Genomic DNA, 57671 nt, shown 5'->3' on the forward strand with positions numbered 1-57671 from the left:
TCGACGTCGGACTGCAGGATCAGGACGCCATCTTGCTGTTGGACGTTGACCGACAACTGCCGCGCAAGGTCGGGTGGCAGCGTCACGGTGAGCTCACCCACACGGTCCCACGGTAGGAAAGGCGTTCTCCCGCCGTCACTTACGGCCACCCGCGTACCGCCCTGGTCCCCACTGACGACAAGGCTGTGCTCCATGGATCGGGTGGATCGGACCTGACGCATCGCGACGGTCGGTACGCGCGCGTCGCGATCGCTGACGATCCGTACCGCGGAAGCGACGTCGGCAGTGTCGATCGTGAGTGACCGCATGTCGGCGGGCAGGTTCTTGGTGTCGGCGACGACGCGGGCGGCGCTGATGCCCCATGCCGCTATCCCCAGCGACGCTACGGTGCCCGCAATGAGGACCGCGGCAACCGCGATGAGGACGGCGCGAAGCCCGGTACGCCCGCGGGGACTCAGCGGAGGCGGAGCAGGCGCCGCGGGTATTGCAGGCGGCGGGGGAGCGATGATCGTCATGGGAAAGTCCTTTCGGTGGTTCAGGATTCGAGGTAGCGCAGGACCGCCAGCACGCGTCGGTTCTCGCTCTCGTCTGGAGCCAGGCCAAGCTTGGTGAAGATCGACGCGATGTGTTTCTCGGCGGATCCCACCGAGACGTGCAGCGCGGCGGCGATCGCGGAGTTGGCTTTGCCCTCGGCCATCAACTGCAGCACTTCCTGTTCGCGCGGTGTCAGTTCGTCGAGCACGGAGCGCCGGCGCGACCGGATGAGAATCTGCGACACCACCTCGGGGTCGAGCACGGTGCCACCGCCGCCGACGACGGTGACCGCGTCGAGAAATGCGGGTACGTCGGCGACCCGGTCTTTCAGCAGGTAGCCGAAACCTCTTGTATCCGAAGCGATCAGGTCAGCGGCATAACGTTCCTCAACGTAGTGAGACAGCACCAACACCGGCGACTCCGGGTTTTGCTTGCGCAGCAGGGCGGCCGCGCGAATGCCTTCGTCGGTGAAGGTCGGCGGCATCCGCACATCCACGATGGCGAGGTCGGGCCGGAGCTCGTTGACCAGGCGCAGCAGGTCGGTCGCGTCCGACACCCCTGCGACCACGTCGTGTCCCGAGTCGATCAGGATGCGCTCGAGGCCCGCTCGCAGTAGCGCGGAATCCTCGGCGATCACGATGCGCATGGCAGTACCGCCGTCACGATCGTGGGGCCGGTCACCGGGCTGGACACCGTGAAGGTGCCTCGCGCCGCCCGGACCCGTTCCTCGAGCCCGCGTAACCCCGTCATATCGTGATCGGAGGTCGCCGCGGCGCCACCGACGCCGTCATCGAATACCGACACGTTGAGCGTGTTCGACGATTCGTCGAATCGAACGGTGACGACCGCCCGGGTGGCATGCGCATGTTTGGCGACGTTGGTCAGCGCCTCGGCGACGACGAAGTACGCTACCGATTCGACTTCATCTGGAAGGCGTTGGGGCAGATGGATGTTCAGTGTCGTCGGCACCCCGGACGTCTCGATGCGCTGCACGACTGATGACAGGGCCGCGTCCAGGCCGCGGTCGGAGAGAATAGTCGGGGCAATTCCGCGCACGACGTTACGCAGTTCGACGAGCGCGCTCTTTGCGCCGTCGTGTGCCTCGGCAATCAGCTTCTTCGCCGCGGGCAGATCGCTGTCGAGTTTGGTCTGGGCCAACCCGATCGTCATGGCCAACGACACCAGTCGGGGTTGAACGCCGTCGTGCAGGTCTCGCTCGATGCGATGACGTTCGGTCTGGGCCGACGACACTGCGCCCAGTCGGGCGTCGGCAAGCGCGCTCACCTGATGTTGCAACGCCGCGGTTGGCGACGGCGGAAGCAGCCAGCGGTCTATCCGGAGGTCGATGGCAGGTGCGAAGACGACGATCGCGACGGCGGCCGCCAACGCGGCGATGCCGAGAACCCAGGCCAGTGCGGGCGGAATGAACGACAGTCCGGCTCCGGCGTCGCTGCGGTCGATCGACATGGCAACGGCGGGACCCAGGAAGGCGAACACCAGCAACGCCAGGGCGACGCCGGTGGCCAGGAGGTCAAAGGCCATCCGGAGATAGTGGTGCGCGGCAGCCTTCCAGAACTGCGCGCTGCTGACGTCCAGCCAGAGTTGATGCGCCCACCCCTTGAAACCGTGGAAACCCGACACCCGCCGCGGCGGGACCGTGATGCCCAAACCGAATACGGCCTCGCTGCGCACGCGCTCGACCCAGTCGGCACCGCGGATCAGGTACACGAAGACGACGCCGGCGACGGCGAACCCGATGACCGAAGGGATGGAGGAGATCGCGACGATGAGCACGGCCAGCGGGATCCAGAACCACACCACGGCGATCGCGGCGCCGGTCAGCATCGAGGCACTCGGCACCACGCCGAGCGCGCGGGTGCGTGCCGGGGGATCGCTCGGGGCGGCGATGGCGGCCTCGTCGGGGGATTCGACGGTCGGTACGGGCGCCGGGACATCGGGAGTGACTGCAACCATGCGTCTCAACCTAGGGAGTCGCGACGACGGGCGACACAGCGTTATCCCGCGAGTTGACCGGGGGTTAACCCCCAGACGAGACGAGCCCGTCCGTCTACGTGCTCTGGTGTTGCTAGCGGTCTGGTGGGGGCTTCGGTGGGCGAAGTTTCTGAATTGCGGCGCAAAGACGTCCGCATGGTGGTGAGGTTCTTCAAATGGCGCGGGGCGTTACAAGGCGAGATGGTGAATGCCGATTGGATACGCCGAAGTCTGGAAGGGTAAGTACAATCGTCATTCCGCCGCACATTCGGGCTGATGTACGAAGCCACCTGCTTGCGAACGTCGATGGGCACGACGAGGCCTTGCTATATCCATCAGTCCGCGGAGAACAGCCGACCGTTCAGTTGCCACCACAACGTCGCCTAGAGGAGTTGATGCTCTGGAAAGCAGGCGACGTCCTGAATCGTGCAAAGCGACTCCTCAATACCGCCAGCTAGAACTCTGGCAGCTCAGTTGCTGCTGGCTGCTCGGGAGCGGCCGGGGTCTGAACAAACTCAATCAGACACTGGATGTTTCGTTACTCGGCTTTTGCTTTCGTGGCAGCTTGCTGTCGAACACGTCTAGCACGGAGCTTTACTACGGTCTGATTGGCATCGAATTTGTCACCGACAAGTACCAGGCGTATGAAAGCTTCGATCTCAGCCCGCTGCTCTGCCGTAACTTTGTCGAAAATGTAATGATGGTAGGCCAATTTAAACATGAGATCGAACACTACTGGCAATCCAGCGTGAAGCTTGCCAACCTCAACGAAGTTTGACGGCCAAGTTTTGGTGCCCACTTCGGATGCTAAAAGCGCAGTCATTATGGCCGCGCCGGTCTCCACTCCGATTAGGTCCTCGAAACAGCTTTGGATAGCAACTTCGAGCTTCTTGGAGGCCGTGGAACTAATCATTGATGTAATACTGAAATATAGTGGCAAATTAAACTTGGTGTGTTCTATAAATTCGTCTTTCGTGACGCCGGGAAGCTCAAAAATATCTCCTAACTCTTCGGCAATTTGTCCGCCCATGTCGGTAAACACCTTATCGGTTTCAAATCGCAGCACCATCTCGGCCCACATGCGCATAGTTATTTTTAAAGTCTCGATCTTTAGAGGCATGTTTTTCACGAGTTCGGAATCTCGCAGAACGTTAGATACTAGCGAAAGCGCAGTCAGCGACTGCTGCAACTGTGGTGCACCTGATTCATCTCTTGTTGGAAAAGGATCACTGGCGCCAGTCATAGCATGTTCTAACATATAATCAAAGTCGTCGTCGTGGTCGTCGTGGTCGTCGCCATCGTCTTTGTTATCGTCAGCATGGTCATGATTGTCAGCGCTATCGTTTCTATCAGCGGTTTGGTCATGGCTCCGGCTGCCGTCACTACTGTTATTGGCTTCACCATCGTTATTTGATTCGCTGAAACCAAATGGCTTTGCCGTAATTTCGGAGGTGACTTTGGCAAAAATGGTTGCCTGACCGTCAATAAATGAATGCTGATCAACAAGTCTTCGAATTTGTTCTAGTACCCACCCGTCGTTTCGTACTAGCGAAGTGTAGTGAGTAATAATTTTCGAATAAAGATTAGGGTCATTAAGAAGATGCTCTTTGAAGTCGCTGTCTTCCTTGGCTTGTTTTGCTGCGAACAGATAGAGATAACTGGGTTGTGCAAACCTTATGCGATCTTTGGGATCGCTGAATCGGGTAGATAGTATGTGTCGTGCTTTGAATGATTGCAACATGGCTGTTGGGCTCTCATCCCAGCCATACTGTTCAAAGAGCTCCGATAGAAATTGAATTACGTCACCTTCTGGGAGTGATCCTGTTTTTTGTCGACAGAATAGTCCAGCAAGGGCCGCAAGAATTGCTTCGCGGTCTCTCGCATCAATTGAAACTCGGGAGTCTTCGTGGAGCTCTCGTCCCAGTAGCGAGCTTATGAACTGGTCAAGCAATGTACTTGATGATATTGATTGAATCGTTAACGTCGTGTGGAGGAATATATCTAATAGAAGAGTCACATTCCAGGCCGTTATGGGGAGACCCTCCGTCCCCAAAGTTTGGTGTACCTTCGCTGCTAAGCTAGATGCTCTGTCTTCTGTATCCACCGCGAGGCGAACCAGCTTATGGACGTCGCGGCGAGTCATGCGGCCCATGTATCGCATTGTTGGATTAAGGCCGCGTGCCTTAAGTGCGGCTTTGAGATCTGCTTCGCCGCCTGGGGCGCATCCCAGAAAGCAGGTACGGACCCATTCGCTATTCAGATCATCAATAAGCCGTTTGAACTTGCGGCCGCTGTTGGGCACGACATTATCGACGGCTAACACAATATTCTTGAGGCTCTCACCCGGAGGAACTGCACAACTGTCTGCTAAGTTTTGGCGAATTAGGCGGTCTAGGCCGCGCGTTCCGCTTGTGAGGTCATGGTAGTCGACGAGGACCGGCACGGCAGTTGTATCTTGTTCAGCGTTCGTGAGCACGAGCCACTCTAAAGCGCTAGTAACCCCAGAAATCTCTTCACCTATCAATACCAGCGTTTTGTGTTCAAAAGCATCTCTGTATGGATCGGTGCGAATCTCTTTGTTTTCTTCACCGGGTTTATAATCGCTAAAACTTGAAATAATATCTTCGTGTGGTGCAGCCAATAGAACGGGCGCGACCAACAGATCGCTCACGTTATTGCCGGGATCACGTTGTTCTATTGTTACGATCGATTCATCTTGAACTCGTAAAATTAAAGATGAGTGAGCCGCCGCATTGTAATTAGTCCGCGTATTTCCCTCTAGGCTCTTTCCGGCGGCAACGGCGATGCTTCTAATAAATTCTGGCAACTCAGCATAGTCGTCCGAACCGAAAGAAACGATTGTTATCGGAGAATCTTTGTATTTATCTAGTAGGTTGTTGCGTTCAGATTCCCTACAAACTAGATAGTGTTCGTTAGTTGAGTTCGGTATAGCGTGATCGATTTTGGCCAGTAGGAGACCAAGATTTGGGTCTTCAAGCGTCCCACTTGCACCGACGAAGAGCATAGATTTGCCGCCAGCCATTAGCCACTGTACGGCTTGGGCACCCTCATCGCCGATGATACCGCCATACGATTGTGAACCAAATATGACAGTTTCAGGCTCTAGGTAGATTCCGTGCAGATGGACGACTGCTGACAGCTTTCCCGCCAGTGCGCGTTGCATATTGTCGGGATTCTTCCAATGGACACCGTCACGGTTGGTTACGCGCTCGATAAGCGTGTCGTAGTTGGTTGTGGCAATCGGCATGCCGAGGAGTGCGATTGATTCCACTAAGTCGGATGCTTCTGGCTCTTGAAGGGTGCCGATCGTATCCTGAATCCATCTGTGAAAGTGTCTGGCTCCCAGCTTGTTGGCGACGCTTTGCGCGGCGTGGACGTACTCGTTAGGATCCTCCGCGATTTCAAGCTGTCGCTTGGTGAGTTCAGCCCACTCCTTTTGTCGCGCGTCATGTTCCAACACAGTGTTGATCCCGTGCTCGATCAGCCGCAGCCACGATCCGAACTGCGAGCTTGGCACTGTAGAAGCAGTGATGCCCGCCCCGCAGACAGTGATGAGTCGGTTCTCACGGATTGCAGCGACAAGGCCAGCCGATACCATGCTGATGGTTATAGCTTAAGAATGCTCCTATAGCCGGACGTCGCGCAAAAGAGGATTGCCGGCGGCAACTTTCTTATGGTCAAGCCCCTATGCAGGCAGGCTAAATCCATAATTCTTGTTGCAAACAGAAAGAAACGCTTAGCCTTCAATCAAATAGCACGATGAAGTGAGCTCGTCCGTCGACAGGTTGACAGGGACAACCAGTATGCAGTCAGCGTTGATATGCGTCGACCAGTTGTCTTGCGAAACAACATCACTGAGCTTGCTGTAGAAAAGCCAGAAAGCGTCTCCATCAGGGTCTTCGTAGAGTGTTGCCGTTCGAGCCCAGATGATCGCCGAGCTGTTGGCGCCTTCGAAGTCGACACTTAGCGGGACAGCGCTCGCATGCTCGTCGCGGACAGCGTGAAGAGTGAACTCCAAGTCGTCGGACTCGGCTGTCACCAGTGTCGCCGCCCCCAGGTTGAGGCGTGACTGAGTCTCTACTGCAGGACGGAGCGACACGGATGCACCCATGATTCGTAACCCCTGCTCGTGAGCCAGCAGCTTCGAGGCTGGCATCCTAAATCCGTACATATCGCAGCGTAGCACCCACGTCCTACCATGCTCCGCGTGTTTCCACAACGCCGGGAGCTTAAACCTGCTGCTAGGTGAGAAGATACGTCGCATATAACGACGTGGCAACAATTGTCACTCGCAGATGGCACGTTGTGACAAATTGCAGGTTGACCCTACCGCTGACCTGCAATCCAACCTGGTGCCCCCGGCAGGATTCGAACCTGCGGCCTTCCGCTCCGGAGGCGGACGCTCTATCCCCTGAGCTACGGGGGCGCGGGGCTGAACCAGCCGCGCCGTTGGGCCTGCACAGACTAACGCATCGCGAAGTGTGCTCGGTGACGGTAATAGATTCGAGCCCTGACCACCTCAGACCATAGGATGGACGCTCGTGACACCCGCCGACCTGGCTGAGCTGCTCAAGATCACCGCTGCAGCGGTGCTGGCCGACCATAACCTCGACGCCGCCGCGCTCCCGCAGACCGTGACCGTCGAGCGACCGCGCAACCCCGAACACGGCGATTACGCCACCAACCTGGCACTTCAGCTGGGCAAAAAGGTCGGCGTCAATCCGCGTGAGTTGGCTGGGTGGCTTGCCGACGCGCTGACCAAGTCCGACGACATCTCCGCCGCTGAGGTGGCCGGCCCCGGTTTCGTCAACCTGCGGATCGAGGCGTCGGCGCAGGGCCTGATCGTCGACAACGTCATCTCGGCCGGCCCGACGTATGGACATTCCGCTGACCTGGCGGGCCAGAAAATCAACTTGGAATTCGTCTCGGCCAACCCGACGGGCCCGATCCACATCGGCGGCACCCGCTGGGCCGCCGTCGGCGATGCGCTGGGACGCCTGCTGTCGACGCAGGGTGCCGGCGTGGTCCGGGAGTACTACTTCAACGATCATGGCGCCCAGATCGACCGGTTCGCCCGGTCGCTGGTCGCGGCGGCCAAGGGCCAGCCCGCACCGGAAGACGGCTATGCGGGCGCCTACATCGTGGACATCGCCGAGCAGGTGCTCAAACTGGCGCCCGACGCCATGAGCCTGCCTGACGACCAGCAGCAGGAGACGTTCCGGTCGATCGGCGTGGACCTGATGTTCACTCACATCAAGGAATCGCTGCACGAGTTCGGCACCGATTTCGACGTCTATACCCACGAAGATTCGATGCACACCAGCGGCCGCGTCGATGAAGCCATCGCGAAGCTGCGTGAGACCGGCAACATCTACGAGAAGGACGGCGCAACCTGGTTGCGCACCACCGAGTTCGGTGACGACAAGGACCGCGTCGTCATCAAGAGCGACGGGCAGCCCGCCTACATCGCCGGCGACCTGGCCTACTACCTCGACAAGCGGCAGCGCGGTTTCGACCTGTGCATCTACATGCTCGGTGCCGATCACCACGGTTATATCGCCCGCCTCAAGGCGGCCGCTGCCGCCCTCGGCGATGACCCGGACACCGTCGAGGTGCTGATCGGGCAGATGGTCAACCTGGTCCGCGACGGCCAACCGATGAAGATGAGCAAGCGGGCCGGCACCGTGATCACGCTCGACGATCTGGTCGACGCGATCGGCGTGGACGCCGCCCGGTATGTGCTGATCCGCTCGTCGGTGGACAGCCCGATCGATATCGACCTGGCGCTGTGGTCGTCCGCGTCCAGCGAAAACCCGGTCTACTACGTGCAATACGCCCACGCCCGCCTCTCGGCGCTGGCGCGCAGCGCGGCAGAACTCGGTATCGCGGCAAGCACGGAACACCTCGGCCTGCTCACCCACGACAAAGAGGGCGCTCTGATCCGCAGTGTCGGCGAGTTCTCGCGGATCTTGACATCCGCTTCCTCCCTGCGGGAACCGCACCGGGTCTGCCGCTACCTGGAGGACCTGGCCGGTGACTACCACCGGTTCTACGACGCGTGCCGGGTACTGCCGCAGGGCGACGAAGAGCCCAACGAACTGCACGGCGCTCGGTTGGCCCTGTGCCAGGCCACCCGCCAGGTGATCGCCAACGGTCTGGCCATCCTCGGTGTGAGCGCCCCGGAGCGCATGTGAACGCCCATCCCGCCGGGCCGCGCCACGCCGAGGGAGCGCATCCGACCGGCACGCCTCAACGCCCGCAGACCAGCGAGGTGCTCGCACTGGCACCTAATGTGTGGCCCCGCAATACTGTTCGCGGTGAGGACGGTGTCGTCTCGATCGCCGGTGTCACCGTCACCGACCTGGCCGCCGAATACGGCACCCCACTGTTCGTCATCGACGAGGACGACTTCCGTTTTCACTGTCGTGAGATCGCCGAGGCGTTCGGCGGTGGCGAGTACGTCCGCTATGCAGCCAAGGCCTTCCTGTGCAGTGAAGTCGCCCGCTGGATCGACGACGAAGGTCTCTCGCTGGATGTCTGCAGCGGCGGCGAACTCGCAGTAGCTCTGCATGCGAACTTCCCAGCCGAGCGAATCGCCCTGCACGGCAACAACAAATCGATCGACGAACTGACGATGGCGGTCAAATTCGGTGTCGGGCATGTAGTGCTCGACTCGATGACCGAGATCGAGCGGCTCGACGCCATCGCCGGTGCCGCCGGGGTGGTCCAGGACGTACTGATACGCGTCACTGTCGGCGTCGAAGCCCACACCCATGAGTTCATCTCGACCGCACACGAAGACCAGAAGTTCGGGTTGTCCCTGGCCAGCGGTGCGGCAATGGAAGCCGTGCGCAAGGTTTTCGCAGCCGACAACCTGCGCCTGGTCGGCCTGCACAGCCACATCGGTTCGCAGATCTTCGATGTCGCCGGTTTCGAGATTGCCGCACACCGGGTGATCGGCCTGCTCCGTGAGGTCGTTTCCGAGTTCGGCGTCGAGAAGACCGCACAGATCTCTATTGTCGATCTCGGTGGCGGACTGGGTATTTCCTATCTCCCGCATGATGATCCACCGCCAGTGCAGGATCTGGCCGCGAAGCTGGACGCCATCGTGCGCAACGAGTCGGCGGCCGTCGGACTGCCCGCGCCCCGCCTGGTGGTCGAACCGGGCCGGGCGATCGCCGGACCCGGCACCATCACCCTCTATGAGGTGGGCACCGTCAAGGATGTGGCGATCAGTGCAGGAGCGCATCGGCGTTACGTCAGCGTCGACGGCGGGATGAGCGATAACATCCGCACCTCGCTCTACGGCGCCGAATACGACGTGCGCCTGGTGTCCAGGGTCAGCGACGCCGAGCCCACTCTGGCCAGAATCGTTGGAAAACACTGCGAGAGCGGCGATATCGTCGTCCGTGACGCGTGGGTGAATGACGACGTCAAACCCGATGACCTATTGGGAGTAGCCGCAACCGGCGCCTACTGCTATTCGATGTCGAGCCGGTACAACCTGCTCGGCCGCCCCGCCGTGGTGGCAGTGCGTGACGGGCATGCCCGCCTCGTGCTGCGCCGGGAGACGGTCGACGATCTGTTGAGTCTGGAAGTGAGGTGAACCGTGTCTGCTGATGAAAAGCCGGTCGGTGTTGCAGTATTGGGCCTGGGCAATGTCGGGACCGAGGTTGTCAGGATCATCGAGGAGAGTGCCGGTGACCTGGCCGCTCGCATCGGCGCGCCGCTGGTGCTGCGGGGTATCGGCGTGCGACGTGTCGCCGATGACCGCGGAGTGCCCGTCGGGCTGCTCACCGATGACATCGACGCGTTGGTGTCCCGCGAGGACGTCGACATCGTCGTCGAGGTGATGGGCCCGATCGAGCCGTCGCGCACAGCGATCCTGTCCGCACTTGAGCATGGCAAGTCGGTGGTGACCGCGAACAAGGCACTGCTGGCCCAGTCGACCGGTGAATTGGCGCAGGCCGCCGAAAATGCCCACGTCGACCTGTATTTCGAGGCAGCCGTCGCCGGTGCCATCCCGGTGATCCGGCCGCTGACCCAGTCGCTGGCCGGTGACACCGTGCTTCGCGTGGCGGGCATCGTCAACGGCACCACCAACTACATCCTGTCCGCGATGGACAGCACCGGCGCCAGTTACGAGGACGCCCTGGCTGATGCGAGCGCGCTCGGGTACGCCGAGGCCGATCCAACGGCCGACGTCGAGGGTTACGACGCCGCCGCCAAGGCCGCCATTCTGGCGTCGATCGCGTTCCACACCCGGGTCACCGCCGACGATGTCTACCGCGAGGGCATCACCAAGGTGAGCTCCGATGACTTCGAATCGGCCCGAGCGCTGGGCTGCACCATCAAACTGCTGTCGATCTGCGAGCGCATCACCACCGATGAGGACCAGCAACGGGTTTCGGCCCGCGTCTATCCGGCACTGGTTCCACTGAGCCATCCCCTGGCCACCGTCAACGGCGCGTTCAACGCCGTCGTGGTGGAGGCGGAAGCCGCCGGGCGACTGATGTTCTACGGTCAGGGCGCAGGCGGGGCGCCCACCGCGTCGGCGGTGATGGGGGATCTGGTGATGGCCGCACGCAACCGCGTTCAGGGCGGCCGTGGGCCGCGGGAGTCCAAGTACGCGGAATTGCCCATCGCGCCCATGGGTTTCATTCCCACCCGCTACTACGTCAGCATGCATGTCGCGGACCGACCCGGTGTACTGGCTTCTGTCGCAGCCGAATTCGGCAAGCGTGAAGTCAGCATCGCCGAGGTCCGCCAGGGTGGTGTCGTCGACGAGGGCGGCCAGCGGGTCGGCGCCCGGATCGTTGTCGTCACCCACATGGCCACTGATGCCGCGCTGTCAGACACCGTCGCGGCTCTTGACGACCTCGACGTGGTGCTGAGTGTCACCAGTGTGTTGCGACTGGAGGGAACCACCGAATGAGTGCGATGAGTACCAAATCCGCCGTCCACAAACCGTGGCCAGGTCTGATCGAGGCCTACCGCGATCGGCTGCCGGTCGGTGACGACTGGACTCCCATCACCCTGCTCGAAGGTGGCACACCGCTGATCTATGCGGCGCGCCTGTCCGAAAAGACCGGCTGCACAGTTCATTTGAAGGTCGAGGGGCTCAACCCCACTGGCTCCTTCAAGGATCGCGGGATGACGATGGCCGTCACCGACGCGTTGGCACGTGGCCAGCGGGCGGTGCTGTGCGCCTCCACCGGAAACACCTCGGCCTCGGCGTCGGCCTATGCGGCGCGCGCGGGGATCACCTGCGCAGTGCTGATCCCCCAGGGCAAGATCGCGATGGGCAAGCTCGCCCAGGCTGTGATGCACGGCGCCAAGATCCTGCAGATTGACGGCAACTTCGACTATTGCCTGGAGCTGGCCAGGAAGCTGACCGCCGATTTCACCACAATCGCACTGGTGAACTCGGTTAACCCGGTCCGTATCGAAGGGCAGAAGACGGCGGCGTTCGAGATCGTCGACGCGCTGGGCTACGCCCCTGATGTGCACTCTCTGCCGGTGGGCAATGCCGGCAACATCACCGCGTACTGGAAGGGCTACAGCGAGTACCACCGCGACGGCCTGTGCGAGTTGCCTCGGATGCTTGGCACGCAGGCGGCGGGCGCCGCTCCGCTGGTATCGGGCGAACCGGTGCCGAATCCAGAGACGATCGCCACCGCGATCCGGATTGGTTCACCCGCGTCCTGGGGCCCGGCCGTCGCGGCCCAGCAGCAGTCCAACGGCCGCTTCATCGCCGCTACCGATGACGAGATTCTGGCCGCCTACCACCTCGTCGCGGCCAGTGAAGGCGTCTTCGTCGAGCCCGCATCGGCCGCGAGTATCGCCGGGCTGCTCAAATCGGTCGAAGACGGCTGGGTCGCTCGTGGATCGACGGTGGTGTGCACCGTGACCGGTAACGGACTGAAAGACCCCGATACCGCTCTCAAGGGCATGCCGCAGGTGGTGCCCGTGCCGGTCGACCCCGTCGCCGTGGTCGAGCAGCTGGGTCTCGCCTAGCAGGAATGGGCTGTCGGTGAGCAAGAATCTGCCTGTCGGGCTAACGGCGACTGCCGTCGTGGCGGCCTCGAGTGCCAACCTCGGTCCTGGTTTCGACAGCCTCGGCCTCGCATTGAGTCTGTACGACGAGATCGTGGTTGAGACAACGGAATCCGGTTTGATGATCGAGGTCGAGGGGGAGGGCTTCGGTCAAGTTCCGCTTGGTCCCGACCACCTCGTCGTGCGGGCCGTTGAACGAGGCCTGGAGGTCGCCGGCGTGCGAGCGCCGGGGCTATTGGTGCGCTGCCGCAACGCTATTCCGCATTCCCGGGGTCTCGGCTCGTCGGCGGCCGCCGTGGTCGGCGGTCTGGCGGCGGCCAATGGTCTTGTCGCACAATCAGATTCCGACATCATGAGTGAGCTTGACCTGATCCAGCTGTCGTCGGAGTTCGAAGGTCATCCCGATAACGCGGCAGCAGCGGTATTAGGCGGTGCCGTGGTGTCGTGGATCGACACCAACACGCACCCACCGGTGTACTCGGCGGCGAAACTGAGGCTGCATCCCGATATCCACCTGTTCTCCGCTGTTCCGGAGATCAGATCGTCGACGGCGGAGACCAGGGTCCTGCTGCCAGATGAGGTCAGCCACCAAGACGCACGGTTCAACCTCAGCCGCGCCGCCCTGCTGGTGGTTGCGCTGACCGAGCGGCCCGATCTGTTGATGGCCGCGACCGAAGACGTCCTGCATCAGCCGCAGCGCGCACGGGCCATGCCTGCCTCGGCGGAATACCTCCAGTTGTTGCGGCGTTGTGGGGTATCAGCGGTGCTTTCCGGGGCGGGACCAGCGGTTCTAGCGCTCAGTACCGAACCCGAACTGCCTGCAGAAGCCATCGAATACGGCACGGCACATGGATTCACCGTCAACCAGATGGCCGTTGGCGAAGGCGTTCGCTGGAGTTCAGGAGTAGCGATCCGAGCCTGAGAAGGCTCGCAGCGGCTCGCGAGCATTGGGGCATTCTTGCTTTCCGGCCTGAATGCGGGTTATTCTCGGTCCCGTCCCGGCAATCGCAGCGTCTCCTGCGCCGACACTAGGACGACCTCTCATTCTCTTGCGCTTCTCGTGGGTTGACGGTTCGCCGTACGGCCGCGAATCCCGGCGATCATCGTTGCAGAGCCGACGGTGACACTTCGCACTCAGTCATTTGCTGAGAGCACAGACCCCTCGCATGACATGCACGGGGGAAGAAAGGAAATCCGTGACTGATACGGACCTCATCACGGCTGGTGACAGTGGCGAACAGACAGTGCTGCTGAACCCCGTGACCTCGGATGCTCCCGCGTCTGCCGGCAGCGGCTCGCTGACCACCATGGTGCTGCCGGAGTTGCGTGCGCTGGCCGGCAAGGTTGGCGTCAAGGGCACCTCCGGTATGCGCAAGAGCGATCTCATCGCCGCCATCCGTGAGCGTCAGTCCGGCGCGAGCGCGGGCGCCAAGACCCCTGATGCACCTGCGTCGGGTACCAAAGACACCAAAGCCACGTCAGATACCAAGGCCAACGGCGGACGTAACGGCGGCAACGCGGCCGACACACCGCCAGCGGTGGAAGCCGTCGCACCGGCCCAGCCCGTCGCGACTGAGTCGGCACCGAGCTCACCTGCAGAGTCGACTGACACCGCAGAGGCCCCGCGCCGGCGGGAACGTCGCGGCTCTTCCCGGGGTGCGGGTTCGCCCGCTGCCGAAGGCGGCACCCAAGGCGCCCAGGGCAACGAAAGCGCCCAGGCCGACCAGAGCAACCAAAGCGCCCAGAGCACCACAGGCGAGCAGAGCAACCAGGGCAACCAGGGCGGTCAAACCAAGCAGGATGACCGCGGCCAGGCCGAGGGCGGCAACCGGCGCAACAACGGCGGTGACCAGCAGAACGCGGGCGATCAGCAGAACGCCGGTGATCAGCAGGGCAACCAGCAGAACCGTGGAAACCGCAACAACAACAGCGGTGGCAACAACAACAACGGCGGCAACAACAGCGGCGGCGGCAATAACAACGCCCGGAACAACAATCCGAATAACAACAGCAATAACAGCAATAACAACAACGACGATGACGATGATGACGGTCGCCAGGGTCGGCGGGGACGCCGATTCCGGGACCGCAAGCGGCGCGGCGACCGCACCGGCGGCGAGGGTGCTGGCGGAGAGCGTGGTGACCGCAGCGATCGCGATACCGAGTTGCGCGAAGACGATGTCGTTCAGCCGGTGGCGGGCATCCTCGACGTGTTGGACAACTACGCGTTCGTCCGGACCTCCGGTTACCTGGCCGGGCCCAATGACGTCTACGTCTCGATGAATATGGTCCGCAAGAACGGCCTGCGCCGTGGTGACGCTGTCACCGGCGCGGTCCGGGTCGCAAAGGACACCGGCGATTCGGGCAACAACCAGCGGCAGAAATTCAACCCGCTGGTACGTCTGGACACCGTCAACGGCGGTCCGGTCGAGGACGCGAAGAAGCGCCCCGACTTCACCAAGCTGACCCCGCTGTACCCGAACCAGCGGCTGCGTCTGGAAACGACGCCGGACCGGCTGACCACTCGCGTCATCGATCTGATCATGCCGATCGGTAAGGGTCAGCGCGCCCTGATCGTGTCCCCGCCCAAGGCCGGTAAGACCACGATCATGCAGAACATCGCCAACGCGATCACCACGAACAACCCCGAATGCCACCTGATGGTGGTGCTGGTGGATGAGCGGCCTGAAGAGGTCACCGACATGCAGCGTTCGGTCAAGGGTGAGGTCATCGCGTCGACGTTCGATCGGCCGCCGTCAGATCACACCCAGGCTGCCGAGCTGGCGATCGAGCGAGCCAAGCGCCTCGTCGAGCAGGGTAAGGACGTCGTCGTATTGCTCGACTCCATCACCCGGCTCGGTCGTGCGTACAACAACGCGTCGCCGGCATCGGGCCGCATCCTCTCCGGTGGTGTCGACTCCACAGCGCTGTACCCGCCGAAGCGATTCCTCGGTGCCGCCCGCAATATCGAGAACGGCGGCTCGCTGACCATCATCGCCACCGCGATGGTCGAAACCGGGTCCACCGGTGACACCGTCATCTTCGAGGAGTTCAAGGGCACCGGTAACGCCGAGCTCAAGCTGGACCGCAAGATCGCCGAGCGTCGGGTGTTCCCGGCCGTCGACGTGAACCCGTCCGGTACGCGTAAGGACGAGCTGCTGCTGTCCAACGACGAGTTCGGTGTGGTGCACAAGTTGCGTCGCGTGCTGTCCGGTCTGGACTCGCATCAGGCCATCGACCTGCTGATGAGCCAGCTGCGCAAGACGAAGACCAACTACGAGTTCCTGACGCAGGTCTCCAAGACCACCCCGGGTGGCATGGACAACGATTAGTCCCGCGAGCAGTCGCAAAGACCCCCGCACGCCCGGCGTGTCGGGGGTTTTTGCTGTCTGCTCGGCCGAGAAAGTCAGGGCACCAGAACCAACCGCGCGCCGGCCCGCTCGGGCGCGTTCCACACCTGTTCGACCTGCTCGAGCGGCTGTCGCTGAACGTCGATCTGCAGCTTTCCCTCAGCCACCATCGCGAACAACGCGGGCAACACGTCGGCGGGGATGCGGGCCTGCTCCTTGGCCGGGATGCTGCCGATGCCAAAGCCCGCCAATTCGATTCCGGCGCTGCGCAGAATGGCGCCCGGCAGAGTGATCGTCGGGCCTGCCATCGAACCGACATGGACAAACCGGGTGGCGTGGAACCCGATGCCGAGGTGGTTGTTGCCCAGCGCGGCCAGCACCTGCTCAGCGGGCGCGCCCCACAGGTAGTCGATGATGACGTCGAACGGTTGTAAGGCATGTTCGGCGGCAACCCGTTCCGTGAGGTTCTCGGTCCCCAGTGCGATGACGTCATCGGCCCCGACGGTGCGTAGCCACGCCAACCGCTCGGAATTGCGCCCCACTGCGACGACACTTCCGGCACCGAAATGCGCTTTGGCCAACTGGACCGCCACCGCACCGGTGACACCGGTCGCGCCGAGGATGAGCACCCGGGCGCCGGGCTGGATGCGTCCGGTGTACTCCAACGAGAACCAGGCCGAGATCCCCGGATTGGGCACCGCGGCGCCGATGACGGGGTCCAGACCCGCAGGCAATTCGACGGCCCGGCGCGGGTCGATCAACGCGCGTTCGGCCATCATCCCGAACGGGGCGACGGCCCCGGTGTAGACCAGCCTGCCGTCGGCCAGCCTGGCGACACCGTCGATGCCGGCGACGATAGGTAGGCGCAGTGCGGCACTGCCGTAGTGGGTACCAGCGACCAGGCCGCGGTCGAGATTCTTCACCGACGCGGCCTCGACGGTCGCGACCACGGCGCCGTCTTCCGGTCGGGGGTCGGCGAAGTCGGTGTAGACCGGTGCCTGGCCGAGTGTGTTGACGACGGCGGCTTTCATGGTGACTCCTCGGATTGCTTCTGACAGAAAGTTTCTATGGAAACCATATGCCTTCTGGATTGCTGTGGCAAGATGGTTTCCGTGAAAACCAAGATGGAGGCCGTCGGCGCGATCACTCGCCTGCTCGGTGCACTGTCTGACAAGTTCGACACCGATGTCGACGCAGAGCGCGACTACATGGCCGCGCACTGTCCCGGCCACCTCAAGGGCGCGGTCAGGGATGTGCCGACGCTGGCCATGCACCTACTGGACCAGATCGCCGAGGGGTCGGTGAACATCGTCGGCCTGGCCGCCCAGTCCGGTCAGCTCAAGGGCACGGTCTCCAAGCACGTTCAGCGGCTCGTCGATGCCGGGCTGGTGGAGCGGAACCCACTTCCCGGTAACCGCAAGGAGATTCGGCTTAGTCTCACCGATGACGGCCGCGTAGTGACTCGAGCACATCGTCAGATGCACGACGAAATGGACGCTGGCCTTGCCGAGTTCCTGGCGCGCTACAGCGTGGCCGAACTCGGCACACTGACCAAGGTGCTCGGCGATCTACTGGCGACCGAAAAACGCGGTGTGCGCATCGTCAGCGGTACGGATCGGTGATAGTAGGAGGGGTGATGGACTCGGACGAGATCTGGCGCCATATCGACCATGAGCGGGCCGACCTCGCCGACCTGCTGGCCGGGCTGACCGCGCAACAGTGGTCCCAACCGTCGCTATGCGGTAGCTGGACGATCCGCGAGGTCGCCGCGCACATCGCCCAATCACAATGGCGACACCTGGATTTCGTGATTCCGGCGCTACGTTCGGGGTTCCGCTTCAACTCCATGATGGACAATCTGGCCCGCGATGACGCCCGGACGCCGGAACAACTCGTCGCGGCGTTACGCGCCATGCCGGGCAACCGTCGACGGCCACCGGGGACAAGAGAGCTGGATCCGCTGATGGACATGCTGGTGCACGGCCAGGATATTGCCGTGCCGTTGGGGATCGAGCGTGCGATGCCCACCGCGGCGGCGGCCGCCGTGGCAGAACGGCTCTGGCACATGCGCTTTCCGTTCAACCCCAAGCGCGCGTTCACCGGCATTCGGTTTGTGGCCACCGACGTCGCCGGCTTCTCTGTGGGTGTCGGCCGGACGGTCGAGGCGCCCATTCGCGAGATCGTGATGACTTTCGCGAATCGGTCCACCGCGATCACCGAGGTCAGCTCTGAATGAGCCCCGGCATCACGTACTGCTTCAGATAGCGCACCAGTGCGACGGGGTCGTCCGGGTCGAGGGTGTTTCCTGGCACGGTAGCCACGCTGAGCACACTGCGGGCCACCCATTCCGCGGCCTCGGTCATATCGACGACCTTGATCTCGCCACGTTCTTGGGCGGCTTCCAGATACGGCTGCCAGAACGCCCCGAGGTCAGGGACCAGCCCTTGTACGCCGGCGCCGGCACAGGCCGCGAATTCCTCGGGCTCGTCGCGGCGCAGCTTCATCATGATGGCACCGGGGGAGTCGTATGCGGTCCTGCCCAGCCTCACGCCGGCGGCAATCTGCTCGGCCAGGCCGTCGACCTCGGCCAGCATCGCGTGCGATTCACCCCAGTACGCGTCGTTGAGTCGAACGATCGCCGCACCCAGGAGTGCCGCCTTATCCGGAAAGTGGCGATACAGCCAGCCACGGGAGACCCCGGCGACCTCGGCGACCTCTGAGACCGTCGTCGCCCGAATGCCCTTGGTCCGCAGACATACCTCGGCGGCATCGATCAGTCGTTCGCGGACTGACTTTGTCGCCGCGCTTGAAGTCCCAGCGCGGGGTTGGGTGTCTGGGCCAGCGGTCACCGTGGTGTTTGCCTCTCTCCATTTCTGCGTGTGACTGTCGGGTTCGAGAACATCTTCGCAGAACCCGGGGGCGATGTGGGCCTGTGTCGGTAGACAGATCTACTATTTTGTTCACTTTCACGGAAACAGACGATCACGAGGCGGTGCCGACAGTGGCTGAAACCATCCAGCAACTGCTGAGAGAACGATTGTCAGACTCGGGTCCCGCGGTCAGATACGACGATCGGCAATGGTCGTGGAGCGAGCACCTGGCGGAGGCCACCACAGAGGCTGCGGCCCTGTTGAGCATCGCCGACGTCGCGCGCCCTGTGCATATCGGTGTGCTGCTGGGCAATACGCCCAGCATGCTGACTGCGATGGCGGCGGCCGGCCTTGGCGGATATGTGCTCTGCGGGATCAACAACACCCGTCGCGGCGCCGCCCTTGCGCGGGACATTCTGCATGCGGACTGCCAGATTCTGCTGACCGATGCCGACCACCGCGACCTCATCGCCGATCTCGACCTGCCCGGTGTCCGCGTCATCGACACGTCCTCGCCCGAGTGGGACGCCCTGCTCGGTGAGGCCGGCGAGCTCACTCCGCACCGCGAGGTCAGTCCCACTGACACCTTCATGATGATCTTCACCTCCGGCACCAGCGGTGATCCGAAAGCTGTCCAGGTCGCCCACCTGACGGTGCTGTTTGCGGGGATCGCCCTGGTTCAGCGCTTCGCGGTGACCGGCGATGACCTCTGCTACCTGTCGATGCCGTTGTTCCATTCCAACGCCCTGTTGGCCGGGTGGGCCGTCGCCGTGGGCGCCGGCGCCGCCATGGCACCGGCGACCTTCTCGGCAACCGGGCTCATCGGCGACCTGCGCCGGTATGGCGCTACCTACATGAACTATGTCGGGAAACCCCTGGCGTATGTCCTGGCCACCCCCGAACACCCCGAGGATGCTGATAATCCACTGCGGGTGGCATTCGGCAACGAGGCCAGCGACCGCGATATCGCCGAGTTCGGCAGGCGGTTCGGCTGCGCGGTCTGGGACGGTTTCGGCTCGACCGAGGGCGCGGTCATCGTGACCAGGGAGGACAACTGCCCGATCGGTTCGGTCGGCAAGGGTTTCCCCGGCGTGGCCATCTACGACCCCGAGACCGTTGCCGAATGCCCGACCGCGGAGTTCGACGCCACCGGGGCGCTGGTCAACGGGGACAAAGCAATCGGTGAGCTGGTCAACACCACCGGAGCCGGTCTGTTCCAGGGCTATTACAAGGACACGTCCGCCACCGCCGACCGGTTGCGCAACGGTATGTACTGGTCCGGTGACCTGGCCTACCGGGACGCCGACGGTTGGATCTACCTGGCCGGTCGTACCGCGGACTGGATGCGGGTCGACGGCGAGAACATGACCTCCGCGCCCATCGAGCGGATCCTGCTCCGTCACCAGGCGATCAACCGGGTGGCCGTCTACCCGGTGCCCGACGAGAACGTCGGGGACCAGATCATGGCGGCGCTCGTCCTGCAAGATGGAGCCGAGCTGACGCCCGACGAATTCCGCGAGTTTCTTGCCGCCCAGCCCGACCTCTCACCGAAGGCCTGGCCGCGACATGTGTGGATCACCGACAACCTGCCGTCGACCGCCACGAACAAGGTCGTCAAACGTGAGCTCACCGCGATGGGGGCGGCGCCGGAGGGCGGCGTGGTGTGGGCGCGGCAGGGACGCTCGCGCAGCTACACCGCCCCGGAATAGCCCACCCACTCGAGGCGTTTAGGAGGATGGCGGCTGACCTGGCATAATGGACCGCCGACCACCTCAGGTTCCGGTTCACGCCCAAATATCCAGGTCAGGAGCGGGCGACCCGGCGACCGACGATTGAAGAGGACACCATGAAATCCGGTATTCATCCTGCCTACAACGAGACCACCGTGGTCTGCGGTTGCGGCAGTTCATTCACCACTCGCAGCACCAAGGAAAGCGGCCACATCACGGTCGAGGTGTGCTCGCAGTGCCACCCCTTCTACACCGGCAAGCAGAAGATCCTCGACAGCGGTGGCCGTGTTGCCCGTTTCGAGAAGCGCTACGGCAAGCGCAAGACCGCCGATTCGGCGGCCGACAAGTAGTTGCACTACCGGCGCCCGAACCTGTCGCGATTCGCGCGGGCCGGGCGCCGGTTTTGTGTTCAGCTGAGGTAGTGGGCCAGTAGTCGGCGAGGAGGTGTGCGATGACGCAGAGCGCGAATGCGATCGATGCGTTACTCGTCGAGCACGCTGACCTCGAACGGCAGTTGTCCGATCCTGAACTGCACGCAAACGCGGGCAATGCTCGCAAGGCCGGGCGCCGGTTCGCGCAGTTGGCGCCCATCGTCTCGGCCTACCGCAAACTGGAAACCGCCCGCGGAGATCTCGAAGCTGCCCGTGAGTTCGTCGACGAGGACGAGTCCTTCGCCGCCGAGGTAGCCGAACTTGAGGTCCGGGTCGCCGACCTCGACAACCAGCTCACCGATATGTTGGCCCCGCGCGATCCTCACGACCCCGACGATGTCGTGCTCGAGGTCAAGTCCGGTGAAGGCGGCGAGGAGTCGGCTCTGTTCGCCGCCGACCTGGCCCGCATGTACATCCGCTATGCGGAGCGGCACGGGTGGAAAGTGTCGGTTCTCGACGAGACCTTCTCCGACCTCGGCGGCTACAAGGACGCCACCCTGTCGATCACCAGTAAGGGTGACAGCGCCGACGGCGTGTGGTCCCGGCTGAAGTTCGAAGGTGGCGTGCACCGGGTGCAGCGCGTACCGGTGACCGAGTCTCAGGGCCGTGTCCATACCTCCGCCGCGGGCGTGCTGGTCTACCCCGAACCCGAAGACGTCGAGGCCGTCCAGATCGACGAGACCGACCTGCGCATCGATGTCTACCGGTCCTCCGGTAAGGGCGGGCAGGGCGTGAACACCACCGACTCCGCTGTCCGGATCACCCATCTGCCCACCGGAATCGTGGTGACCTGTCAGAACGAACGGTCGCAGCTGCAAAACAAGGCGCGGGCGATGATTGTGCTCGCGGCGCGCTTGCAGGCGCTGGCCGAAGAGCAGGCCTCTGCCGACGCGTCGGCGGACCGGGCCAGCCAGATCCGCACCGTCGACCGCAGTGAGCGGATCCGCACCTACAACTTCCCCGAGAACCGCCTGACCGACCATCGGATCGGCTTCAAGGCACACAACCTCGACCAGATTCTCGACGGCGATATGGACGCACTGCTCGACGCCTTGGCCGCAGCGGACAAGCAGACCCGGCTCCAGCAGGCGTGATGCGGGCAGGACACGCGGCGCGCCAGGCCTTGGGAGAAGCGATCGCAGGCGCCGCGGCAACGTTGGCCGATGCGGGAATCGACTCCGCCAGAATCGATGCCGAAGAATTGGCGGCCCATGTCGCTGGGGTCGAGCGTGGCCTTCTGGCGTTCATCGACACCCCGCGCGACGACTTCTTCGAGCGTTATCAGGAGCTGGTCTCCGCCAGATCGCGGCGGGTGCCACTGCAGCATCTGACGGGTACTGCGCCGTTCGGGCCGCTGATGCTGCACGTCGGACCAGGCGTGTTCATCCCGCGACCGGAGACCGAGGCGCTGCTCGAATGGGTGCTCAAAGCTGTTGCCAGCCAACCGGTCCCATTGAATCCGCTGATGGTCGACCTCTGTACGGGCACCGGTGCGCTGGCGATATCGCTGGCCCGCGCCTGGCCCGCGGCGACGGTGCTCGCGGTCGACGATTCGGTGTCGGCACTGAATTACGCCCGCCAGAACGCCCAGCTTCTCGCCAAGGACAGCGGCCTGAAGTTTGTCGAGGCCGATGTGACAACACCGCAGCTGATGCCCGAGCTGGACGGTCGCGTCGACCTGTTGGTCGCCAACCCGCCGTACATCCCCGACGGCGCACTACTGGAACCCGAAGTCGCCGAACATGATCCGCACCACGCGCTATTCGGTGGCCCCGACGGTATGGCGGTGATCAGGGCTATCGTCGGCTTGGCGGGCAGGTGGCTACGCCCCGGCGGTCACTTCGCCGTCGAACACGATGACACCACCTCCAGCCAGACTGTCGAATTGCTGTGTGGAGCCAGATTGTTCGACGTCGCGGTTTTCAAAGATGTCGTACCACGGTGCGATATGGCGGGCCGGCCCCGGTTCGTCACCGCCACCCGAGTTGACGAGGAGCGCCGATGAGTCTGGTGTTCGATTGCGGTGACGCGCAGCAGCGCAAGACCGGTATCGCCGCTGCGGTCAGCGCCGCCAAGGGCGGTCGTCTTGTGGTGCTACCCACCGACACCGTCTACGGCCTCGGTGCCGATGCCTTCGACAGCGCGGCGGTCGCTGCTCTGCTGTCGGCGAAGGGCCGCGGTCGGGATATGCCGGTGCCGGTACTGGTCGGTTCCTGGAACACCATCGACGGACTGGTGTACACGGTTCCGCATGGCGCCCGCGAATTGATCCGTGCGTTCTGGCCGGGCGCATTGAGTCTGGTGGTGCACCAGGCGCCGTCGCTGCAATGGGATCTCGGCGACGCCAATGGCACGGTGATGCTGCGGATGCCGCTGCATCCAGTAGCGATCGAATTGCTCAGGGAAGTCGGGCCGATGGCGGTGTCGAGCGCCAACATCTCCGGTCGCCCACCCGCCCTCACGGCCGATGATGCCCGCCACCAGCTCGGGGATCTGGTCGAGGTTTATCTCGAAGGTGGACCGTCGGCGCAGCAGGCGGCGTCGACGATCGTCGATCTCACCGGACCGGCGCCAAAAATCTTGCGGACCGGCCCTATCACGGCCGAGCAGATCGGTGGGGTGCTCGGGGTTGAACCCGATGCCCTGGCCGGCTGACGACCGTTCGTCACAGACAGGTCCAGTACGGTGCATTCAGTGTTGAGCGGAAGCCACAGCCTTGCCGGCGGGCTGCTCGCATTGTCCGATCGCGGAGCCGGTGTTCCGCTTCGTGAACTTGCACTGGTGGGCCTGACGGCCGCGATCGTCACCTACTTCGCCACCGGTTCGGTACGGGTGTTCGCCACCAAAGTCGGCGCGCTGGCCTACCCCAGGGATCGCGATGTGCACACCAAGCCCACCCCGCGGATGGGTGGTCTTGCGATGTACCTCGGCATCGCGGCCGCGGTGTTCCTCGCCTCCCAACTGCCGGCGCTGACCCGAGGGTTCATCTACTCCACCGGCCTGCCTGCGGTCGTCGTGGCCGGTGGGTTGATCATGGCGATCGGACTGATCGACGACCGGTGGGGACTGGATGCCCTGACCAAATTCGCCGGCCAGATCACCGCTGCGAGTGTGTTGGTCACCATGGGCGTGGCCTGGAGCGTGCTCTACATCCCGTTCGGTGGGGTCGGCACCATCGTGTTGGACCAGGTGTCATCGATCCTGCTGACGCTTGCGCTGACGGTGTCCATCGTCAACGCGATGAACTTTGTCGACGGTCTCGATGGGCTGGCCGCAGGCTTGGGATTGATCACCGCGCTGGCTATCTGCGTGTTCTCGGTCGGGCTGTTGCGTGACCACGGTGGCGACGTGCTGTTCTACCCGCCCGCGATCATCTCCGTGGTGCTGGCCGGGGCGTGTCTGGGCTTCCTGCCGCACAATTTCCACCGCGCCAAGATTTTCATGGGCGATTCCGGCTCGATGCTGATCGGCCTGATGCTGGCTGCCGCCTCGACGACGGCAGCGGGCCCGATATCGCAGAACGCCTACGGTGCGCGTGACGTCTTCGCGTTGCTGTCGCCATTTCTGTTGGTGGTGGCGGTGCTGTTCGTGCCCGCGCTCGACATGCTGCTGGCGATCGTGCGTCGCACCCGGGCCGGCCGCAGTCCGTTCAGCCCGGACAAGATGCACCTACATCACCGGCTGCTCCAAATCGGTCACTCGCATCGACGGGTGGTGCTACTGATCTATCTATGGGTTGGCATCGTCGCTTTTGGCGCCGCGAGCACGATCTTCGTCGACCCGCGCTACACCGGAGCGGTGATGCTGGCGGCGATCGTGGTGGCCGGCATCGTCACGGTGATACCCCTGTTGAGACGGGGCGGCGGAAGCGTCGAAGACGGGCTGGACTAAGGCCGGGGCGGCGTTTACGACAGAAAGTAGTAGGTGGCCGTTTAGGGCCTCCTACCATGTGGTACGTTACTCACAGAACCCGAAAACCTCGCGGGTTGCCGGCCCCCCGGACCATCGGTTCACCACCGATCGGCACGGATAAACGACCGACAAAGGGAGCAACCCCTTGGGTGATTCCAGGGCGCTTTCCGTACTCCGTTACGGTAGGGCGGACACGCACAGGAACATTTCAGTTCCACGACGTTTCGCGGGGCACTCTCCCGTGACCGCATGATTGAGGTGAGGCAGTGACGACACCAGCGCAGGACGCGCCGTTGGTGTTTCCTTCCGTAGCTTTCCGGCCCGTTCGGTTATTCGCAATCTGTGCAGTGATCACAGCCGTCGCGACGGGTGCAGCAGCATTGCTGGGCCACGTGATGTTCGGCGTGTTCTTCGGTATCGGACTCGGGCTCGGACTCGTCAACGCACTACTGGTTCGGCGCGCCGTCGATGCGATCACCGCGGGGGATCATCCTCTCAAGAAGAAGATGGCGCTGAACTCGGCCACCAGACTGCTGGCCATTACGGCCGTCGGGCTGGCCATCGCGTTCGTCTTCCGGCCGATGGGTCTCGGGGTGCTCTTCGGTCTGGCATTGTTCCAAGTTCTCCTCGTCCTCACCACATCGCTGCCGGTACTGAAAAAGCTGCGGGAAGGGTCCGACGACCCCGCGGAACCAGCGGGATCAGCAGACCGCGCCGCGACACCTGAACAAGCATCTGCATCCAACGACGGATTAGCACCGAAGGATTGATTCGCCCATGAGTGAACGAATCGTCGCGGAGGCGGCGATCGAGGTCGGCCACCACGTGCAACAGCAGTGGTTCGGGATGACCGTGAACGTGGATACGGTCATCGCGACCGCGATCACGGCAGTGATCGTCATCGGTCTGGCCTTCTTCCTGCGCGCCAAGGTGACCTCGACTGGTGTGCCCGGTGGCGTCCAGCTGTTTTTCGAGGCCATCACCATCCAGCTGCGCGGACAGGTCGAAAGTGCGATCGGCATGAAGGTGGCACCCTTCGTGCTCCCGCTGGCCGTCGCGCTCTTCGTGTTCATCCTGATCGCGAACTGGTTGTCGGTACTGCCGGTGATGTACACCAACTCCGAGGGCATGACCGCCGAGCTGCTCAAGCCGCCCGCAAGTGATATCAACTTCGTGCTGGCCCTGGCGTTGTTTGTGTTCATCGCCTACCACGCGGCGGGTATCTGGCGCCGCGGGGTCATCGGACATCCGATCGCGCTCGCCAAGGGCCACGTCGCCTTCCTGGCGCCGATCAACCTCGTCGAGGAAATCGCCAAGCCGATCTCGTTGTCCCTGCGACTTTTCGGCAATATCTTCGCCGGCGGCATCATGCTCTCGTTGATCGCGCTCTTCCCGGCGTACATCATGTGGGCACCCAATGCGATCTGGAAGGCGTTCGACCTTTTCGTCGGACTTATCCAGGCATTCATTTTCGCGCTGTTGACCATCCTGTACTTCGGGCAGTCAATGGAACTCGGGCACGCAGACGACTCAGCGGAAAAGCACTAAACAGACCAGCTAGCACCATAGGCACCATCAAAAGACCTGGTAGAACCCCTACCAGATATCAAGGAGGATAAGGACATGGATCCCACAATCGCTGCCGGAGCGCTTATCGGCGGTGGTCTGATCATGGCGGGCGGCGCCATCGGAGCCGGTATCGGTGACGGTATCGCCGGTAACGCTCTGATCTCCGGCATCGCTCGGCAGCCGGAGGCACAGGGTCGCCTGTTCACTCCGTTCTTCATCACTGTCGGTCTGGTCGAGGCCGCATACTTCATCAACCTGGCATTCATGGCGCTGTTCGTGTTCGCCACCCCGGTCGGCTAATTCAGCGATATGGGTGAATTGAGCGCAACCATTCTCGCGGCGGAAGAGGGTGGCGGCCAGAGCAACTTCCTGGTTCCCAACGGCACCTTCTTCGTCGTGCTCATCATCTTCCTGATCGTGCTCGGCGTGATCGGTAAGTGGGTTGTGCCACCGGTCAGCAAGGTGTTGGTCGAACGGGAAGCCATGCTGGCCAAGACCGCAGCGGATAACAAGAAGTCCGCCGAACAAGTGGCGGCCGCGCAGGCCGACTACGACAACGCGATGGCGGGCGCGCGCGGTGAAGCATCAGCTATCCGCGATGAGGCTCGCACCGAGGGCCGCAAGGTCGTCGACGAGTCCAGGGCCGAGGCCACCGGAGAGGTTGACAAGACATTGCGTAGCGCAGACGCGGAGTTGAGCCAGCAGAGCCAGACCACGGCCACCGAGCTGCAGACGTCGGTGGACACCCTGTCGGCAACGCTGGCCAGTCGGATTCTGGGCGTCAACGTGGCCGGGAGCCGCTGATGTCGACGTTCATCGGACAGCTCATCGGGTTCCTGGTCATCATCTGGCTGGTCCGGCGGTACGTGGTACCGCCGGTGAAGAAGATGATGCACAACCAGCAGGAAGCGGTTCGCGCGGCGCTCGAGGAGAGTGCCGCGGCGGCGAAGAAACTCGCCGACGCGGACGCGATGCATGCCAAGGCCCTCAAAGACGCCAAGAACGAGGCGTCCCGGGTGACCGACGAGGCCAAGACGGATTCCGAACGTATCGCCGAGCAGCTGCGTGAACAGGCTGGCGTGGATGCCGAGCGCATCAAAGCGCAAGGGGTTCAGCAGGTTCAGTTGTTACGTCAGCAGACCATTCGTCAGCTGCGGCAGAACCTCGGCCTCGAATCGGTGGGGCGTGCGGAAGAGTTGGTGCGCGCGCATATCGCGGATCCCGCCGCCCAGGCCGCGACGGTTGACCGCTTCCTCGATGAGCTGGAAGCCATGGCCGATTCGGGTGCGGCGAGTTCGGCCGCGTTCGACGCCGGCGCATCGGTGAACCTGCGAGCCGCCAGTCGAGAGGCTCTTGCCACGCTCGTCAAGAAGTTCGACGAAGTGGCGGCCGGGTTGGACGCGGAAGGGCTATCCACCCTCGCGGCCGACCTGACGTCCGTTGCGAAGCTGCTGATTGCGGAGACGGCGCTCAACAAGCATCTCGCGGAGCCCAAGGATGATGCGGCCCCGGCGGTACGGCTGTTGGAGAAACTGCTCGACGGCAAGGTCGGCGCACCCGCCCTCGACGTCCTCAAGACCGCTGTCTCGCAGCGCTGGTCGACGGAGTCCAATCTGGTCGACGCCGTCGAACACGTCGCGCGGTTGGCCCTGCTGGTCCGCGCCGACGGCGCAAACCAGAGCGAAGACGTCGAAGACCAGCTCTTCAAGTTTGGCCGCGTCCTCGACTCGGCGCCACGACTGACCACGCTGCTGAGCGACTACACCACCCCGGCCAACGGCAGGCTCGAGCTGCTGGCCAAGGTTCTTCAGGGTGGCGGAAATACCGTCAACAAGACCGCGGCAGCGTTGCTGTCGCAGACCGTCGAACTGCTTCGGGGCCAACGTGCCGACGAGGCGGTCAACGACCTGGCTGAACTCGCTGTCGTACGACGCGGGGAAGTTGTCGCTCATGTCGATTCCGCGGCGGATCTGTCTGACGCGCAGCGGTCGCGGCTGACCGAGGTACTCAGCCGCATCTACGGACACCCGGTGGCAATTCAGCAAAACGTCGACCCAGAACTGCTTGGCGGTCTGTTGATCGCCGTTGGCGACGAGGTCATCGACGGGACCGTCTCATCCCGACTGACCGCGGCCAAGACCGGCCTACCGGACTGATCCGGACCCGAAACCCGAGACTCACGAAAATACAAAGGCAGGAAGACGAAAAGCCATGGCAGAGTTGACAATCTCGGCTGCTGATATCGAAGGCGCGATCGAGGACTACGTCTCCTCGTTCGCGGCGGATTCCGAGCGGGAGGAAATCGGCACCGTCATCGACGCGGGTGACGGTATCGCTCACGTCGAGGGTCTGCCCTCGGTGATGACGCAGGAGCTCCTCGAGTTCCCCGGCGGCGTGCTCGGCGTGGCGCTGAACCTCGACGAGCACAGCGTCGGCGTCGTCATCCTCGGTGATTTCGCCAAGATCGAAGAGGGCCAGCAGGTCAAGCGGACCGGCGAGGTGCTCTCGGTACCCGTCGGCGACGCGTTCCTTGGCCGCGTCATCAACCCACTCGGCGAGCCGATCGACGGACAAGGCGACATCGCATCCGATGCCCGCCGCGCGCTGGAGCTCCAGGCGCCGTCCGTGGTTCAGCGCCAGGGCGTGTCCGAGCCGCTGCAGACCGGTATCAAGGCCATCGACTCGCAGACCCCCATCGGTCGCGGTCAGCGCCAGCTGATCATCGGCGACCGCAAGACCGGCAAGACCGCCGTCTGCGTCGATACGATCCTCAACCAGCGCGAAGCCTGGGAGACCGGCGACCCGAACAAGCAGGTGCGCTGCGTCTACGTCGCGATCGGCCAGAAGGGCACCACGATCGCCTCGGTCAAGCGGGCGCTCGAAGACGGCGGCGCGATGGAGTACACCACCATCGTCGCAGCGCCGGCCTCGGATGCTGCCGGCTTCAAGTGGCTTGCGCCCTACACCGGTTCGGCCATCGGTCAGCACTGGATGTACGACGGCAAGCATGTGCTGATCGTGTTCGACGACCTCTCCAAGCAGGCCGACGCCTACCGCGCGATTTCGCTGCTGCTGCGCCGCCCGCCGGGTCGTGAGGCCTTCCCCGGCGACGTCTTCTACCTGCACTCCCGCCTGCTGGAGCGGTGCGCCAAGCTGTCCGACGAACTGGGCGGTGGATCGATGACCGGGCTGCCGATCATCGAAACCAAGGCCAACGACATCTCGGCGTTCATCCCGACCAACGTCATCTCGATCACCGACGGCCAGTGCTTCCTGGAGTCCGACCTGTTCAACCAGGGCGTTCGGCCGGCCATCAACGTCGGTGTGTCGGTTTCCCGTGTCGGTGGTGCCGCCCAGATCAAGGCGATGAAGGAAGTAGCCGGTTCGCTGCGTCTGGATCTGTCGCAGTACCGCGAGCTGGAGGCCTTCGCGGCCTTCGCCTCCGATCTGGACCCGACATCGAAGGCTCAGCTGGAGCGCGGTGCGCGCCTGGTCGAGCTGCTCAAGCAGCCGCAGTACAGCCCCATGTCGGTCGAGGACCAGGTGGTCGCCATCTTCCTCGGCACCCAGGGCCACCTTGATTCGGTACCCGTCGAAGACGTCGGCCGCTTCGAAACCGAGCTGATCGAGCACATCAAGGCCTCGCACGAGGAGATCCTCAAGGAGATCCGCGAGACCAAGAAGCTCTCCGATGACACCAGCGACAACCTCGTCAAGGTCATCAACGAGTTCAAGAAGGGCTTCTCCGCGACCGACGGTAGCTCGGTGGCCGTCAAGGAGGCCGACGCCGAGGCGTTGGATCCCGATGACGTCGAGAAGGAATCGGTCAAGGTCCGTAAGCCCGCTCCCAAAAAGTCGTAGCAGAACTAGAACGAGTTAGGTAAAGGATTCCATGGCTGCCACACTGCGGGAGCTACGCGGGCGCATCCGCTCTGCCGGGTCGATCAAGAAGATCACCAAGGCCCAGGAGCTGATCGCTACCTCGCGTATCTCCAAGGCACAGGCCAGAGTTCAGGCCGCCCGGCCGTATGCCGACGAGATCACCAATATGCTCACCAACCTCGCGGGCGCCAGCGCGCTGGATCATCCGCTGCTGGTCGAGCGGGAAAATCCCAAGCGTGCAGCGGTTCTGGTGGTGTCGTCGGACCGCGGTCTGGCCGGCGGCTACAACGCCAACGTGCTACGGCAGGCCGAGGAACTGTTCGCGCTGCTCCGCGATGAGGGCAAGACCCCGGTGGTCTACGCGGTCGGGCGAAAAGCGCTGGGCTATTACCGGTTCCGGCAACGGACGGTGACCGAGTCGTGGACGGGCTTCACCGAACAGCCCACCTACGAGCATGCACAAGAGATCGCGGAAGTGTTGGTCAAGGGCTTTCTGGCCGGTGCCGACGACGAGGGCGACGACGCAGGGGATGACGGCATCCTCGGGGTCGACGAGATCCATGTGGTGTTCACTGAATTCAAATCGATGCTGACGCAGACCGCTGTCACGCGTCGCGTCGCCCCGATGGTGGTCGAGTACGTGGGGGAAGAGGAGACCGGCCCGCACACGCTGTTCTCCTTCGAGCCCGACGCCACCACGCTTTTCGAAGCGTTGCTGCCGCGTTACATCGCCACCCGCGTCTACTCCGCGCTCCTTGAGGCGGCGGCGTCGGAGTCCGCTTCGCGCCGGCGTGCCATGAAGGCGGCCAGCGATAACGCCGACGACCTGATCAAGGCCCTCACCCTTGAGGCCAACCGGGAACGTCAAGCGCAGATCACCCAGGAAATCAGCGAGATCGTCGGCGGCGCCAACGCGCTGGCCGACGCCAAGTAAGCCTTACGAGGAAGCGAAAGAGGATATGACTGCCACCGCCGAAAGGACCGCCACCGGGCGCGTCGTTCGCATCACCGGCCCCGTCGTGGACGTCGAGTTCCCGCGGGGTTCGGTGCCCGAGCTGTTCAACGCGCTCCACGCCGAAATCACCTACCCGGAGATGGCGAAGACGCTGACGCTGGAGGTGGCGCAGCACCTCGGCGAGAGCATGGTGCGCACCATCTCGATGCAGCCCACCGACGGCCTGGTCCGCGGCGTCGAGGTCACCGACACCGGTGCCTCGATCTCGGTTCCCGTCGGCGACGGCGTCAAGGGCCACGTGTTCAACGCACTTGGCGACTGCCTCGACGAGCCCGGCTACGGCAAGGACTTCGAGAAGTGGTCCATCCACCGCAAGCCGCCGCCATTCGCCGAGCTGGAACCCCGCACGGAGATGCTGGAGACCGGCCTCAAGGTCGTCGACCTGCTGACCCCGTACGTGCGTGGCGGCAAGATCGCCCTGTTCGGTGGTGCCGGCGTCGGTAAGACCGTGCTCATCCAGGAGATGATCAACCGCATCGCCCGCAACTTCGGTGGTACCTCGGTATTCGCCGGCGTGGGGGAGCGGACTCGTGAGGGTAACGACCTGTGGGTCGAGCTCGAGGACGCCAACGTGCTCAAGGACACCGCCTTGGTGTTCGGTCAGATGGACGAGCCGCCCGGCACCCGTATGCGCGTGGCGCTGTCCGCGCTGACCATGGCGGAGTACTTCCGCGATGAGCAGCAGCAGGACGTGCTGTTGTTCATCGACAACATCTTCCGGTTCACCCAGGCCGGCTCTGAGGTATCTACCTTGTTGGGCCGCATGCCTTCCGCCGTCGGTTACCAGCCGACACTGGCCGACGAGATGGGTGAGCTGCAGGAGCGCATCACCTCGACCCGTGGTCGCTCCATCACCTCGATGCAGGCCGTGTACGTGCCCGCCGACGATTACACCGACCCGGCGCCGGCCACCACGTTCGCTCACCTCGACGCCACCACCGAGCTTTCTCGTGCGGTGTTCTCCAAGGGCATCTTCCCCGCGGTGGACCCGCTGGCATCGAGCTCGACAATTCTGCACCCCAGCGTCGTCGGCGACGAGCACTACCGCGTTGCGCAGGAAGTCATCCGAATCCTCCAGCGCTACAAGGACCTTCAGGACATCATTGCCATCCTCGGTATCGACGAACTGTCGGAAGAGGACAAGCAGTTGGTGTACCGGGCGCGTCGTATCGAGCGCTTCTTGAGCCAGAACATGATGGCGGCGGAGCAGTTCACCGGCCAGCCGGGTTCGACGGTTCCGCTCAAGGAAACCGTCGAGGCGTTCGACAAGCTGACCAAGGGCGATTTCGACCACCTCCCGGAGCAGGCGTTCTTCCTGATCGGTGGTTTGGACGACCTCGCCAAGAAGGCCGAGAGCCTCGGCGCGAAGCTGTGATTGCCCTGACCCGTCTTGAAGTAGGCCCGAAAGGTGGTGTGTGATGGCCGAATTGGACGTCGACATCGTCGCCGTCGAGCGCAAGATCTGGTCGGGTAAGGCCACGTTCGTCTTCACCCGCACCACATCGGGCGAAATCGGCATCCTGCCGCGACATATCCCGCTGGTCGCGCAGCTTGTCGAGGACGCCATGGTTCGGGTCGAGCGCGAGGGTGAGGACGATCTGCGGATCGCGGTCGACGGGGGATTTCTGTCCGTCACCGATGAAGGTGTGATCATCCTTGCCGAGTCAGCTGAGTTCGAGTCGGAGATCAACGCCGAGGCGGCCAAGACCGATTCGGAATCCGACGATCCTTCGACGGCCGCCAAAGGTCGGGCGCGGTTGCGCGCGCTGGGGCAGCTCGACTAACAGAGACCGACCAGAAAGGCGGCCATGAGCACGCCCATGTTTGTCATGGCCGTGCTGGTGGGTGTGCTTTTCCTCTTGGTCGTCGCGCTGACCTATCGATTGTGGAAGCTGCGCCAGGGCGGCACGGCGGCGATCCTGCGCGATCTCCCCGCGGTCGCCGGGCACGGCTGGCGCCACGGCGTGATCCGCTACCGCGGCGGTGAAGCGGTGTTCTACCGGTTATCCAGTGTGCGTTGGTGGCCTGACCGTCGGCTGAGTCGTCGGGGTGTCGAGATTCTGTCCCGACGGGCTCCGCGGGGTGACGAATTCGACATCATGACCGCAGAGATCACGGTTCTTGAGCTTCGTGACACTGATCCTGAACGACGCCTCGGCTACGAGATAGCACTCGATCGTGGAGCCCTGACAGCGTTCCTGTCCTGGCTGGAGTCGCGACCGTCACCGCGTGCCAGACGACGCAGTGTTTGACTAAGCGCGGCGGTTGACTACCTGCCGTCTTCGGTGGTCCGCGCGCCACCGGGCTGCCACAGGACATCACCGTTCGGATTCGCGACGCGCGAGAGAATGAACAGCAAGTCAGAGAGCCGGTTCAAATACTTGGCCGGGAGCACGCTGATGGATTCCGGATGGGCGTCGACAGCGCTCCAGGCTGAGCGTTCGGCCCGCCGAGCGACGGTCCGGGCGACATGAAGTAGGGCCGAAAGTGCCGTGCCCCCAGGCAGAATGAACGATTTCAGAGGTGTCAGCGCTTCGTTGTACTCATCACACCAGCCTTCCAGCCGGTCGATGTAATCCTGGGTGATGCGTAGTGGCGGATACGCCGGATCCTCGACGACCGGTGTCGAGAGATCCGCGCCTGCATCGAACAGATCGTTCTGGATCTGGAGCAATACGGACGTGAGGCGCTCGTCGGGAGCACCAAGCGCAATTGCGGTGCCGAGCGCGGCGTTGGTCTCGTCGCAATCGGCATAGGCCACGAGCCTGGCATCGGTCTTCGAGACCCTGGAGAAGTCACTGAGTCCGGTCGAACCGTCGTCGCCGGTGCGGGTGTAGATGCGGGTCAGGTGTACTGCCATGGTGAAACCGTACCCGCGGCCACGGCGGTCGAAGCTGACGTAGACCTGGCAGCTCACTACACTTGCCCGCGTGAGCGAGCGATTCGTGGTGACCGGCGGCAATCGGTTAGCGGGTGAAGTCGCCGTCGGGGGAGCGAAGAACAGCGTGCTCAAACTGATGGCGGCCAGCCTGCTTGCCGAGGGCACCACCACAATCACCAACTGTCCCGACATCCTGGATGTGCCGTTGATGGCAGAGGTGTTGCGGGGACTGGGCGCCAACGTCGAGCTGGACGGCGGCACCGTTCGGGTCACGTCACCCGACGAGCTGAAATACGATGCCGACTTCGCAGCGGTACGCCAGTTCCGCGCTTCGGTGTGCGTCCTTGGCCCACTGGTGGGGCGGTGCAAACGTGCGAAAGTGGCACTGCCTGGCGGTGACGCCATCGGCTCACGTCCGTTGGACATGCACCAGTCCGGACTGCGCCAGCTCGGCGCCAAGTGCAATATCGAGCACGGCTGCGTCGTAGCCGAGGCAGACATCCTGCGTGGTGCCGAGATCCAGCTGGAGTTTCCCTCCGTGGGGGCCACTGAGAACATCCTGATGGCCGCGGTGCTAGCCGAGGGCGTCACCATCATTCACAACGCCGCCCGCGAACCCGATGTCGTCGACCTGTGCACGATGCTCGGGCAGATGGGCGCAGAGATCTCGGGTGCCGGCACGTCCACCTTGACGATCGCCGGGGTTCCTCGGCTCTATCCCACTCAGCACCGGGTGATCGGCGACCGAATCGTCGCTGCCACCTGGGGGATCGCCGCTGCGATGACCTGTGGCGATATCTCGGTAACCGGAGTGGACCCGGCGCACCTTCAGTTGGTCCTGCACAAGTTGCACGATGTGGGTGCCACCGTGACGCAGAGCGATGACGGATTCCGGGTGGTGCAGTACGAGCGGCCAAAAGCCGTCAACGTCGCGACCCTGCCATTCCCGGGCTTCCCCACTGACCTGCAGCCCATGGCGATCGGCCTTGCTTCGATCTCCGACGGGACCTCGATGATCACCGAGAACGTGTTCGAAGCGCGGTTCCGCTTTGTCGAGGAGATGATCCGCCTCGGAGCCGACGCGCGGACCGACGGACATCACGCGGTGATCCGTGGAATCCCGCAGTTGTCGAGTGCTCCGGTGTGGTCTTCAGACATCCGCGCAGGCGCGGGGTTGGTTCTTGCCGGGCTGGTTGCCGACGGAGACACCGAGGTCCACGACGTTTTTCACATCGATCGGGGCTATCCGCTCTTCGTGGAGAACCTAGTTGGTTTGGGAGCGGAGATTGAGAGGGTAAGCTCTCCGTAGAAGTCCAAACGCGGGTCGAAGACAGCAACGAAATCGGCCCGGATCGCGACTTGACCCAAGGCCAGCGGATGTACTAAGCTGGCGGGGTTGCCTCGAATCAGTCCAAACCGGCTAAGAAATTAGCTTCGGAGCGGGATTTGACTAGAGCGGAACGGCTGAATTAAGCTGGTAGGGTTGCCCCGAAACGGGTAGCAAAACCGAAGAAGTCTGTTGTTTGAGAACTCAATAGTGTGTTTGGTGGTTTTTGTTTGTTGTTTTTTGGCCATCCTTGTGGGGGGACTCCCCGTCTTCCTGTCTTGCTTGGGTGGTTGTTTTTTTGATGCCAGTTTTTGGTGTCTTTTTGTTAGGTTCAGATTTTTCTGATTCGAATTCACCTGCCAGCTTTGTTGGTTGGGTTGTTTTTGTTTGGAGAGTTTGATTCTGGCTCAGGACGAACGCTGGCGGCGTGCTTAACACATGCAAGTCGAACGGTAAGGCCTTTCGGGGTACACGAGTGGCGAACGGGTGAGTAACACGTGGGTGATCTGCCCTGCACTTTGGGATAAGCCTGGGAAACTGGGTCTAATACCGAATATGATCATGGCCTTCATGGGTTGTGGTGGAAAGCTTTTGCGGTGTGGGATGGGCCCGCGGCCTATCAGCTTGTTGGTGGGGTAATGGCCTACCAAGGCGACGACGGGTAGCCGGCCTGAGAGGGTGACCGGCCACACTGGGACTGAGATACGGCCCAGACTCCTACGGGAGGCAGCAGTGGGGAATATTGCACAATGGGCGCAAGCCTGATGCAGCGACGCCGCGTGAGGGATGACGGCCTTCGGGTTGTAAACCTCTTTCAGTAGGGACGAAGCGCAAGTGACGGTACCTATAGAAGAAGGACCGGCCAACTACGTGCCAGCAGCCGCGGTAATACGTAGGGTCCGAGCGTTGTCCGGAATTACTGGGCGTAAAGAGCTCGTAGGTGGTTTGTCGCGTTGTTCGTGAAAACTCACAGCTCAACTGTGGGCGTGCGGGCGATACGGGCAGACTAGAGTACTGCAGGGGAGACTGGAATTCCTGGTGTAGCGGTGGAATGCGCAGATATCAGGAGGAACACCGGTGGCGAAGGCGGGTCTCTGGGCAGTAACTGACGCTGAGGAGCGAAAGCGTGGGGAGCGAACAGGATTAGATACCCTGGTAGTCCACGCCGTAAACGGTGGGTACTAGGTGTGGGTTTCCTTCCTTGGGATCCGTGCCGTAGCTAACGCATTAAGTACCCCGCCTGGGGAGTACGGCCGCAAGGCTAAAACTCAAAGAAATTGACGGGGGCCCGCACAAGCGGCGGAGCATGTGGATTAATTCGATGCAACGCGAAGAACCTTACCTGGGTTTGACATGCACAGGACGTGCCTAGAGATAGGTATTCCCTTGTGGTCTGTGTGCAGGTGGTGCATGGCTGTCGTCAGCTCGTGTCGTGAGATGTTGGGTTAAGTCCCGCAACGAGCGCAACCCTTGTCTCATGTTGCCAGCACGTAATGGTGGGGACTCGTGAGAGACTGCCGGGGTCAACTCGGAGGAAGGTGGGGATGACGTCAAGTCATCATGCCCCTTATGTCCAGGGCTTCACACATGCTACAATGGCCGGTACAAAGGGCTGCGATGCCGTGAGGTGGAGCGAATCCTTTAAAGCCGGTCTCAGTTCGGATCGGGGTCTGCAACTCGACCCCGTGAAGTCGGAGTCGCTAGTAATCGCAGATCAGCAACGCTGCGGTGAATACGTTCCCGGGCCTTGTACACACCGCCCGTCACGTCATGAAAGTCGGTAACACCCGAAGCCGGTGGCCTAACCCGTAAGGGAGGGAGCCGTCGAAGGTGGGATCGGCGATTGGGACGAAGTCGTAACAAGGTAGCCGTACCGGAAGGTGCGGCTGGATCACCTCCTTTCTAAGGAGCACCACGAGATCTGGGCCGGCCCGCATATCGCGGTTTACCGAGATTCAGACGATTCGTTGGATGGGCCTGGCCTGTAGTGGGTTTCAGGTTCTGGTGCGCAACAAACATTGTCGGTTTCTTGTCCTTCGGGGTGGGGGCCACCATCAGACACACTATTGGGCTTTGAGGCAACAGGCCCGCTCGTTCTTCGTCCCTTCGGGGAAACCGGAACGGTGCGTGCCATCCCCGATCTAGGGGGTGGTGGTGAGTTTGTTTCCGCTCCACTTGGTGGTGGGGTGTGGTGTTTGATTTGTGGATAGTGGTTGCGAGCATCTAGCGCACAGCAGGTTCGTGTCTTCCTTTGGGGGATGCGGGTGTTGGTGTGTGTAATCTGATGTGCAATTTTTACTCATTTTTTGGTTTTTTGTGTTGTAAGTGTTTAAGAGCGCATGGTGGATGCCTTGGCATTGAGAGCCGATGAAGGACGTAGGAGGCTGCGATAAGCCTCGGGGAGCTGTCAACCGAGCGTTGATCCGAGGATGTCCGAATGGGGAAACCCAGCACGAGTGATGTCGTGTTACCCGTACCTGAATACATAGGGTGCGGGGGGGAACGCGGGGAAGTGAAACATCTCAGTACCCGTAGGAAGAGAAAACAATTGTGATTCCGTGAGTAGTGGCGAGCGAAAGCGGAGGATGGCTAAACCGGACGCATGTGATACCCGGCAGGGGTTGTGTGTGCGGTGTTGTGGGGTTCGTCTTCTCAGATCTGCCGGTCTGGGCAACAGTGATAAAAGTTTGTGTTAGCCGAAGTGGCCTGGGATGGTCTGTCGTAGAGGGTGAGAGCCCCGTAGGCGAAAACATGTAACTCTGTTGTGACGGTGTCCCCGAGTAGCAGCGGGCCCGTGGAATCTGCTGTGAATCTGCCGGGACCACCCGGTAAGCCTGAATACTTCTCAATGACCGATAGCGGATTAGTACCGTGAGGGAATGGTGAAAAGTACCCCGGGAGGGGAGTGAAATAGTACCTGAAACCGTGCGCTTACAATCCGTCAGAGCCTTCGTGTTAAAGCGTGGGGTGATGGCGTGCCTTTTGAAGAATGAGCCTGCGAGTCAGGGACATGTCGCGAGGTTAACCCGTGTGGGGTAGCCGTAGCGAAAGCGAGTCTGAATAGGGCGTATCCCCGTAAGGGGTGTAGTGGCGTGTTCTGGACCCGAAGCGGAGTGATCTACCCATGGCCAGGGTGAAGCAGCAGTAAGATGTTGTGGAGGCCCGAACCCACTTAGGTTGAAGACTGAGGGGATGAGTTGTGGGTAGGGGTGAAAGGCCAATCAAACTCCGTGATAGCTGGTTCTCCCCGAAATGCATTTAGGTGCAGCGTTGCATGTTTCTTACTGGAGGTAGAGCTACTGGATGGCCAATGGGCCCTAAAAGGTTACTGACGTCAGCCAAACTCCGAATGCCGGTAAGTGAAAGTGTGGCAGTGAGACGGCGGGGGATAAGCTCCGTGCGTCGAGAGGGAAACAGCCCAGATCGCCGGCTAAGGCCCCTAAGCGTGTGCTAAGTGGAAAAGGATGTGTAGTCGCGAAGACAACCAGGAGGTTGGCTTAGAAGCAGCCACCCTTGAAAGAGTGCGTAATAGCTCACTGGTCAAGTGATTATGCGCCGATAATGTAGCGGGGCTCAAGCACACCGCCGAAGCCGCGGCAATCAAACTTTGTTTGGTTGGGTAGGGGAGCGTCCTGCATCCAGTGAAGCCGCGGAGTGATCCAGTGGTGGAGGGTGTGGGAGTGAGAATGCAGGCATGAGTAGCGATAAGGCAAGTGAGAACCTTGCCCGCCGAAAGACCAAGGGTTCCTGGGGCAGGCCAGTCCGCCCAGGGTGAGTCGGGACCTAAGGCGAGGCCGACAGGCGTAGTCGATGGACAACGGGTTGATATTCCCGTACCCGTGTGTGAGCGTCCCTGATGAATCAGAGGTACTAAGCGCCCAAAACTATGATCACCGGAGGCCTTCGGGTTGATGGGGTTGTAGGGCTGCGCGTGACCTTCTTTGGTAGTAGTCAAGCGACGGGGTGACGCAGGAAGGTAGCCGTACCAGTCAGTGGTAATACTGGGGTAAGCCTGTAGGGAGAGACCTAGGTAAATCCGGGTTTCACATATCCTGAGAGGTGATGCATAACCGAATGAGGTGAATTCGGTGATCCTATGCTGCCAAGAAAAACCTCTAGCGAGCACACACACGGCCCGTACCCCAAACCAACACAGGTGGTCAGGTAGAGAATACCAAGGCGTACGAGTGAACTATGGTTAAGGAACTCGGCAAAATACCTCCGTAACTTCGGGAGAAGGAGGACCCCCATATCGTCATGGCACTTGCTGCCGGCAGCGGGAGGGGGTGGCACAAACCAGTGAGAAGCGACTGTTTACTAAAAACACAGGTCCGTGCGAAGTCGCAAGACGATGTATACGGACTGACGCCTGCCCGGTGCTGGAAGGTTAAGAGGACCGGTTAACCCTTCGGGGTGAAGCTGAGAATTTAAGCCCCAGTAAACGGCGGTGGTAACTATAACCATCCTAAGGTAGCGAAATTCCTTGTCGGGTAAGTTCCGACCTGCACGAATGGCGTAACGACTTCTCAACTGTCTCAACCATAGACTCGGCGAAATTGCACTACGAGTAAAGATGCTCGTTACGCGCGGCAGGACGAAAAGACCCCGGGACCTTCACTACAACTTGGTATTGATGTTCGATTCGGTTTGTGTAGGATAGGTGGGAGACTGTGAAGCGGTCACGCTAGTGATTGTGGAGTCGTTGTTGAAATACCACTCTGATCGTATTGGACCTCTAACTTCGAACCGTATATCCGGTTCAGGGACAGTGCCTGGTGGGTAGTTTAACTGGGGCGGTTGCCTCCTAAAATGTAACGGAGGCGCCCAAAGGTTCCCTCAACCTGGACGGCAATCAGGTGTTGAGTGCAAGTGCACAAGGGAGCTTGACTGTGAGACGTACATGTCGAGCAGGGACGAAAGTCGGGACTAGTGATCCGGCACCCCCGAGTGGAAGGGGTGTCGCTCAACGGATAAAAGGTACCCCGGGGATAACAGGCTGATCTTCCCCAAGAGTCCATATCGACGGGATGGTTTGGCACCTCGATGTCGGCTCGTCGCATCCTGGGGCTGGAGCAGGTCCCAAGGGTTGGGCTGTTCGCCCATTAAAGCGGCACGCGAGCTGGGTTTAGAACGTCGTGAGACAGTTCGGTCTCTATCCGCCGCGCGCGTCAGAAGCTTGAGGAAATCTGTCCCTAGTACGAGAGGACCGGGACGGACGAACCTCTGGTCCACCAGTTGTCCCACCAGGGGCACGGCTGGATAGCTACGTTCGGACAGGATAACCGCTGAAAGCATCTAAGCGGGAAACCCCTTCCAAGACCAGGCTTCTCACCCATTCAGTGGGATAAGGCCCCCCGCAGACCACGGGATTGATAGACCAGACCTAGAAACCTCGTAAGAGGCGCAGGGAACTGGCACTAACCGGCCGAAAACTTACAACAACCACCATGGTGGTAAAAGCAAAACACCATTATCGTTGTGTAAAACATTGCATCGCCTCGCAACCACACATCCACAAACCATAACCACACCCCACCACCAAAACATTTTTGGTTACCGGCGGTCGTGCACGGGAACCAACCCCCCACCCGGGGTTGTCGAACCCACACCACGACCCGGCTAATTAAATAAAGTTACGGCGGCCATAGCGACAGGGAAACGCCCGGTCCCATCCCGAACCCGGAAGCTAAGCCTGTCAGCGCCGATGATACTACCCAAAAGGGTGGAAAAGTAGGACACCGCCGAACACACAAATAGAAACACCCCCCACACACATGGGGGGTGTTTCTATATGCACACAAAGAGCCCGTCAGTCGAATAACGTCAAATTCGCCGTGTTGTTCTCCAAATTCAGAAGTGCGCGCTTTCGATCCAATCCGCCACCAAATCCGGTCAGGCCGCCATTGGCGCCAATCACTCGGTGGCAAGGCACAATGACGGCTATGGGGTTATGCCCATTCGCCAGTCCCACGGCCCGAAATGCGCTGGGCGCGCCGATCTGCTCGGCAATTTGTCCGTAGGAACGCGTCTCGCCGTATGGAATGGTACGAAGCGCAGCCCAGACGCGGCGCTGAAAATCCGTTCCGTTGAGCTCCAGGCGCAAGTCGAATTCCTGTAATTCGCCAGCGAAATATGCGTCGAGTTGTTCGACGGCGTCGGGGAATGCGCGATCGTCCAACAACCAGTCGCTGCGGCTCGGTTCGTAGGTCTGGTCAACCATGCGCAGGTTCCTCAGGACGCGCCCTTCCCCGGCGAGCGTCAGCAAGCCAATCGGACTGTCGATGGTGCGATAGCGCGTCATGCTGGCTCTTTCGTCTCGGCCGGCCAATGGTTCACGTCGTGGTCCAGAGCAGTCCAGAGATATTGCGTGGCGTAGGACCGCCACGGTCGCCAGCGGGCGCTGTGTGCAGTCAGGGCGCGAGCATCCGACGGTAGATTGACCAGCTCGGCAGCGGCGCGTACACCGAGATCACTCGCTGGAAACGCATCAGGATCTCCGAACCCACGCATGGCGATGATCTCCGCCGTCCACGGTCCGATGCCGGGTATCTCCAGTAATTGCTGACGGGCCCGGTCCCAGTCGCATCCGGCGTTCAACGTGATTTCTCCGGCTGCCAGGGCCTGGATCAGCGATAGGAGCGATCGTCGGCGGGTAGTTGGTCCGGCGAGGTGCGCGGGGTCCATCTCGGCCAATTCAGAGGCCGTCGGGAAGGTGCGGGTAAGGCCGCCGTGGGGATCAGCGACGGGGTGGCCGTAGGCGGCGACGAGACGACTGGCATGGGTCCTGGCGGCTTTGGTCGACACCTGTTGGCCCAGCACCACTCTGACCGCGAGCTCCGCCTCGTCAACGGTCCGGGGTATCCGTTGCCCGGGCGATGCGGCCACCAGCGGTGCAAGGTGAGGGTCCGACCCGAGCACGTCGATCACCGCCTGGGGGTCGGCATCGAGGTCGAGCAGACGACGGCACCGGGCGATGGCAGCCGAGAGGTCGCGGAAATCGTCGAGCAGAAGCAGGCAGCGCACATGGTCGGGCGCCGGAGTCAGGCTGACCACGCCGCTACCGTGCGGCAGGCGCAATGTCCGGCGGTAGGCACCGTCGCGCACCTCTTCGCATCCCGGCACCGCGGTGGCGCCGAGGTGACCGAAGACGCCCTCGTAGGCGAACGGTGGCCGCACCGGTAGCCGCACCGACAAACTGCCTTGTTGGCGCACCGTGCTGCGATCGATCCGGGTAGCAGCGCGCTGACGCAGGCCTGTCGGGGTGGTATCGCATACGGCGCGGATGGCGTCGTTGAACTGCCGGATACTGGCGAAACCGGCCGCGAAGGCCACTTCGCCGAAGGGCAGATCGGTGGTTTCGATGAGCACCCGGGCGGTCTGGCTTCGCTGCGCACGCGCCAGTGCCAGCGGACCTGCGCCCACCTCGGCTCGCAGCAGCCGCTCCAGCTGACGGGTGGTGTAACCCAACGTGGCGGCCAGGCCGGTGACCCCGTTTCTGTCGACGGTGCCATCGGCGATCAGCCGCATAGCCCTGGCGACGAGGTCACCGCGAACATTCCACTGTGGGGAGCCCGGCGACGCATCCGGTCTACACCGCTTGCATGCGCGGAAACCGGCCCGCTGGGCCGCGGCGGCCGTGGGGTAGAAGTGCACGTTACGGGCGAAGGGCACACGTGCTGGGCAACTGGGCCGGCAATAGATCTTGGTGGTCAGCACGGCCGTGACGAACCAACCGTCGAACCGGGCGTCCTTGGACTGCACGGCCCGATAACAACGGTCGAAGTCGTCATGCACAAAGCCAGGATTACACCATCACCCCGACATAACTAGCGCCTCACTGGCGGAAATCCGACATCGCAGTCGGCTCGACCGGCGCCTCAACAGGCATAGCCAGCGTCGTCGGCTCCTCGTGGCCGCGCAGGGTCACGGTATCGCCGAAGGTCCATAACGCGCTTTCGGCTTCGGTAGCACCTCGCACGGCATCCGAGGACGCCAGTAATCGCCCGGGCACTGATTTCGCCAGTTCGCACAGTCGCGCCGCCTCGTTCACCGGCTCACCGATGACGGTGTACTCGAACCGCTCATGGGCCCCGACGTTGCCTGCCACCGCCGTGCCGGCAGCCACCCCGATACCGGCCTCGCACTGCGGCACCTCAGCGGTGAGCCGCTCCGAAATCGCCCGCGCCGCTGCGAGCGCCTGGTCCTCGGGGTGATCTAGACGGATGGGCGCGCCGAAAACCACTAGGCAGGCGTCGCCTTCGAACTTATTGACCAACCCGTGGTGGCGATCCACCTCGTCGACGATGATCGCGAAGAACCGATTCAACAACGCCACGACTTCGGCGGGGGGCCGACCGGTGACCAGTGTCGTGGAGCCGATGATATCGACGAAAACGACTGCGACATGGCGTTCTTCGCCTCCGAGCTTCGGACGTGCCCGCTCGGCGGCGGCAGCCACCTCACGTCCGACATGCCTACCGAACAGGTCGCGCACACGTTCCCGCTCGCGCAGACCTTTCACCATGGAGTTGAAACCGCGCTGCAGTTCTCCTAGTTCGGTGCCGTCGAAAACCACCAGATTGCTGCGCAGGTCTCCCTGCTCCACGCGTTCGAGTGCCGACCGCACCACCCGCACCGGAGTCGCGGTCAGCCAGGCCAGGATCCACATCAGCAAGAAGCCAAAGACCAGCGCGAAAAGCGCCAGAATCATTACTGCGACGGTGAATTGGGTGGGGGTGACGTTCTTCAGTGTCAGGGTGAGGATTGCGGCCAACAGAATGCCAAGCACCGGCACCCCCGAGCCCAGTGCCCACACTGTCATCGTCCGGCCCATAATGCCCGGCGCTATCCGGCGCGGGGGGCTGCCGGCTTCCAGCGCCTGCGCGGCGACCGGGCGAAGGGCGAACTCGGTGAACAGATAACAGCTGGCCGACACGACGATGCCCGGAAAGCTAACGCCGAGTGCCACTTTGGGAATGAAGCTCGGATCGGTGAGACCGTATGCGGTGGTCAGCAGGATCGTGCCGAGTCCCCACAGCACCAGCAGTACGCGGGTCAGCCGCCACGGGGCGAAGAAGGTATTGCGTTGCTCGCGCACGGTGGGGGTGCGCTCTTCGATGGCCCAACGGACATTCGTGATCACCCTGCGGGTGGCCCAGAAGATACCGACGATCAGCGCTCCCGCGATATAGGCGGGGGCCAGCGCGAACGAGATCCAGCGGACGTTCGGCTCGAACACACTCGGGACCGGGAAGGCAACGGTGATGACCAGTAGGGCCACCCCGATGCCGATCATGTTCGCGATCAGCACCACGGCTGTCAGGATCAGCTGGATACGCACCCGACGCCGCTGCTGGCTCTCTGATACCCGGCCCAGTAGCCACGACCCGTACTCCGGGGTGTCCGGCAGTCGACCATTCTGTCGGGTCACCACCTCGAGCACGTGGCCCAGTCGCTGCGCGAGCGTTCTGTCGGGCTTCATGGTGGCGTCAGCCTAATCTGCCGCGACGACACCCTAAGGTGGTTCGGGTGCGTCTCGTCATTGCCCAGTGCACCGTTGATTACGTCGGACGACTGACGGCGCATCTGCCGTCGGCCCGGCGCCTGCTGCTGATCAAAGCCGATGGCTCAGTCAGCGTGCATGCCGACGACCGTGCCTACAAACCGTTGAACTGGATGAGTCCGCCGTGTTGGCTGACCGAGAATGCCGAAGGCCCGCTGCCGGTGTGGGTAGTGGAGAACAAGGCCGGCGAGCAGTTGCGTATCACGCTCGAGGAGATCGAGCACGACTCCAGTCATGAGCTCGGCATCGACCCCGGATTGGTCAAGGACGGTGTTGAGGCACACCTGCAGATCCTGCTTGCCGAGCACGTCGAACTGCTCGGCGCGGGGTACACGCTGGTGCGGCGTGAGTACATGACCGCGATCGGCCCGGTTGACCTGTTGTGTCGTGACGCCGACGGCAGGTCGGTCGCTGTGGAGATCAAACGCCGCGGTGACATCGACGGTGTCGAACAGCTCACCCGCTACTTGGAGTTGCTCAACCGCGACACCCTGATCGCGCCGGTCGCTGGCGTATTCGCCGCGCAGCAGATCAAACCGCAGGCCCGTACGCTGGCCGTCGATCGTGGTATTCGTTGTGTGACACTGGATTACGATCAGATGCGCGGGATGGACAGCGACGAGTTCCGGTTGTTCTGACCGGCACTAGACTGGCCGGATGGGCAGGCGTCGCGAGAGAGGTCAGCGTGCGCCGGTGCGTCCGCTGCCTATGCAACGCCGAGTCGAGACCGGGCCTGACGGATATGACTACGAGGTCCGTCCGATCGCCGGAGCACGCGCGACGAAGATCTACCGCTGCCCCGGTTGTGACCACGAGATCCGCACCGGAACGCCACATCTGGTGGTCTGGCAGGTAGATCTAGGGGAATCATCGGTCGATGATCGCCGGCACTGGCATACGCCGTGCTGGGCCAATCGGGGAAACCGCAGCCCCACCAGGAGATGGTCTTAAGCGTCAGTGGCCGTCGGCGGCGGGTTCGACGAGCTCGATCAATACGCCACCGGCATCCTTGGGATGGATGAAGTTGATGCGTGAATTCGCGGTGCCGCGCCGGGGCTCGTCGTAGAGCAACCGGGTGCCTTGCTCGCGCAGCCGCTCGGTCAGGGCATCGATATCGCTGACGCGATAAGCGAGCTGCTGGATGCCAGGTCCGCGCTTGTCGAGGAATTTGGCGATGGCCGAAGTCTCGGCGACGGGGGCCATCAGCTGGAGCAGGGCACTGCCGGTTGGGGCGCCGCGCACCGACAGCATGGCCTCGACGATGCCCTGCTCGTCGTTGACCTCTTCGTGCAGCACAATCATGCCGAGGTGGTCGTGATACCACTTCTTGGCGACCTCGAGGTCGGGTACTGCGATGCCCACGTGGTCGATCGCGGTTACCAGCGCAGTGGCCAGGACTGGACGGGCGTCAACCTGCTCAGTGGTCATGGAAGTAAAGGTAACCTGATATGCGGATATCTAACCCGGCACTGGCCTTCTTGAGCGGTTCAGAAGCCACACACACCGAGCCTTGGAGGTAGGAATGACGACGTCTGTGATCGTTGCTGGAGCGCGCACACCGATCGGGAAGCTGATGGGTTCGCTGAAGGATTTCTCCGGCTCGGATCTCGGTGCGATCGCCATCAAGGCGGCCTTGGAAAAAGCGAACGTGCCAGCCTCACTGGTCGATTACGTGATCATGGGCCAGGTGCTGACGGCCGGTGCCGGGCAGATGCCTGCCCGCCAGTCCGCCGTCGGCGGTGGTATCGGATGGGACGTCCCGGCACTGACGATCAACAAGATGTGCCTCTCGGGTATCGACGCGATTGCCCTGGCAGACCAGCTCATTCGGGCCGGTGAGTTCGAGGTCGTCGTCGCAGGTGGGCAGGAGTCGATGAGCAGGGCCCCGCACCTGCTGATGGACAGCCGCGCAGGCTACAAGTACGGCGACGTCACGGTGCTCGACCACATGGCCTACGACGGCCTGCACGACGTGTTCACCGATCAGCCGATGGGCGAGCTCACCGAGCAACGCAATGACACCGACAAGTTCACCCGCGCGCAGCAGGACGAATATGCCGCGGTCTCGCATCGGAAAGCCGCTGCAGCCTGGAAGGACGGCGTGTTCGCCGATGAGGTGGTGCCGGTCAGCATCCCGCAGCGCAAGGGCGATCCGCTGGAATTCACCGAGGACGAAGGCATCCGCGCCAACACCACTGCCGAGTCGCTGGGTGGGCTCAAGCCGGCCTTCCGCAAGGACGGCACCATCACCGCCGGCTCGGCATCGCAGATTTCCGATGGTGCGTGTGCGGTCGTGGTGATGAAGAAGGAAAAGGCACAGGAACTCGGCCTGGACTGGCTGTGTGAGATCGGTGCACACGGTGTTGTCGCCGGCCCGGATTCCACGCTGCAGAGCCAGCCGGCCAACGCGATCAAGAAAGCCGTTGCGCGCGAAGGCATCACCCTCGACCAGCTGGATGTCATCGAAATCAACGAAGCCTTCGCCGCGGTGGCACTGGCCTCGACCCGGGAACTGGGTATCGACGCCAACCGCGTCAATGTCAACGGCGGAGCGATCGCCGTTGGGCATCCCATCGGGATGTCCGGCGCGCGGATTACCCTGCACGTCGCGCTGGAACTCAAGCGGCGCGGCTCGGGCTACGGCGTTGCCGCGCTATGCGGCGCCGGCGGTCAGGGTGATGCGCTGGTCCTGCGGGCGGTCTGACCCCGGCAGAACTATTACGCCTCGTAGTAGCTGGCCGGTGGTTCGGGCAGAATAGTTGCCATGACGAGCACTTTTGACGTTCGGACCACGGCCGGCCGATTCCGCGTGGTTGCACTGGTCGAAGCCGTGAGTTGGGTCGGACTGCTGATCGGGATGTATTTCAAGTACCTGGGGTCGCCCAGGACGGAGATCGGTGTGAAGGTCTTCGGCCCGATCCACGGATTCGTTTTCATCGCCTTCGTCATCACCGCCGTGTTCGCGGGTATCGCCTTTAATTGGGCCGCCGGAAAATGGTTGCTGGCGTTGCTGGCGAGCATCGTGCCACTAGGCAGTGTGATCTTCCTCATATGGGTTGATCGGACGGGAAGTCTGGGCGAACCGGGTGTCGCCGTCGGGTCTGTACGGCCGGGCGGTCCGGTGGCCGACGCGCCGTGACAAACTTGATTCCGTGACACGACCACGTCAGCCCGCGGGCACCCCGATGGCGGCCTCGATGGCCGGTGCTATCGATCTGTCTGGACTCAAACAACGTGCCAGCAGCGCTGCCCCCGAAGGATCCGCAGGCGCAGCGGGACCCTCCGTCGGTATCGCGGTGACCGAAGCCAATTTCGAGGCCGAAGTACTTGTCCGGTCCAACGACATGCCGGTTGTCGTCCTGCTGTGGACACCTCGCAGCGACGGCTCGGTGCAACTCGGCGAGATCCTGTCGGCGCTGGCCGCTGACGACGAGGGCAAGCCGGGACGCGCATGGACCCTGGCGACCGTCAACGTCGACAACGCGGCCCGGGTGGCGCAGGTTTTCGGCGTGCAGGCGGTGCCGACTGTGGTGGCGCTCGCCGGTGGGCAGCCGATATCGAATTTCGAAGGGGTTCAGCCGCCCGAGCAGCTGCGCAAGTGGATTGATTCGCTGCTGAATGCGACCTCAGGCAAGCTCGGCGACGCCCCCGAAGGCGAAGACCCCGAAGACGTCGACCCCGCCTTGGCGGCGGCGCGGGATCAGCTGGAGACCGGGGATCTTGAGGCAGCTCTGGGCTCGTATCAGGCCATCCTGGCGTCCGATCCCGAGCACGTCGAGGCCAAGGGTGCCGTGCGCCAGATCGGCTTCCTGATCCGGGCCACCGCACAGCGTCCCGACGCCGTGACGATCGCCGACGCGACGCCGACGGATATCGAGGCCGCCTTCGCCGCAGCCGACGTGCAGATCCTCAACCAGGACGTCGCCGCGGCTTTTGACCGACTGATCGCTCTGGTGCGACGGACTGCGGGCGATGAGCGCACCGCAGTGCGCACCCGGGTGATCGAGTTGTTCGATATGTTCGACCCGGCCGACCCCGATGTCGTCGTCGCCCGCCGCAATCTTGCGAACGCCCTCTACTAACCGCGACGGATCAGCTCTACTCCGGAGTCAGCCAGAGGGCCGATGACGGCGGTAGGACCAGCACGGCCGACGCCGGCCTGCCGTGCCAGGGATTCTCAGTGGCGTCGACCCCGCCCATGTTGCCCGCGCCTGCGCCGTTGTAGACGGTGGCATCGGTGTTGAGGACTTCGCGCCAGCGTCCAGCGTGCGGCAGGCCCACCTGATAGCTGCTGTGTTCGGCGCCGGAGAAGTTGAAAATGCAGGCCATCACCGATCCGTCGTCGCCGAACCGCAGGAAACTCAGGACGTTATTGCCGGAATCGTTGGCGTCGATCCACGAATAGCCTTCCGGTCGGGTGTCCTGGCTCCACAGCGCACGCTCGGCGCGGTAGATCCCGTTGATGTCCTGCACCATCCGCTGGATGCCGCCCGAGAAACCGTTCTCCTCGAGCTGGAACCAGTCGACGCCGCGTTCTTCTGACCACTCGGCGCGCTGGCCGAACTCCTGGCCCATGAACAGCAGTTGCTTACCGGGGTGCGACCACTGGTAGGCCAGCAGGCTGCGTAGTCCGGCAGCCTTGACGTGATCGTTGCCGGGCATCCGGGTCCACAGCGTGCCTTTACCGTGCACCACCTCGTCGTGGCTGATCGGCAGCACGTAGTTCTCGCTGAACGCATACAGCATCGAGAACGTCATCTCGTGGTGGTGATAACCGCGGTAGATCGGATCACGACTGATGTAGTCGAGCGTGTCGTGCATCCAGCCCATATTCCACTTCATCGAAAACCCAAGGCCGCCAAGGTTTGTCGGGCGGGTAACGCCAGGCCATGACGTGGATTCCTCGGCGATGGTGACGATACCGGGGGCCATCTTGTGCACCGTGGCATTCATCTCCTGCAGGAACTGCACGGCTTCGAGGTTCTCGCGGCCGCCATAGATATTCGGTGTCCAACCGTCGGCAGGCCGGGAGTAGTCGAGGTAGAGCATCGAGGCCACGGCGTCGACCCGCAGGCCGTCGATGTGATACTCCTGCAGCCAATACAAGGCGTTGGCCACCAGGAAATTGCGCACCTCGGCGCGGCCGAAGTCGAAAACGTAGGTGCCCCAATCGAGTTGCTCCCCGCGTCGGGGATCCCCGTGCTCGTAGAGCGGCGTGCCGTCAAACCGGCCAAGGGCCCAGCCGTCCTTCGGGAAATGCGCAGGCACCCAGTCGACGATCACGCCGACCCCGGCCTGGTGCAGTCGGTCGACCAGATACCGGAAATCGTCGGGGGAGCCGAACCGTGACGACGGGGCGTAGTAGGAGGTGACCTGATATCCCCACGACCCACCGAATGGGTGCTCGGCGACCGGGAGCATTTCGACATGGGTAAAGCCTTGCGTCACAACATAATCGGTCAGCTGATCGGCAAGCTGACGGTAGGTCAGTCCGGGGCGCCACGAACCGAGATGCACCTCGAGGGTGCTCATCGGCTCGAAGACCGCGTTCTTGGTGGCCCGCTCGGTCATCCAGTCATCGTCTTGCCAGACGTAGGTGCTGACGTCGACCCGAGACGCGGTCTGCGGGGGCACCTCGGTGGCGAAGGCCATCGGGTCCGCCCGGTCGACGACGCTGCCGTCGGCGCCGTGCACCCGAAACTTGTACAGACCGTCGGTGGGGAAGTCCGGCCAGAACAGCTCCCACACGCCGGTCGAGCCGAGCGCTCGGAGCGGCGCCTCGTTACCGTCCCAATGGTTGAACTCGCCGATCAGGGTGACGCCCTTGGCATTAGGCGCCCACACGGCGAACGACACCCCTTCGACGGTGCCGTCGGCGGTGGTGAAGGAGCGCGGGTGCGCACCGAGTACTTCCCAGAGCCGCTCGTGGCGACCCTCGGCGAACAGGTGCAGGTCGATCTCGCCGAGGGTGGGCAGGAACCGGTAGCCGTCGGCCATGGTCTGGGTGTGCACACCGTCGGCCGTTGGATAGCTGACCTCGAGTCGGTAGTCGATCAGATTGACGAACGGCAGCGCCACGGCGAAAAGGCCGGAATCCACGTGCTGCAGCGGGTAGCGGACATCGCCGACCACAGCAGCCACGTCCGCGGCATGCGGGCGGTAGGCCCGCACGACCGTGTGGTCGCCGTACTCGTGGGCGCCCAGGATCGAGTGCGGGTCGTGGTGCACCCCGCTGACCAGTCGATGCAGGTCAGATGGATCGGGCGCCAAGTGGTTACTGACGATCTCAGTGCGGGTCATCGCGCACTTCCCTTCTTCGTAAGGCCGTTCATTCGCGGCGCAGCAGTGAAGCGCGCAGCTCGTTCGGAATCAGCGGCATATTTATGACGTGCGCAACCGCTCTGGCCGGGTCTATGCGGATGTAGTTCGCTTGACCCCATTGGTATTCCTCTCCGGAGACTTCATCGCGAACCCAGAAACGCTCGTATGGCTCCATACCCAGCGCGGCCATGTCTAAAAACAAGGTGGATTCTTCTGGCCCGAACGGGTTGAGGGTCACGACCACCAGAACGGTGTCGCCGGTGGCGGGATCAAACTTGGAGTACGCCAGCAGTGCGTCGTTGTCGAGATGGTGGAACTTGATCGTGCGCATCTGTCGCAACGCGGGATGGAGCTTACGAATCTCGTTGAGACGGCTGATAAATGGTTCCAGCGACGCCCCGCGGGTGAGTGCATCGTCGAAATCGCGTGGGCGCAATTCGTACTTCTCCGAGTTCAGATACTCCTCACTGCCTTCCCGCACCGCCTGATGCTCGAACAGTTCGAATCCGGAGTACACCCCCCACAACGGGCTGAGCGTCGAGGCGAGTACCGAGCGGATGGCAAACATCCCCGGACCGCCGTACTGCAGACTCTCATGCAGGATGTCGGGGGTGTTCACGAACAGGTTCGGACGGGCTTCGTCGGCGTGTTCGGCGATCTGCTCGCCGAACTCGGTGATCTCCCACTTGGCGGTCCGCCAGGTGAAGTAGCTGTAGGACTGGGTGAAACCGAGTTTGGCCAGGCCGTAGAGCCGGGCCGGTCGGGTGAACGCCTCTGCCAGGAACAGCACATCGGGATCGATGGCCTTCACCTTGCCGATCAACCACGCCCAGAAATCCGGTGGCTTGGTGTGGGGGTTGTCCACCCGGAAGATCTTGACGCCGTGGTCCATCCAGTGCAGCACCACCCGCAGCACTTCGTCGTACAGGCCGGCGGGGTCGTTGTCGAAGTTCAGCGGATAGATGTCCTGGTATTTCTTCGGCGGATTCTCCGCGTAGGCGATGGTGCCGTCGGGAAGTTCGGTGAACCACTGCCGGTGGTCTTTGGCCCACGGATGGTCCGGCGCGCATTGCAATGCCAGGTCCAGGGCCACCTCCATGCCGAGATCTCTTGTGGTGGCGACGAATTCGTCGAAGTCCTCGATGGTGCCTAACTCTGGGTGCACGGCGTCGTGACCACCCTCGTCGCTGCCGATCGCCCATGGCGACCCGACGTCACCGGGTGCGGCCGTGACGGCGTTGTTGCGTCCCTTGCGGTGCACCTTGCCGATCGGGTGAATCGGCGGGAGATACACCACGTCGAAACCCATGCTCGCAATCCGGGGCAGGCCCTTGCTGGCGGTGGCAAAGGTGCCGTGCACAGGGTTACCGTCGCTGTCCCAGCCGCCGGTCGAGCGCGGAAACAGCTCGTACCAGGACGCGAAGCGCGCCTGCGGCCGGTCCACCCAGATGCCGAATTGATCACCGCGGGTGATCAATTCGCGCAGCGGATACTCCGCCAGCAGGGCGGTCACATCGGGCCCGAGAGCGGCCCCCGCCCTGGTGAACGGGTCGCCGGGCTCACGAAGCGCGGCCGCGGCCTCGATCAGCGGATAGCGCAGCTGGCGGGGCACGCCGGTGGAGGCCCGATCCAGGAGCCGGGCACCGACCAGCAGGTCATTGGACAGTTCGGATTCGCTCTGGCCGGCCTCCAGCTTCGCAACGACCGCGTGGCGCCACGTGCTGATGGGGTCACCCCAACCGTCCACGCGGTAGGTCCACAGCCCCACTGTGTCGGGCGTGAACTGACCGTGGAACACATCCGGCGTGACACCGGCTGACATCGGCACCAGCTGCGGTTTGATCCGCGGCGCCGGGGACACCACGTCCCCGATGGGGACCGGCTGCGGGGACTCAGGCCGTTTGGCCGGGCCCGTCACGAGCTGGGGGTAGGAGGTGCCGTGATAGCGCACCACCAAGGTGGCCGCGACAGCGTCGTGGCCTTCCCGCCACACCGTGGCGCAAACGGGAACCACCTCGCCGACAACCGCCTTGGCCGGGAACTTTCCGCCAGATATGACGGGTTGGACGTCGTCGATCTCGATACGACCGGGCACCCGAACTCTCCTCATGAGGTCTATGGCACGGATAGTTCCGCGCGGTGTAGTTGCGGTCTTGCCAAAGTCTGTCGGTATTGCTCCTTGGTACAAGGGTTTAACCACTTCGCGCCCTACTCACACCGTAGTGGCCGGGCTCACTGCTGGGGCGGGAAGCGCCACCAGCGAGATCCCGCGGCACAAGGACCCCGTCAGTAAGGTTGGCTCGTGTGAAGGCACTCCGCAGGTTCACTGTTCGCACCCACCTTCCCGAGCGACTTGCCGCGCTCGAACGGTTGTCGGTGAATCTGCGCTGGTCCTGGGACAAACCCACCCAGGACCTATTTGCCGCCATCGACGAAGCCCTGTGGACACAGTCCGGTGGTGACCCGGTGGAACTGCTCGGTGTGGTGAGCCCGGCGCGGCTCGACGAGCTGGCGGTTGATCGCGGCTTCCTGGAACGCCTCGACACTTTGGCTGCCGATCTCGACGACTATCTGAGCCGACCACTGTGGTACCAGCAGCAAGGTGCGGGTTCACCCGAGAAGGCCATGCCCGCCGGCATCGCGTACTTCTCGATGGAATTCGGCGTGGCCGAGGTGCTACCGAACTATTCCGGAGGATTGGGCATCCTCGCCGGCGATCACCTCAAATCGGCGTCCGACCTGGGCCTGCCGCTGATTGCCGTCGGCCTCTATTACCGATCGGGGTATTTCCGGCAATCGCTGACCGCCGACGGCTGGCAACACGAGACCTATCCGTCACTGGACCCGCAGGGCCTGCCGTTGCGACTGCTCACCGACTCCGCGGGTGCCGCGGTGTTGGTGTCGCTGGCGCTACCGGACTCGGCGTTGCTGCACGCCAGGATCTGGATCGCCCAGGTCGGCCGCGTGCCACTGCTGCTGTTGGACTCCGATATCCCCGAGAACGAGCACGACCTACGGGGCACCACCGATCGGCTCTACGGCGGCGATCAGGAACACCGGATCAAACAGGAGCTCCTGGCCGGTATCGGCGGTATTCGGGCCATCCGGGCGTTCACCGAGATCGAGGGTCTGCCCGCACCCGAGGTGTTCCATATGAACGAAGGCCACGCCGGATTCCTCGGCGCCGAGCGGATCCGCGAATATATGACGGGCTCGGGGCTGGATTTCGACGCCGCGCTGGCCGTGGTCCGGGCAAGCACAGTGTTCACCACCCATACGCCGGTGCCCGCCGGTATCGACCGCTTCCCGATCGAGATGGTGCGCCGCTACTTTGGCGACGGCGAATCGGCGGTGCTGCTGCCCGGAGTGCCGTTGGAGAACATCCTCGCGTTCGGCGCCGAAGACGATCCGACGAAATTCAACATGGCGCATATGGGGCTGCGGCTGGCCCAGCGGCACAACGGGGTTTCGCTGTTGCACGGCAAGGTCAGCCGGGAGATGTTCAACGAACTCTGGCCCGGGTTCGACCCCGACGAGGTGCCGATCGGTTCGATCACCAACGGGGTGCACGCGCCGACCTGGGCTGCGCCGCAGTGGCTGGAACTGGCGCGGGAACTGGCGGGCGACGCGGGTCTGGGTTCGCTGGCTGAGCCGGCCACCTGGGTGAAGGTGCAGCAGGTCGATCCAGGGCACATGTGGTGGATCCGCTCGCAGCTGCGCGAACTACTGGTCGCAGACGTCCGGGCCCGGCTCCGACGGTCCTGGCTGGAGCGTGGCGCTTCCGATGCCGAATTAGGCTGGATTGCAACGGCTTTCGACTCCGATGTGCTGACGATCGGGTTTGCGCGGCGGGTGCCGACATATAAACGGCTGACGCTGATGTTGCGTGACCCGGACCGGCTGGAGAAGTTGCTCCTGGACCCCAACCGCCCGATCCAGTTGATCGTGGCCGGAAAATCGCATCCCGCCGACGATGGTGGCAAGGCGCTGATCCAGCAGGTGGTGAAATTCGCCGACCGTCCCGATATGCGGCACCGGATTGCGTTCCTGCCCGACTACGACATGTCGATGGCGCGGTTGCTCTACTGGGGTTGTGACGTCTGGCTGAACAATCCGCTGCGGCCGCTGGAAGCGTGCGGCACCTCGGGGATGAAGAGCGCGCTCAACGGCGGTTTGAACCTGTCCATCCGCGACGGTTGGTGGGATGAGTGGTACGACGGCGAAAACGGCTGGGAGATCCCGACGGCTGACGGGCTGGTCGACGAAACCCGTCGTGACGACATTGAAGCGGCTGGGCTCTACAACCTCCTCGAGGAGGCGGTGGCGCCCAGGTTTTACGATCGCGATGAACGTGGAGTGCCCACCCGTTGGGTCGAAATGGTCCGGCACACCCTGCAGACACTGGGGCCGAAGGTGCTGGCATCGCGGATGGTTCGCGACTACACCGAGCAGTACTACCTGCCTGCCGCGCAGTCGGTGCGGGCGACCATCTCGGGGGGAGAAGCAGAGGGAGAAGCTGAATCAGCACCGTTCGGCGCCGCCCGCGAACTCGCCGCTTACCGCAAACGCGTCGAGCAGGCCTGGCCCAAGATCGCGATCACCGACGTCGACAGCACGGGCCTGCCCGACACCCCACTGCTCGGCTCGGAGCTGACCTTGACGGCTACCGTGCAGCTCGCGGGCCTGAGACCTGAGGAAGTGGTGGTGCAGGCGGTACTCGGCCATGTCGACAGCCACGACGCGTTGGTCGATCCGATCACGGTGTCCATGCGGTACAGCGGAACCGGTGAGGGCGTCGATATCTTCACCACGACGACACCGCTGCCGGTCGCGGGTGCGGTGGGTTACACCGTCCGGGTGCTGCCGCACCATCCGCTGCTCTGCGGTGACAACGAACTCGGCCTGGTCGCATTGGCGTGACCGGCCCTTTGACCGTCGCGCTCGATGGTGGCCCCTACGCGTTGGCGGCGGGCCCCGATCGCGCGATGTGGGTGACGTTGGTGCACAGCGGCCAGATCGCCAGGGTCTCCGATGCCGGCGACGTCGACATTTACGATGTGGCACCGGATGCGAAACCGTCGATCATCACCGCCGGATCCGACGGCGCGATGTGGTTCACCTGCGCGGGCGACGACCGGATCGGCCGGATCACCACCGCCGGCGAACTGCGCAGCTATCCACTCGCGCACGGCAGTGCGCCGTTCGGTATCACCGCAGGCCCGGACGGTTCCCTCTGGTTCACGACCATGGCCACAGGTGTCGTGGGCCGGATCACCACCGATGGTGAGATCACCGACGAAGCGATGATCGGCGGGCGGCCGTCGATGATCATCACCGGCCCGGACGGCGCGCTGTGGTGCACGCTCAACGAGGCCAACGCGATCGCCAGGTTGGTGCCGGGTGCGGGCGGGCGCGACGGGCTGACCGTGCGCGCCTTGCCTACGCCGAATGCCGGCCCGGTGGGGATCGCCGCTACCCACGACGATGCGGTGTGGTTCACGGAAGTCCGCGCAGGCAAGCTCGGCCGGATTCCGCTCAACGATGCAATCCAGGAAATTGATCTGCCCGGCGGCCCGCACGCGGTGCTCGCTGATGACGCCGACGGAGTCTGGGTCAGCTTGTGGGGCGGTGATCAGATCGCCAGGGTCAGCGGCGACGGCGAGATCGAGACGATGGATCTGCCCGCGGGCAGCGAACCGCATGGGCTGGCGATCGGCAACGGTGGCGCCGTCTGGGTCGCCTTGGAGGTCGGGTTCGTGGTGCGGCTGCCGTCGTTGTAAGTTCCGACAAGGGCGCACGAACCGCAGCATCGGTGCTGCGGGACCAGGGGGAGGCGCCATGAAGGACGCCTGTGATGTCTTCGGTGATCAGACGATCGGCTGCGCTGCTGGCCGCGTGCCTGCTATTCGGCTTGGCCACGGTCCCCGCCGCCGCCGATCCGGAACCGGAGCCTGTCGTTGTCGACGCCGCTGATGCGGCGCCCACCGACCCGGCCGCAGCGGCGCTACCACCTGTCGACGACGGCAAGGTCGTGTCCACCCCGCCCGCCACCCTGACATCGCCGGACGATTGGGTGCTCAAGGTGTCCGCCAAGGACGAATCGCAACGCGCGATTCCGCCGTTGACCACCGCCCTTTCGTCCCGGGAGTACGAAGTCGGTGGCACGTTCAACGGCGCCATGAGCGGACCGGAGGAATCCGAGCCGCCGATGGGGACCC

At 62.9% G+C, this 57671-nt stretch carries 47 protein-coding genes, 1 tRNA gene and 3 rRNA genes (2 of these 51 cut by a window edge); 36 read left to right on the top strand and 15 right to left on the bottom strand.

Annotated features, from left to right (window positions below; genetic code table 11):
• The 6 genes from ADBZ9O_RS11205 to ADBZ9O_RS11230 form a co-directional block, all read right to left on the bottom strand.
• A protein-coding gene (locus ADBZ9O_RS11205) for a DUF4097 family beta strand repeat-containing protein (RefSeq protein WP_526531150.1) crosses the window boundary here: on the bottom strand, window positions 1-515 show its 5' portion. Its footprint begins 391 nt before the window's first position; 515 of the gene's 906 nt are visible here — the first part of the coding sequence; the start codon lies at window positions 513-515; its stop codon lies off the left edge, out of view.
• 20 nt (window positions 516-535) lie between these two features.
• Window positions 536-1180, bottom strand: coding sequence for a response regulator transcription factor (locus ADBZ9O_RS11210; protein ID WP_526531152.1), 645 nt, complete (start codon window positions 1178-1180; stop codon window positions 536-538).
• Window positions 1168-2508, bottom strand: coding sequence for a sensor histidine kinase (locus ADBZ9O_RS11215; protein ID WP_526531154.1), 1341 nt, complete (start codon window positions 2506-2508; stop codon window positions 1168-1170). The genes ADBZ9O_RS11210 and ADBZ9O_RS11215 overlap by 13 nt, the downstream gene beginning before the upstream one ends.
• A gap of 556 nt (window positions 2509-3064) precedes the next feature.
• The gene (locus tag ADBZ9O_RS11220; RefSeq protein ID WP_526531156.1) at window positions 3065-6145 is read right to left on the bottom strand and encodes an SIR2 family protein; all 3081 of its coding nucleotides are present in this window, start codon (window positions 6143-6145) and stop codon (window positions 3065-3067) included.
• A gap of 138 nt (window positions 6146-6283) precedes the next feature.
• A complete protein-coding gene (locus ADBZ9O_RS11225; RefSeq protein WP_526531158.1) occupies window positions 6284-6703 on the bottom strand; it encodes a hypothetical protein in 420 nt (139 codons plus the stop codon).
• Window positions 6704-6897: 194 nt separating this feature from the next.
• Window positions 6898-6973, bottom strand: a tRNA-Arg gene (locus ADBZ9O_RS11230).
• A gap of 115 nt (window positions 6974-7088) precedes the next feature.
• Here ADBZ9O_RS11230 and argS point away from each other — a divergent pair.
• From argS to rho, 6 genes are all read left to right on the top strand, one after another.
• Window positions 7089-8741 (top strand): arginine--tRNA ligase, encoded by a 1653-nt coding sequence (gene argS / locus ADBZ9O_RS11235; RefSeq protein ID WP_526531160.1) that lies wholly within the window; start codon window positions 7089-7091, stop codon window positions 8739-8741.
• Between the two features lie 77 nt (window positions 8742-8818).
• Window positions 8819-10153 carry a diaminopimelate decarboxylase gene (gene lysA, locus ADBZ9O_RS11240; protein ID WP_526533067.1) on the top strand — a complete coding sequence of 445 codons (1335 nt, stop codon included), beginning with the start codon at window positions 8819-8821 and terminating at the stop codon, window positions 10151-10153.
• Between the two features lie 3 nt (window positions 10154-10156).
• A complete protein-coding gene (locus ADBZ9O_RS11245; protein ID WP_526531162.1) occupies window positions 10157-11482 on the top strand; it encodes a homoserine dehydrogenase in 1326 nt (441 codons plus the stop codon).
• A complete protein-coding gene (thrC, locus tag ADBZ9O_RS11250) occupies window positions 11479-12564 on the top strand; it encodes a threonine synthase (protein WP_526531164.1) in 1086 nt (361 codons plus the stop codon). The genes ADBZ9O_RS11245 and thrC overlap by 4 nt, the downstream gene beginning before the upstream one ends.
• Window positions 12565-12580: 16 nt before the next feature.
• On the top strand, window positions 12581-13525 hold the full coding sequence (gene thrB, locus ADBZ9O_RS11255; protein ID WP_526531166.1) for a homoserine kinase: 945 nt from the start codon (window positions 12581-12583) through the stop codon (window positions 13523-13525).
• Between the two features lie 274 nt (window positions 13526-13799).
• On the top strand, window positions 13800-15935 hold the full coding sequence (gene rho, locus ADBZ9O_RS11260) for a transcription termination factor Rho (RefSeq protein ID WP_526531168.1): 2136 nt from the start codon (window positions 13800-13802) through the stop codon (window positions 15933-15935).
• A 74-nt stretch (window positions 15936-16009) separates the two neighbouring features.
• Here rho and ADBZ9O_RS11265 read toward each other — a convergent pair whose 3' ends face one another.
• Window positions 16010-16984 (bottom strand): quinone oxidoreductase family protein, encoded by a 975-nt coding sequence (locus ADBZ9O_RS11265; protein ID WP_526531170.1) that lies wholly within the window; start codon window positions 16982-16984, stop codon window positions 16010-16012.
• A gap of 81 nt (window positions 16985-17065) precedes the next feature.
• Between ADBZ9O_RS11265 and ADBZ9O_RS11270 the strand changes: the two genes are divergently transcribed.
• Together ADBZ9O_RS11270 and ADBZ9O_RS11275 are read left to right on the top strand one after the other, a co-directional pair.
• Complete coding sequence (locus ADBZ9O_RS11270) at window positions 17066-17575, top strand: MarR family winged helix-turn-helix transcriptional regulator (protein ID WP_526531172.1); 510 nt, start codon at window positions 17066-17068, stop codon at window positions 17573-17575.
• Between the two features lie 14 nt (window positions 17576-17589).
• Window positions 17590-18189, top strand: a complete 600-nt coding sequence (locus tag ADBZ9O_RS11275; protein WP_526531174.1) for a maleylpyruvate isomerase family mycothiol-dependent enzyme — start codon at window positions 17590-17592, stop codon at window positions 18187-18189.
• Here the strand turns inward: ADBZ9O_RS11275 and ADBZ9O_RS11280 are convergent.
• Complete coding sequence (locus ADBZ9O_RS11280) at window positions 18176-18802, bottom strand: TetR/AcrR family transcriptional regulator (protein WP_526531176.1); 627 nt, start codon at window positions 18800-18802, stop codon at window positions 18176-18178. The genes ADBZ9O_RS11275 and ADBZ9O_RS11280 overlap by 14 nt on opposite strands.
• A gap of 152 nt (window positions 18803-18954) precedes the next feature.
• On the opposite strand from ADBZ9O_RS11280, the gene fadD1 reads away from it, so the two are divergent.
• From fadD1 to ADBZ9O_RS11360, 16 genes are all read left to right on the top strand, one after another.
• Entirely contained in the window at window positions 18955-20532 is a 1578-nt protein-coding gene (gene fadD1 / locus ADBZ9O_RS11285) for a fatty-acid--CoA ligase FadD1 (RefSeq protein ID WP_526531178.1), read from the top strand.
• Between the two features lie 137 nt (window positions 20533-20669).
• Entirely contained in the window at window positions 20670-20903 is a 234-nt protein-coding gene (gene rpmE / locus ADBZ9O_RS11290) for a 50S ribosomal protein L31 (protein WP_526531180.1), read from the top strand.
• 101 nt (window positions 20904-21004) lie between these two features.
• A complete protein-coding gene (gene prfA, locus ADBZ9O_RS11295; RefSeq protein ID WP_526531182.1) occupies window positions 21005-22078 on the top strand; it encodes a peptide chain release factor 1 in 1074 nt (357 codons plus the stop codon).
• Window positions 22078-22989: a peptide chain release factor N(5)-glutamine methyltransferase gene (gene prmC / locus ADBZ9O_RS11300; protein WP_526531184.1), complete on the top strand. Its 912-nt coding sequence runs from the start codon at window positions 22078-22080 to the stop codon at window positions 22987-22989. The genes prfA and prmC overlap by 1 nt, the downstream gene beginning before the upstream one ends.
• Window positions 22986-23639, top strand: a complete 654-nt coding sequence (locus tag ADBZ9O_RS11305; RefSeq protein WP_526531186.1) for an L-threonylcarbamoyladenylate synthase — start codon at window positions 22986-22988, stop codon at window positions 23637-23639. Before prmC ends, ADBZ9O_RS11305 begins: the two co-directional genes overlap by 4 nt.
• Before the next feature lie 30 nt (window positions 23640-23669).
• Complete coding sequence (locus ADBZ9O_RS11310; protein ID WP_526531188.1) at window positions 23670-24875, top strand: glycosyltransferase family 4 protein; 1206 nt, start codon at window positions 23670-23672, stop codon at window positions 24873-24875.
• 287 nt (window positions 24876-25162) lie between these two features.
• Window positions 25163-25666, top strand: a complete 504-nt coding sequence (locus ADBZ9O_RS11315) for an ATP synthase subunit I (RefSeq protein WP_526531190.1) — start codon at window positions 25163-25165, stop codon at window positions 25664-25666.
• 7 nt (window positions 25667-25673) lie between these two features.
• Window positions 25674-26444 carry a F0F1 ATP synthase subunit A gene (atpB, locus tag ADBZ9O_RS11320; protein ID WP_526531192.1) on the top strand — a complete coding sequence of 257 codons (771 nt, stop codon included), beginning with the start codon at window positions 25674-25676 and terminating at the stop codon, window positions 26442-26444.
• Between the two features lie 75 nt (window positions 26445-26519).
• Entirely contained in the window at window positions 26520-26765 is a 246-nt protein-coding gene (locus tag ADBZ9O_RS11325; protein ID WP_011893196.1) for a F0F1 ATP synthase subunit C, read from the top strand.
• A 9-nt stretch (window positions 26766-26774) separates the two neighbouring features.
• Entirely contained in the window at window positions 26775-27269 is a 495-nt protein-coding gene (locus ADBZ9O_RS11330; protein ID WP_526531194.1) for a F0F1 ATP synthase subunit B, read from the top strand.
• Window positions 27269-28621 carry a F0F1 ATP synthase subunit B/delta gene (locus ADBZ9O_RS11335; protein ID WP_526531196.1) on the top strand — a complete coding sequence of 451 codons (1353 nt, stop codon included), beginning with the start codon at window positions 27269-27271 and terminating at the stop codon, window positions 28619-28621. The genes ADBZ9O_RS11330 and ADBZ9O_RS11335 overlap by 1 nt, the downstream gene beginning before the upstream one ends.
• 55 nt (window positions 28622-28676) lie before the next feature.
• Entirely contained in the window at window positions 28677-30326 is a 1650-nt protein-coding gene (atpA, locus tag ADBZ9O_RS11340) for a F0F1 ATP synthase subunit alpha (protein WP_526531203.1), read from the top strand.
• 31 nt (window positions 30327-30357) lie between these two features.
• Window positions 30358-31281 carry a F0F1 ATP synthase subunit gamma gene (locus ADBZ9O_RS11345; protein ID WP_526531205.1) on the top strand — a complete coding sequence of 308 codons (924 nt, stop codon included), beginning with the start codon at window positions 30358-30360 and terminating at the stop codon, window positions 31279-31281.
• A gap of 25 nt (window positions 31282-31306) precedes the next feature.
• Window positions 31307-32737 (top strand): F0F1 ATP synthase subunit beta, encoded by a 1431-nt coding sequence (gene atpD, locus ADBZ9O_RS11350; RefSeq protein ID WP_526531207.1) that lies wholly within the window; start codon window positions 31307-31309, stop codon window positions 32735-32737.
• A 43-nt stretch (window positions 32738-32780) separates the two neighbouring features.
• The gene (locus tag ADBZ9O_RS11355; RefSeq protein WP_526531209.1) at window positions 32781-33146 is read left to right on the top strand and encodes a F0F1 ATP synthase subunit epsilon; all 366 of its coding nucleotides are present in this window, start codon (window positions 32781-32783) and stop codon (window positions 33144-33146) included.
• A 24-nt stretch (window positions 33147-33170) separates the two neighbouring features.
• The gene (locus ADBZ9O_RS11360) at window positions 33171-33614 is read left to right on the top strand and encodes a DUF2550 family protein (protein WP_526531211.1); all 444 of its coding nucleotides are present in this window, start codon (window positions 33171-33173) and stop codon (window positions 33612-33614) included.
• 17 nt (window positions 33615-33631) lie between these two features.
• Here the strand turns inward: ADBZ9O_RS11360 and ADBZ9O_RS11365 are convergent, their stop codons facing one another.
• Window positions 33632-34222, bottom strand: coding sequence for a cob(I)yrinic acid a,c-diamide adenosyltransferase (locus ADBZ9O_RS11365; protein ID WP_526531213.1), 591 nt, complete (start codon window positions 34220-34222; stop codon window positions 33632-33634).
• Window positions 34223-34292: 70 nt separating this feature from the next.
• On the opposite strand from ADBZ9O_RS11365, the gene murA reads away from it, so the two are divergent.
• From murA to rrf, 4 genes are all read left to right on the top strand, one after another.
• On the top strand, window positions 34293-35552 hold the full coding sequence (gene murA, locus ADBZ9O_RS11370; protein ID WP_526531215.1) for a UDP-N-acetylglucosamine 1-carboxyvinyltransferase: 1260 nt from the start codon (window positions 34293-34295) through the stop codon (window positions 35550-35552).
• Between the two features lie 402 nt (window positions 35553-35954).
• A 16S ribosomal RNA gene (locus tag ADBZ9O_RS11375) occupies window positions 35955-37472 on the top strand.
• 417 nt (window positions 37473-37889) lie between these two features.
• A 23S ribosomal RNA gene (locus ADBZ9O_RS11380) occupies window positions 37890-41011 on the top strand.
• A gap of 193 nt (window positions 41012-41204) precedes the next feature.
• A 5S ribosomal RNA gene (gene rrf / locus ADBZ9O_RS11385) occupies window positions 41205-41317 on the top strand.
• Together the 16S, 23S and 5S rRNA genes form the textbook arrangement of a ribosomal RNA operon.
• Before the next feature lie 62 nt (window positions 41318-41379).
• Here rrf and ADBZ9O_RS11390 read toward each other — a convergent pair.
• The 3 genes from ADBZ9O_RS11390 to ADBZ9O_RS11400 are packed head-to-tail and all read right to left on the bottom strand — an operon-like array spanning window position 41380 to window position 45051.
• Window positions 41380-41871: a methylated-DNA--[protein]-cysteine S-methyltransferase gene (locus ADBZ9O_RS11390; RefSeq protein ID WP_526531217.1), complete on the bottom strand. Its 492-nt coding sequence runs from the start codon at window positions 41869-41871 to the stop codon at window positions 41380-41382.
• Window positions 41868-43364 (bottom strand): AlkA N-terminal domain-containing protein, encoded by a 1497-nt coding sequence (locus ADBZ9O_RS11395; protein WP_526531219.1) that lies wholly within the window; start codon window positions 43362-43364, stop codon window positions 41868-41870. The genes ADBZ9O_RS11390 and ADBZ9O_RS11395 overlap by 4 nt, the downstream gene beginning before the upstream one ends.
• A 40-nt stretch (window positions 43365-43404) precedes the next feature.
• On the bottom strand, window positions 43405-45051 hold the full coding sequence (locus ADBZ9O_RS11400; RefSeq protein ID WP_526531221.1) for an adenylate/guanylate cyclase domain-containing protein: 1647 nt from the start codon (window positions 45049-45051) through the stop codon (window positions 43405-43407).
• A 47-nt stretch (window positions 45052-45098) separates the two neighbouring features.
• Here ADBZ9O_RS11400 and nucS point away from each other — a divergent pair, with 47 nt between their 5' ends.
• Window positions 45099-45770, top strand: a complete 672-nt coding sequence (gene nucS / locus ADBZ9O_RS11405) for an endonuclease NucS (protein ID WP_526531223.1) — start codon at window positions 45099-45101, stop codon at window positions 45768-45770.
• Window positions 45771-45789: 19 nt separating this feature from the next.
• Window positions 45790-46083, top strand: a complete 294-nt coding sequence (locus tag ADBZ9O_RS11410) for an Rv1322 family protein (protein ID WP_526531225.1) — start codon at window positions 45790-45792, stop codon at window positions 46081-46083.
• Window positions 46084-46086: 3 nt separating this feature from the next.
• On the opposite strand, the gene mce is transcribed toward ADBZ9O_RS11410, so the two are convergent.
• Entirely contained in the window at window positions 46087-46560 is a 474-nt protein-coding gene (gene mce / locus ADBZ9O_RS11415; protein ID WP_526531227.1) for a methylmalonyl-CoA epimerase, read from the bottom strand.
• 94 nt (window positions 46561-46654) lie between these two features.
• On the opposite strand from mce, the gene ADBZ9O_RS11420 reads away from it, so the two are divergent.
• From ADBZ9O_RS11420 to ADBZ9O_RS11430, 3 genes are read left to right on the top strand one after another with little or no spacing between them, the layout of a single operon-like run.
• A complete protein-coding gene (locus tag ADBZ9O_RS11420; protein ID WP_526531229.1) occupies window positions 46655-47836 on the top strand; it encodes a thiolase family protein in 1182 nt (393 codons plus the stop codon).
• Window positions 47837-47887: 51 nt separating this feature from the next.
• Complete coding sequence (locus tag ADBZ9O_RS11425; RefSeq protein WP_526533069.1) at window positions 47888-48271, top strand: DUF3817 domain-containing protein; 384 nt, start codon at window positions 47888-47890, stop codon at window positions 48269-48271.
• Window positions 48272-48284: 13 nt separating this feature from the next.
• Window positions 48285-49214 carry a tetratricopeptide repeat protein gene (locus ADBZ9O_RS11430; RefSeq protein ID WP_526531231.1) on the top strand — a complete coding sequence of 310 codons (930 nt, stop codon included), beginning with the start codon at window positions 48285-48287 and terminating at the stop codon, window positions 49212-49214.
• Between the two features lie 16 nt (window positions 49215-49230).
• Here ADBZ9O_RS11430 and glgB read toward each other — a convergent pair whose 3' ends face one another.
• Entirely contained in the window at window positions 49231-51432 is a 2202-nt protein-coding gene (gene glgB / locus ADBZ9O_RS11435; protein ID WP_526531233.1) for a 1,4-alpha-glucan branching protein GlgB, read from the bottom strand.
• Window positions 51433-51460: 28 nt separating this feature from the next.
• Window positions 51461-53548 carry a maltotransferase domain-containing protein gene (locus ADBZ9O_RS11440; RefSeq protein WP_526531235.1) on the bottom strand — a complete coding sequence of 696 codons (2088 nt, stop codon included), beginning with the start codon at window positions 53546-53548 and terminating at the stop codon, window positions 51461-51463.
• A gap of 209 nt (window positions 53549-53757) precedes the next feature.
• On the opposite strand from ADBZ9O_RS11440, the gene glgP reads away from it, so the two are divergent.
• The 3 genes from glgP to ADBZ9O_RS11455 all read left to right on the top strand — a co-directional run.
• Window positions 53758-56373, top strand: a complete 2616-nt coding sequence (glgP, locus tag ADBZ9O_RS11445; protein WP_526531237.1) for an alpha-glucan family phosphorylase — start codon at window positions 53758-53760, stop codon at window positions 56371-56373.
• Window positions 56370-57233, top strand: coding sequence for a Vgb family protein (locus tag ADBZ9O_RS11450; RefSeq protein WP_526531239.1), 864 nt, complete (start codon window positions 56370-56372; stop codon window positions 57231-57233). Before glgP ends, ADBZ9O_RS11450 begins: the two co-directional genes overlap by 4 nt.
• 74 nt (window positions 57234-57307) lie before the next feature.
• Window positions 57308-57671, top strand: the 5' end (the start) of a protein-coding gene (locus tag ADBZ9O_RS11455) for an MspA family porin (RefSeq protein WP_526531241.1). It continues 386 nt past the right edge of the window; the window shows 364 of its 750 coding nt (coding positions 1-364); the start codon lies at window positions 57308-57310; its stop codon lies beyond the right edge, outside the window.

The sequence above is a fragment of the Mycobacterium sp. genome (assembly GCF_965229105.1).
Lineage (GTDB): Bacteria > Actinomycetota > Actinomycetes > Mycobacteriales > Mycobacteriaceae > Mycobacterium.

What these genes read in the sequence shown, in the direction of transcription:
- mce (WP_526531227.1), bottom strand. Translation starts at nt 46,560, where the DNA reads ATGACCACTGAGCAGGTTGACGCCCGTCCAGTCCTGGCCACTGCGCTG.
- ADBZ9O_RS11390 (WP_526531217.1), bottom strand. Translation starts at nt 41,871, where the DNA reads ATGACGCGCTATCGCACCATCGACAGTCCGATTGGCTTGCTGACGCTC.
- ADBZ9O_RS11330 (WP_526531194.1), top strand. Translation starts at nt 26,775, where the DNA reads ATGGGTGAATTGAGCGCAACCATTCTCGCGGCGGAAGAGGGTGGCGGC.
- rpmE (WP_526531180.1), top strand. Translation starts at nt 20,670, where the DNA reads ATGAAATCCGGTATTCATCCTGCCTACAACGAGACCACCGTGGTCTGC.
- ADBZ9O_RS11325 (WP_011893196.1), top strand. Translation starts at nt 26,520, where the DNA reads ATGGATCCCACAATCGCTGCCGGAGCGCTTATCGGCGGTGGTCTGATC.
- ADBZ9O_RS11215 (WP_526531154.1), bottom strand. Translation starts at nt 2,508, where the DNA reads ATGGTTGCAGTCACTCCCGATGTCCCGGCGCCCGTACCGACCGTCGAA.
- ADBZ9O_RS11275 (WP_526531174.1), top strand. Translation starts at nt 17,590, where the DNA reads ATGGACTCGGACGAGATCTGGCGCCATATCGACCATGAGCGGGCCGAC.
- ADBZ9O_RS11210 (WP_526531152.1), bottom strand. Translation starts at nt 1,180, where the DNA reads ATGCGCATCGTGATCGCCGAGGATTCCGCGCTACTGCGAGCGGGCCTC.
- atpB (WP_526531192.1), top strand. Translation starts at nt 25,674, where the DNA reads ATGAGTGAACGAATCGTCGCGGAGGCGGCGATCGAGGTCGGCCACCAC.
- glgB (WP_526531233.1), bottom strand. Translation starts at nt 51,432, where the DNA reads ATGACCCGCACTGAGATCGTCAGTAACCACTTGGCGCCCGATCCATCT.
- atpD (WP_526531207.1), top strand. Translation starts at nt 31,307, where the DNA reads ATGACTGCCACCGCCGAAAGGACCGCCACCGGGCGCGTCGTTCGCATC.
- prfA (WP_526531182.1), top strand. Translation starts at nt 21,005, where the DNA reads ATGACGCAGAGCGCGAATGCGATCGATGCGTTACTCGTCGAGCACGCT.
- ADBZ9O_RS11420 (WP_526531229.1), top strand. Translation starts at nt 46,655, where the DNA reads ATGACGACGTCTGTGATCGTTGCTGGAGCGCGCACACCGATCGGGAAG.
- prmC (WP_526531184.1), top strand. Translation starts at nt 22,078, where the DNA reads ATGCGGGCAGGACACGCGGCGCGCCAGGCCTTGGGAGAAGCGATCGCA.
- ADBZ9O_RS11225 (WP_526531158.1), bottom strand. Translation starts at nt 6,703, where the DNA reads ATGCCAGCCTCGAAGCTGCTGGCTCACGAGCAGGGGTTACGAATCATG.
- ADBZ9O_RS11365 (WP_526531213.1), bottom strand. Translation starts at nt 34,222, where the DNA reads ATGGCAGTACACCTGACCCGCATCTACACCCGCACCGGCGACGACGGT.
- ADBZ9O_RS11335 (WP_526531196.1), top strand. Translation starts at nt 27,269, where the DNA reads ATGTCGACGTTCATCGGACAGCTCATCGGGTTCCTGGTCATCATCTGG.
- ADBZ9O_RS11345 (WP_526531205.1), top strand. Translation starts at nt 30,358, where the DNA reads ATGGCTGCCACACTGCGGGAGCTACGCGGGCGCATCCGCTCTGCCGGG.
- thrC (WP_526531164.1), top strand. Translation starts at nt 11,479, where the DNA reads ATGAGTGCGATGAGTACCAAATCCGCCGTCCACAAACCGTGGCCAGGT.
- ADBZ9O_RS11220 (WP_526531156.1), bottom strand. Translation starts at nt 6,145, where the DNA reads ATGGTATCGGCTGGCCTTGTCGCTGCAATCCGTGAGAACCGACTCATC.
- ADBZ9O_RS11410 (WP_526531225.1), top strand. Translation starts at nt 45,790, where the DNA reads ATGGGCAGGCGTCGCGAGAGAGGTCAGCGTGCGCCGGTGCGTCCGCTG.
- ADBZ9O_RS11400 (WP_526531221.1), bottom strand. Translation starts at nt 45,051, where the DNA reads ATGAAGCCCGACAGAACGCTCGCGCAGCGACTGGGCCACGTGCTCGAG.
- ADBZ9O_RS11360 (WP_526531211.1), top strand. Translation starts at nt 33,171, where the DNA reads ATGAGCACGCCCATGTTTGTCATGGCCGTGCTGGTGGGTGTGCTTTTC.
- ADBZ9O_RS11265 (WP_526531170.1), bottom strand. Translation starts at nt 16,984, where the DNA reads ATGAAAGCCGCCGTCGTCAACACACTCGGCCAGGCACCGGTCTACACC.
- ADBZ9O_RS11305 (WP_526531186.1), top strand. Translation starts at nt 22,986, where the DNA reads ATGAGTCTGGTGTTCGATTGCGGTGACGCGCAGCAGCGCAAGACCGGT.
- ADBZ9O_RS11355 (WP_526531209.1), top strand. Translation starts at nt 32,781, where the DNA reads ATGGCCGAATTGGACGTCGACATCGTCGCCGTCGAGCGCAAGATCTGG.
- atpA (WP_526531203.1), top strand. Translation starts at nt 28,677, where the DNA reads ATGGCAGAGTTGACAATCTCGGCTGCTGATATCGAAGGCGCGATCGAG.